This window comes from Nocardia sp. CC227C (assembly GCF_030767025.1).
In the GTDB taxonomy this organism is placed as follows: Bacteria; Actinomycetota; Actinomycetes; order Mycobacteriales; family Mycobacteriaceae; genus Nocardia.
The window spans coordinates 56,223-113,893 of the sequence record NZ_JASITE010000005.1 but is presented as its reverse complement, the minus strand read 5'-3'; the positions used below and the strand labels follow the sequence as shown (position 1 = coordinate 113,893).

At 70.4% G+C, this 57,671-nt stretch carries 48 protein-coding genes and 1 pseudogene (1 of these 49 only partly in view); 30 read left to right on the top strand and 19 right to left on the bottom strand.

The window, feature by feature from the left end; translation table 11 throughout:
- The 3 genes from QMO76_RS11670 to QMO76_RS11660 all read right to left on the bottom strand — a co-directional run.
- On the bottom strand, window positions 1–605 hold the 5' end (the start) of the coding sequence (locus tag QMO76_RS11670; protein WP_306361255.1) for a saccharopine dehydrogenase family protein. 607 nt of this gene lie to the left of the window's left edge; only the first 605 of its 1,212 coding nucleotides appear in the window; its start codon is at window positions 603–605; its stop codon lies beyond the left edge, outside the window.
- An 8-nt stretch (window positions 606–613) separates the two neighbouring features.
- Window positions 614–1,633: a S9 family peptidase gene (locus tag QMO76_RS11665; RefSeq protein ID WP_306361254.1), complete on the bottom strand. Its 1,020-nt coding sequence runs from the start codon at window positions 1,631–1,633 to the stop codon at window positions 614–616.
- A 130-nt stretch (window positions 1,634–1,763) separates the two neighbouring features.
- Window positions 1,764–2,435, bottom strand: coding sequence for an AAA family ATPase (locus QMO76_RS11660; protein WP_306361253.1), 672 nt, complete (start codon window positions 2,433–2,435; stop codon window positions 1,764–1,766).
- Between the two features lie 187 nt (window positions 2,436–2,622).
- Between QMO76_RS11660 and QMO76_RS11655 the strand changes: the two genes are divergently transcribed.
- From QMO76_RS11655 to QMO76_RS11630, 6 genes are all read left to right on the top strand, one after another.
- Window positions 2,623–3,561, top strand: a complete 939-nt coding sequence (locus QMO76_RS11655; protein ID WP_306361252.1) for an NAD(P)/FAD-dependent oxidoreductase — start codon at window positions 2,623–2,625, stop codon at window positions 3,559–3,561.
- A 210-nt stretch (window positions 3,562–3,771) separates the two neighbouring features.
- Window positions 3,772–6,462 (top strand): valine--tRNA ligase, encoded by a 2,691-nt coding sequence (locus QMO76_RS11650; protein WP_306361251.1) that lies wholly within the window; start codon window positions 3,772–3,774, stop codon window positions 6,460–6,462.
- A gap of 71 nt (window positions 6,463–6,533) precedes the next feature.
- On the top strand, window positions 6,534–7,904 hold the full coding sequence (locus QMO76_RS11645) for a folylpolyglutamate synthase/dihydrofolate synthase family protein (RefSeq protein WP_306361590.1): 1,371 nt from the start codon (window positions 6,534–6,536) through the stop codon (window positions 7,902–7,904).
- The gene (locus QMO76_RS11640) at window positions 7,905–8,381 is read left to right on the top strand and encodes a DUF4233 domain-containing protein (protein ID WP_372341952.1); all 477 of its coding nucleotides are present in this window, start codon (window positions 7,905–7,907) and stop codon (window positions 8,379–8,381) included.
- Between the two features lie 65 nt (window positions 8,382–8,446).
- On the top strand, window positions 8,447–8,863 hold the full coding sequence (ndk, locus tag QMO76_RS11635; protein WP_306361250.1) for a nucleoside-diphosphate kinase: 417 nt from the start codon (window positions 8,447–8,449) through the stop codon (window positions 8,861–8,863).
- A gap of 588 nt (window positions 8,864–9,451) precedes the next feature.
- Window positions 9,452–12,940, top strand: coding sequence for a translation initiation factor IF-2 N-terminal domain-containing protein (locus tag QMO76_RS11630; protein WP_372341951.1), 3,489 nt, complete (start codon window positions 9,452–9,454; stop codon window positions 12,938–12,940).
- Between the two features lie 126 nt (window positions 12,941–13,066).
- On the opposite strand, the gene QMO76_RS11625 is transcribed toward QMO76_RS11630, so the two are convergent.
- Complete coding sequence (locus QMO76_RS11625; protein ID WP_306361249.1) at window positions 13,067–13,714, bottom strand: pentapeptide repeat-containing protein; 648 nt, start codon at window positions 13,712–13,714, stop codon at window positions 13,067–13,069.
- Between the two features lie 286 nt (window positions 13,715–14,000).
- Here QMO76_RS11625 and rplU point away from each other — a divergent pair, with 286 nt between their 5' ends.
- From rplU to QMO76_RS11600, 5 genes are all read left to right on the top strand, one after another.
- Window positions 14,001–14,312, top strand: coding sequence for a 50S ribosomal protein L21 (gene rplU, locus QMO76_RS11620; RefSeq protein WP_029927107.1), 312 nt, complete (start codon window positions 14,001–14,003; stop codon window positions 14,310–14,312).
- A gap of 112 nt (window positions 14,313–14,424) precedes the next feature.
- A complete protein-coding gene (gene rpmA, locus QMO76_RS11615) occupies window positions 14,425–14,685 on the top strand; it encodes a 50S ribosomal protein L27 (RefSeq protein ID WP_306361248.1) in 261 nt (86 codons plus the stop codon).
- Between the two features lie 189 nt (window positions 14,686–14,874).
- A complete protein-coding gene (gene obgE, locus QMO76_RS11610; protein ID WP_306361247.1) occupies window positions 14,875–16,335 on the top strand; it encodes a GTPase ObgE in 1,461 nt (486 codons plus the stop codon).
- Window positions 16,336–16,476: 141 nt separating this feature from the next.
- Complete coding sequence (gene proB, locus QMO76_RS11605) at window positions 16,477–17,577, top strand: glutamate 5-kinase (protein WP_306361587.1); 1,101 nt, start codon at window positions 16,477–16,479, stop codon at window positions 17,575–17,577.
- 467 nt (window positions 17,578–18,044) lie between these two features.
- Window positions 18,045–18,482, top strand: coding sequence for a DUF4254 domain-containing protein (locus tag QMO76_RS11600; RefSeq protein ID WP_306361246.1), 438 nt, complete (start codon window positions 18,045–18,047; stop codon window positions 18,480–18,482).
- Window positions 18,483–18,582: 100 nt separating this feature from the next.
- Here the strand turns inward: QMO76_RS11600 and QMO76_RS11595 are convergent, their stop codons facing one another.
- Window positions 18,583–19,680 carry a methyltransferase gene (locus tag QMO76_RS11595; protein WP_306361245.1) on the bottom strand — a complete coding sequence of 366 codons (1,098 nt, stop codon included), beginning with the start codon at window positions 19,678–19,680 and terminating at the stop codon, window positions 18,583–18,585.
- Window positions 19,681–19,894: 214 nt separating this feature from the next.
- Here QMO76_RS11595 and QMO76_RS11590 point away from each other — a divergent pair, with 214 nt between their 5' ends.
- Complete coding sequence (locus QMO76_RS11590) at window positions 19,895–20,335, top strand: hypothetical protein (RefSeq protein ID WP_306361244.1); 441 nt, start codon at window positions 19,895–19,897, stop codon at window positions 20,333–20,335.
- A gap of 85 nt (window positions 20,336–20,420) precedes the next feature.
- On the opposite strand, the gene QMO76_RS11585 is transcribed toward QMO76_RS11590, so the two are convergent.
- A complete protein-coding gene (locus QMO76_RS11585) occupies window positions 20,421–21,338 on the bottom strand; it encodes an NAD-dependent epimerase/dehydratase family protein (protein ID WP_306361243.1) in 918 nt (305 codons plus the stop codon).
- A gap of 102 nt (window positions 21,339–21,440) precedes the next feature.
- Here QMO76_RS11585 and QMO76_RS11580 point away from each other — a divergent pair, with 102 nt between their 5' ends.
- Window positions 21,441–21,872, top strand: a complete 432-nt coding sequence (locus QMO76_RS11580; protein ID WP_306361242.1) for a MarR family winged helix-turn-helix transcriptional regulator — start codon at window positions 21,441–21,443, stop codon at window positions 21,870–21,872.
- A gap of 90 nt (window positions 21,873–21,962) precedes the next feature.
- Here the strand turns inward: QMO76_RS11580 and QMO76_RS11575 are convergent, their stop codons facing one another.
- The gene (locus QMO76_RS11575; RefSeq protein WP_306361241.1) at window positions 21,963–24,083 is read right to left on the bottom strand and encodes an ATP-dependent DNA helicase RecQ; all 2,121 of its coding nucleotides are present in this window, start codon (window positions 24,081–24,083) and stop codon (window positions 21,963–21,965) included.
- Between the two features lie 445 nt (window positions 24,084–24,528).
- Here QMO76_RS11575 and QMO76_RS11570 point away from each other — a divergent pair, with 445 nt between their 5' ends.
- Window positions 24,529–25,011 (top strand): hypothetical protein, encoded by a 483-nt coding sequence (locus QMO76_RS11570; protein ID WP_306361240.1) that lies wholly within the window; start codon window positions 24,529–24,531, stop codon window positions 25,009–25,011.
- A gap of 54 nt (window positions 25,012–25,065) precedes the next feature.
- Here the strand turns inward: QMO76_RS11570 and QMO76_RS11565 are convergent, their stop codons facing one another.
- On the bottom strand, window positions 25,066–26,289 hold the full coding sequence (locus QMO76_RS11565; protein ID WP_306361239.1) for an RtcB family protein: 1,224 nt from the start codon (window positions 26,287–26,289) through the stop codon (window positions 25,066–25,068).
- 206 nt (window positions 26,290–26,495) lie between these two features.
- Between QMO76_RS11565 and QMO76_RS11560 the strand changes: the two genes are divergently transcribed.
- The gene (locus tag QMO76_RS11560; protein WP_306361238.1) at window positions 26,496–26,912 is read left to right on the top strand and encodes a DUF4189 domain-containing protein; all 417 of its coding nucleotides are present in this window, start codon (window positions 26,496–26,498) and stop codon (window positions 26,910–26,912) included.
- 158 nt (window positions 26,913–27,070) lie between these two features.
- Window positions 27,071–28,285: a glutamate ABC transporter substrate-binding protein gene (locus QMO76_RS11555; RefSeq protein ID WP_306361237.1), complete on the top strand. Its 1,215-nt coding sequence runs from the start codon at window positions 27,071–27,073 to the stop codon at window positions 28,283–28,285.
- Window positions 28,286–28,307: 22 nt separating this feature from the next.
- On the opposite strand, the gene QMO76_RS11550 is transcribed toward QMO76_RS11555, so the two are convergent.
- From QMO76_RS11550 to QMO76_RS11535, 4 genes are all read right to left on the bottom strand, one after another.
- The gene (locus QMO76_RS11550; protein ID WP_306361236.1) at window positions 28,308–28,757 is read right to left on the bottom strand and encodes a pyridoxamine 5'-phosphate oxidase family protein; all 450 of its coding nucleotides are present in this window, start codon (window positions 28,755–28,757) and stop codon (window positions 28,308–28,310) included.
- Between the two features lie 73 nt (window positions 28,758–28,830).
- Window positions 28,831–29,790: an alpha/beta hydrolase gene (locus tag QMO76_RS11545; RefSeq protein ID WP_306361235.1), complete on the bottom strand. Its 960-nt coding sequence runs from the start codon at window positions 29,788–29,790 to the stop codon at window positions 28,831–28,833.
- Between the two features lie 22 nt (window positions 29,791–29,812).
- Window positions 29,813–30,565 (bottom strand): glucose 1-dehydrogenase, encoded by a 753-nt coding sequence (locus QMO76_RS11540; RefSeq protein WP_306361234.1) that lies wholly within the window; start codon window positions 30,563–30,565, stop codon window positions 29,813–29,815.
- Window positions 30,553–31,728: an LLM class flavin-dependent oxidoreductase gene (locus tag QMO76_RS11535; protein ID WP_306361233.1), complete on the bottom strand. Its 1,176-nt coding sequence runs from the start codon at window positions 31,726–31,728 to the stop codon at window positions 30,553–30,555. Before QMO76_RS11535 ends, QMO76_RS11540 begins: the two co-directional genes overlap by 13 nt.
- 274 nt (window positions 31,729–32,002) lie before the next feature.
- On the opposite strand from QMO76_RS11535, the gene kstD reads away from it, so the two are divergent.
- The 3 genes from kstD to QMO76_RS11520 all read left to right on the top strand — a co-directional run bounded on the left by kstD (window position 32,003) and on the right by QMO76_RS11520 (window position 35,318).
- A complete protein-coding gene (gene kstD / locus QMO76_RS11530) occupies window positions 32,003–33,682 on the top strand; it encodes a 3-oxosteroid 1-dehydrogenase (protein WP_306361232.1) in 1,680 nt (559 codons plus the stop codon).
- A 1-nt stretch (window position 33,683) separates the two neighbouring features.
- Window positions 33,684–34,415: a glucose 1-dehydrogenase gene (locus tag QMO76_RS11525; protein WP_306361231.1), complete on the top strand. Its 732-nt coding sequence runs from the start codon at window positions 33,684–33,686 to the stop codon at window positions 34,413–34,415.
- Between the two features lie 87 nt (window positions 34,416–34,502).
- Window positions 34,503–35,318: an SDR family oxidoreductase gene (locus tag QMO76_RS11520; protein WP_306361230.1), complete on the top strand. Its 816-nt coding sequence runs from the start codon at window positions 34,503–34,505 to the stop codon at window positions 35,316–35,318.
- Window position 35,319: 1 nt separating this feature from the next.
- On the opposite strand, the gene QMO76_RS11515 is transcribed toward QMO76_RS11520, so the two are convergent.
- Window positions 35,320–35,637 carry a hypothetical protein gene (locus QMO76_RS11515; RefSeq protein WP_306361609.1) on the bottom strand — a complete coding sequence of 106 codons (318 nt, stop codon included), beginning with the start codon at window positions 35,635–35,637 and terminating at the stop codon, window positions 35,320–35,322.
- Here QMO76_RS11515 and QMO76_RS11510 point away from each other — a divergent pair.
- Window positions 35,636–36,478, top strand: coding sequence for a patatin-like phospholipase family protein (locus QMO76_RS11510; protein ID WP_306361229.1), 843 nt, complete (start codon window positions 35,636–35,638; stop codon window positions 36,476–36,478). The genes QMO76_RS11515 and QMO76_RS11510 overlap by 2 nt on opposite strands.
- Window positions 36,479–36,507: 29 nt before the next feature.
- Here the strand turns inward: QMO76_RS11510 and QMO76_RS11505 are convergent, their stop codons facing one another.
- Window positions 36,508–36,843, bottom strand: a complete 336-nt coding sequence (locus QMO76_RS11505; protein ID WP_306361228.1) for a helix-turn-helix transcriptional regulator — start codon at window positions 36,841–36,843, stop codon at window positions 36,508–36,510.
- A gap of 79 nt (window positions 36,844–36,922) precedes the next feature.
- Between QMO76_RS11505 and QMO76_RS11500 the strand changes: the two genes are divergently transcribed.
- From QMO76_RS11500 to QMO76_RS11480, 5 genes are read left to right on the top strand one after another with little or no spacing between them, the layout of a single operon-like run.
- A complete protein-coding gene (locus tag QMO76_RS11500; RefSeq protein WP_306361227.1) occupies window positions 36,923–38,530 on the top strand; it encodes an ABC transporter substrate-binding protein in 1,608 nt (535 codons plus the stop codon).
- A 50-nt stretch (window positions 38,531–38,580) separates the two neighbouring features.
- The gene (locus QMO76_RS11495) at window positions 38,581–39,534 is read left to right on the top strand and encodes an ABC transporter permease (RefSeq protein ID WP_306361586.1); all 954 of its coding nucleotides are present in this window, start codon (window positions 38,581–38,583) and stop codon (window positions 39,532–39,534) included.
- Window positions 39,527–40,348 (top strand): ABC transporter permease, encoded by an 822-nt coding sequence (locus tag QMO76_RS11490; RefSeq protein WP_306361226.1) that lies wholly within the window; start codon window positions 39,527–39,529, stop codon window positions 40,346–40,348. Before QMO76_RS11495 ends, QMO76_RS11490 begins: the two co-directional genes overlap by 8 nt.
- Window positions 40,345–41,256, top strand: coding sequence for an ATP-binding cassette domain-containing protein (locus QMO76_RS11485; protein WP_306361225.1), 912 nt, complete (start codon window positions 40,345–40,347; stop codon window positions 41,254–41,256). The genes QMO76_RS11490 and QMO76_RS11485 overlap by 4 nt, the downstream gene beginning before the upstream one ends.
- Entirely contained in the window at window positions 41,256–41,888 is a 633-nt protein-coding gene (locus tag QMO76_RS11480) for an ABC transporter ATP-binding protein (RefSeq protein ID WP_306361224.1), read from the top strand. Before QMO76_RS11485 ends, QMO76_RS11480 begins: the two co-directional genes overlap by 1 nt.
- Here the strand turns inward: QMO76_RS11480 and QMO76_RS11475 are convergent.
- Window positions 41,874–43,460: a FadD3 family acyl-CoA ligase gene (locus tag QMO76_RS11475; protein WP_306361223.1), complete on the bottom strand. Its 1,587-nt coding sequence runs from the start codon at window positions 43,458–43,460 to the stop codon at window positions 41,874–41,876. The two genes, QMO76_RS11480 and QMO76_RS11475, sit on opposite strands and share 15 nt — an antisense overlap.
- A 382-nt stretch (window positions 43,461–43,842) precedes the next feature.
- Here QMO76_RS11475 and QMO76_RS11470 point away from each other — a divergent pair, with 382 nt between their 5' ends.
- The 3 genes and pseudogenes from QMO76_RS11470 to QMO76_RS11460 all read left to right on the top strand — a co-directional run.
- Window positions 43,843–46,008, top strand: coding sequence for a pyruvate, phosphate dikinase (locus tag QMO76_RS11470; RefSeq protein WP_306361222.1), 2,166 nt, complete (start codon window positions 43,843–43,845; stop codon window positions 46,006–46,008).
- Window positions 45,998–46,831: a tyrosine-protein phosphatase gene (locus QMO76_RS11465; protein ID WP_306361221.1), complete on the top strand. Its 834-nt coding sequence runs from the start codon at window positions 45,998–46,000 to the stop codon at window positions 46,829–46,831. Before QMO76_RS11470 ends, QMO76_RS11465 begins: the two co-directional genes overlap by 11 nt.
- Window positions 46,832–46,884: 53 nt before the next feature.
- Window positions 46,885–47,463: pseudogene (locus tag QMO76_RS11460) on the top strand (TetR/AcrR family transcriptional regulator); the annotation flags it as partial.
- Window positions 47,464–47,466: 3 nt separating this feature from the next.
- On the opposite strand, the gene QMO76_RS11455 reads toward QMO76_RS11460, so the two are convergent.
- Both QMO76_RS11455 and QMO76_RS11450 read right to left on the bottom strand, forming a co-directional pair.
- Complete coding sequence (locus QMO76_RS11455) at window positions 47,467–48,561, bottom strand: winged helix DNA-binding domain-containing protein (protein ID WP_306361220.1); 1,095 nt, start codon at window positions 48,559–48,561, stop codon at window positions 47,467–47,469.
- Between the two features lie 105 nt (window positions 48,562–48,666).
- Window positions 48,667–50,949 (bottom strand): M20/M25/M40 family metallo-hydrolase, encoded by a 2,283-nt coding sequence (locus tag QMO76_RS11450; protein WP_306361219.1) that lies wholly within the window; start codon window positions 50,947–50,949, stop codon window positions 48,667–48,669.
- 46 nt (window positions 50,950–50,995) lie between these two features.
- On the opposite strand from QMO76_RS11450, the gene QMO76_RS11445 reads away from it, so the two are divergent.
- Entirely contained in the window at window positions 50,996–51,862 is an 867-nt protein-coding gene (locus QMO76_RS11445; RefSeq protein ID WP_306361218.1) for a family 43 glycosylhydrolase, read from the top strand.
- Window positions 51,863–51,882: 20 nt separating this feature from the next.
- Here QMO76_RS11445 and xylB read toward each other — a convergent pair whose 3' ends face one another.
- Together xylB and QMO76_RS11435 are read right to left on the bottom strand one after the other, a co-directional pair.
- Window positions 51,883–53,277 (bottom strand): xylulokinase, encoded by a 1,395-nt coding sequence (gene xylB / locus QMO76_RS11440; protein ID WP_306361217.1) that lies wholly within the window; start codon window positions 53,275–53,277, stop codon window positions 51,883–51,885.
- 201 nt (window positions 53,278–53,478) lie between these two features.
- Window positions 53,479–55,863 carry a PEP-utilizing enzyme gene (locus QMO76_RS11435; RefSeq protein ID WP_306361216.1) on the bottom strand — a complete coding sequence of 795 codons (2,385 nt, stop codon included), beginning with the start codon at window positions 55,861–55,863 and terminating at the stop codon, window positions 53,479–53,481.
- Between the two features lie 166 nt (window positions 55,864–56,029).
- On the opposite strand from QMO76_RS11435, the gene QMO76_RS11430 reads away from it, so the two are divergent.
- Entirely contained in the window at window positions 56,030–57,538 is a 1,509-nt protein-coding gene (locus QMO76_RS11430; protein WP_306361215.1) for an FAD-dependent oxidoreductase, read from the top strand.
- The last annotated feature ends 133 nt before the right edge of the window (window positions 57,539–57,671 follow it).

Here is a 57,671-nt window from a genome sequence, read left to right as displayed (position 1 = left end):
CGCCGTCCGGCCTCGACCACCCGGATCGTGCCGCTGATCTGCTGCATCCAGTGCACGGCGGCCGCCGACGGGCTGCCGTCCGGCGACAGCGCCTGCTCGTCCTCGGCGGTGTCCACATCGACCGGCCACGCGGTGAACACATCGCGCACCGTCTCCAGTTCGGCGGCGGCGATGGCGGCGAGCAGATTGCTGATTCCCGGGCTCGCGCCCATCCCGATGACCGCGCACACCCCCCGATCGCGGGCCTCGCGATCGAATTCGAGCATGCGCTCCGTGGGTTCCCAGTCGTCGCAGATATCCAGATAGTGGGTGCCGGTGGACAGGGCCGCGCGCAGCACCGCGGGGCCGAAGCGGTAGTAGGGGCCAACAGTATTGAGCACCAGGTCGACGGCCGACAGGGCGCGCCGCAGACCCTCGTCATCGGTGACGTCGACCTCGATCGCCCGGATCGGCATCGGCGCGTGCGCGTACCGGCGCGCCAGGCGTGCGGCGGCGGCGAGGTCGCGATCGGCGATGACGATCTCGCCGATACCGGGCAGGGTGACCGCGGTGTGCACGGCGGCGGCACCCATGGCACCGGGGCCGCCGAGGGCCAGAACTCGCATCCGAACTCCTATTCCACCTGCGACACGTAGCGCCGCAGATCCTCCAGATAACCGGGCGCGTACAGGGCGCGCGGCGCGAAAACGGCCACCAGGAAGGCGCGGAACCCCTGGTCGTGGTCCAGTTCGGCGACGGCGATGCTGTGCGAGGCATCCGGGTACTTCCGGACGGTCAGCAGCCGGGGCGGCAGCGATTCGCGATAGACGCGTTCGGTTTCGGCGACGTCGACGTTGAGGTCCTCCGCGCCCAACACGAGCAGTACGGGCACCCGGATCAGCGGCAGCGTCGGCGCGGCGTCGGACCGGTAGTTCTCGACGACGAACCGCCACCGGTCGGCCGACATCGGCGAGTCGTCGACACCGGCCGCCACATACCGCTCGTACGAGGCGTTCTCGCGCAGCAGCCGCCGTACCTCGTCGCGCCGCCGGTGCGCTCGCGCGACCTCGTTGTCGGACGCGCCCCGGTACCGCAGCTCGGCGTCGAGGTTGTAGGCGCCCTGCCGCAGCCAGTCGATCGCCACCCCCACCGCGATGACGAAGCGCAACTCGGGATGCCGGACGGCCACCTCGGGCAGCACCCACCCGGCCTGGCTGATGCCCCACAGTCCCGTCCGCTCCGGATCGAGGTCGTCGCGCTGCCGAGCCCACGCGAGCGCGTCCTCGGTCTCGACCGCCCGGTCGTGCATGCTCTGATCCAGCCAATTGCCCGGTGCGCCATCGACTCCCGGCTTGTCCCAGGACAGTGATGCGTAGCCCGCTCGGGCGAACGATTCCCAGATCGGGCGGTAGAAGCCGTCGCGGTCGGCGGTGGCCGGGCCGTCGCCGTGCACGAAAACGACCAGACCATAGGGCTTTTCGCCGTGCTCGGGCAGCGCCAGGGTGGCCTGGAGAGGATGTGCCGTGCCGGGGATGGTCACCCGCTCGTCGCGGAAGGCGAAGTCGTGCCGGTAGGCGATCCACGCACCCGCCGCCACGACCAGTGTCAGCACGCAGCCGAGTGCGATGACACCTCGTCGTGCTCTGCTCACCATGCCTCCATTATCTATTGTACGTACGTCGAATGACTATAGAACGATCGTAAGAAAAATGATAGATATGGCGGCCGGGCACAGCGTGCCCCCGGACCCTGCCGGGGGCACTCGAACGGTGTGGTCGGTTCGGTCAGGCGGCGAAGGAGACCTCGCGCAGTTCGGTCACCGCCTGGCGGTCGAGGATCACCACGGAGGCGGGTTCGGGTCGCGGTTTCGTTCCGGCGGCGGCGGTGGTCACCAGGCGTTGCCACTTCGCGCAGTGCATGCGGAAGCTCAGGCCGCTCACCTCGCGACCGCGCGAGACCTGGCCCGCGCGGGCCTGTTCCGCGGCGGCGTCGATCATGATCATGTGCACCTGCCGCCCGGCGCCGCGGGCCCAGTGCGTCACCAGGTGGCGCACCCACTGCCGAGTGCCGCAGTCGTGAATGACCACCGGGCCGTCCACCCGGCGCAACGCGGCGCGAATCCGGAGGTAGTGCGTGACGTGGACGATGGGCAGCCACAGCGGGTAGGGGATGGCGCCCAGATGTTGATGCCACCAGTTGCGGGAGTGCTGGGAGTCCAGCAGTACCGTGCCGTCCGGTCCGGCGGCGGGGCGGACGGCATCGCTGGAGCAACCGAACAGTCTGCGTAGCGCGGTGCTCTTGCCCGCACCCGGAACCCCCGTGATGATGACGGCCGCCGTCGCGGGGTAGCGCAGTTCGCGGATCGGCTGGCCGCGTAGGTCGTGCACCTCGAACGGCGCCATGCTGCGCGGGTCGGGGGAGAGGTGTAGCGGACCGGATTCGAGCGGGGGGTTCACCCCTCCCAGAATCCGTGTTCATTTCCCGTTCGGCAACCGGGAAAACCCTGAGTTCCGGCACCAGATCTCCTGGGCGGCAGGAACTTCGGGCGACGCGCCGGGGTGTGGCACGCTGGCTACCGGCGGGCGCATCCCGGAATCGGCAACATATTTTGCTGTCCACGTCGAGGGGCGGCACGGTGGAGGCATGAGCGAAACGAACTACGACGTGCTGGTCATCGGCGGCGGCGCGGCGGGCCTGTCCGCCGCCCTGCTCCTCGCCCGATCCCGCCGCCGGGTGGCCGTGGTCGACGCGGGCGCGCCCCGCAACGCCCCCGCCGCCCACATGCACGGCTTCCTCTCCCGCGACGGCATGAACCCCCTGGACCTGCTCACCGCCGGTCGCGCCGAGGTGGCCGGATACGGCGGCGAACTCGTCGCCGACCGCGTGATCGCGGCCGAGTGCATCGGAACGGCGGACCGCACCGCCGGATTCACCGTGCGCCTGGCGAGCGGCCGCGCCCTGCGCGCCCGCCGGCTGCTGGTGGCGTCCGGGCTGCGCGACGAGTTGCCGTCGCTGCCCGGCCTGCGGGAACGGTGGGGCCGGGATGTGCTGCACTGTCCGTACTGCCACGGCTACGAGGTGGCCGATCGGCCGATCGGGCTGCTCGGCGCCGCGGAGTCCGGACCCGCTGCGCGCTCGGTGCACCTGGCGCTCGCGCTGCCGCAGTGGTCCCGGGATCTGGTGTTCTTCCCGCATACCTTCGAGCTCTCCGACGCCGACCGCGCCCGCATCACCGCACGCGGGGTGCGCATCGTGGACGGCAAGGTGTCGGGTGTCACCGTCGCCGACGACGCGCTGCGCGCGGTGGAGCTCGCGGACGGCGCCTCCGTCGCCCGCTCGGCGCTGTTCGTGGTGGCCGACATGATTCCGGACAACACCGTGGTGGACGCCCTGGACTGTGAGCTGACGGACAGTGGTTTCGTCCGCGTCGACGCCAACGGCCGGACCAGCGTGCCCGGGGTGTTCGCCGCGGGCAATGTGGTCGATCCCCGATCGCAGGTGATCTCCGCCGCCGGTGCCGCCGCGGCCGTGGCCATCGCCGTCAACACCGATCTGACGGAGGAGGACTGTGCCGCGCGGTGAGCCGGAAAGACCGCCGCGCATGCAACGCGGATGCAACGAAAGTTGGCTTAGCCTGGGCGATTCGGTCAAAACCTGAGAATTGCTTATGGATTCGGGAGAGCGGCCGGATTCGCCGGTAGTCTTGCTGTCGAGGGCGGGGCTTTCGGTGTCCCTCATCCGCCGAAAGCCCCGCTCTTCGGCTATCTCGAGGACCTTCTTTAGAATCGCACGGTGACCAGCACAGCCTCTGAGAACTCGCGTAATCGTGCCGATGCCCTCCCCAAGAGCTGGAACCCCGGCGAAGTGGAGGCCGAGCTGTACGAGCGCTGGGTAGCCGCTGGTTACTTCACCGCCGATGCGAGCAGCGACAAGCCGCCGTACTCGATCGTCCTGCCGCCCCCGAACGTCACCGGCTCCCTGCACATGGGCCACGCCCTCGACCACACCCTGATGGACACCCTCACCCGCCGCAAGCGCATGCAGGGCTACGAGGTGCTGTGGCTGCCGGGCATGGACCACGCGGGCATCGCCACCCAGAGCGTGGTGGAGAAGCAGCTCTCCGCCGACGGCAAGACCAAGGAAGACTTCGGCCGCGAACTGTTCGTCGACAAGGTCTGGGACTGGAAGCGCGAATCCGGCGGCCAGATCCAGGGGCAGATGCGCCGCCTCGGCGACGGCGTGGACTGGAGCCGCGACCGCTTCACCATGGACGAGGGCCTGTCCCGCGCCGTGCAGACCATCTTCAAGCGGCTCTACGACGCGGGGCTCATCTACCGCGCCGAACGCCTGGTGAACTGGTCGCCGGTACTGAAGACCGGCATCTCCGACCTCGAGGTCGACTACAAGGACGTGGAGGGCGAGCTGGTCTCGCTGCGCTACGGCTCGCTCAGCGACGACGAGCCGCACGTGATCGTGGCCACCACCCGAGTCGAGACCATGCTCGGCGATACCGCGGTGGCGGTGCACCCGGACGACGAGCGGTACGCGGCGCTGGTCGGCACCACGCTGTACCACCCGATCACCGGCCGTCAGATCCCGATCGTGGCAGACGACTACGTCGACCCCGAATTCGGTTCCGGTGCGGTGAAGATCACCCCGGCGCACGACCCCAACGACTTCGAGCTGGGCCTGCGGCACAACCTGCCCATGCCGACCATCATGGACGAGACCGGCAAGATCGCCGGAAGCGGAACCGAATTCGACGGCATGGACCGCTTCGAGGCGCGGCGCAAGATCCGCGAGCGCCTGGAGTCCGAGGGCCGCGTGGTCGCCCGCAAGTTCCCGTACGTGCACAGCGTCGGCCACTCCGAGCGCTCCGGCGAACCCATCGAGCCGCGGCTGTCCATGCAGTGGTGGGTCAGGGTGGAATCGCTGGCCAAGGCCGCCGGTGACGCCGTGCGCTCCGGCGAGGTGAAGATCCACCCGGCCGGTCAGGAACCGCGCTGGTTCGAATGGGTCGACAATATGCACGACTGGTGCATCTCGCGGCAGCTGTGGTGGGGCCACCGCATCCCGATCTGGTACGGCCCCGAGGGCGAGATCGTGTGCGTCGGCCCCGACGAGCAGGCCCCCGAGGGCTACGTGCAGGACCCCGATGTGCTCGACACCTGGTTCTCCTCGGGCCTGTGGCCGTTCTCCACCATGGGCTGGCCCGACGCCACCCCGGAGCTCGGAAAGTTCTATCCCACCAGCGTTCTCGTCACCGGCTACGACATCCTGTTCTTCTGGGTGGCCCGGATGATGATGTTCGGCATGTTCGTCTCCGACGATCCGGCGCTCAGCGCGGGCAAGGGCGGACAGAAGCAGGTGCCGTTCCAGGATGTGTTCCTGCACGGCCTGATTCGCGACGAACACGGCAAGAAGATGTCCAAGTCGCGCGGCAACGGCATCGACCCGCTGGACTGGATCAGCGAATACGGCGCGGACGCAACGCGATTCACCCTCGCCCGCGGCGCACAGCCCGGCAGCGACCTGTCCATCGGCACCTCGCACGTGATGGCCTCGCGCAGCTTCGTCACCAAGCTGTTCAATGCCACCAAGTTCGCGCTCATGAACGGCGCGGCGCCGGGCGAGCCGCCGGCCCGCGACACCCTCACCGACGCCGACCGCTGGATTCTGGACCGGCTCGAAGCCGTTCGCGCGCAGACGGATGCGGCATTGGACCGCTACGAGTTCAGCAAGGCGCTCGAGGGGCTGTACCACTTCGCCTGGGACGAGCTGTGCGACTGGTACCTGGAGCTGGCCAAGGTGCAGTTCGCCGCGTCCGAGGAGCGCGCCGCCAGCACCCGCGTCGTGCTCGGCAATGTGCTGGATTCGGTGCTGCGCCTGCTGCATCCGGCCATCCCGTTCGTCACCGAGGCGCTGTGGCGGGCGCTCACCGGCGGTGAGTCCATCGTGGTCGCCCGGTGGCCCGAGAGCTCCGGCGTGCCCGCCGACGCCGTGTCGGACCGGCGCATCGCCGACGCCCAGCGCCTCATCACCGAGATCCGCCGCTTCCGCAGCGATCAGGGGCTCACCGACAAGCAGAAAGTGGCCGCGCGGCTCGTCGGCATCGAGGCCGCCGATCTCACCGGGCAGCTCGCCGAGATCGCCACGCTGGCCCGGCTCACCGAGGCGGGCGCGGATTTCGCCGCCACCGCCTCGCTCGAGGTGCGGCTCACCGATGCCACGGTGACCGTGGAGATCGACACCTCCGGCACCGTCGACCTCGACGCCGAACGCCGCCGCCTGGAGAAGGACCTCGCCGCCGCACAGAAGGAATTGGCGGGCACCACGGCCAAACTCGGCAACGAGGGCTTCCTCGCCAAGGCGCCCGAGGACGTGGTCGCCAAGATCCGGGGCCGTCGGGACCTGGCCGCCTCCGAGGTCGAGCGCATCGGCGCGCGGCTGGCGGAGATCGCGAAGCTGGCGGAGCGCAAGTGAACGACGAGCCGGAGCGCCGGTACGCGGAGGAGCCGTTGACGGGCGGCACCTCCCCGGTCGACCTCGCCGAAATGGCCCTGGTCGAGGCCGAACTGGACCAGCGCTGGCCGGAAACCAAGATCGAGCCCTCGCTCGCGCGCATCTCCACGCTCATGGATCTGCTGGGCTCGCCGCAGCAGGGCTACCCGGCCATCCACATCGCCGGGACCAATGGCAAGACGTCGGTCACCCGCTTGATCGACGGCCTGCTCACCGCCCTGCACCGGCGTACCGGGCGGATCACCAGCCCGCACCTGCAACTTGCCACCGAGCGCATCGCCATCGACAACGCGCCCATCACCCCCGGGCGTTATGTCGAGACCTTCCGCGAGATCCAGCCGTACGTCGAGATGATCGACGCGCAGTCCACGGCGGCGGGCGGTCCGGCCATGAGCAAGTTCGAGGTGCTCACCGGCATGGCCTACGCCGCCTTCGCCGAGGCGCCCGTGGACGTGGCCGTGGTCGAGACCGGGATGGGCGGGCGCTGGGACGCCACCAATGTGATCGACGGACAGGTCGCGGTGATCACCCCGATCGGGTTGGACCACACCGACTATCTGGGGCCGGACCTCACCTCCATCGCGGGGGAGAAGGCCGGGATCATCAAGAAGGCTCCCGAGGACGAACTGGTGCCGCGCGACACCGTGGCCGTCATCGCCCAGCAGGAGCCCGAGGTCATGGAGGTGCTGCTGCGCCGCGCCGTCGAGGTCGACGCCGCCGTGGCGCGCGAGGGCTCGGAGTTCCGGGTGCTGTCGCGGGCGGTGGCCATCGGCGGGCAGATGCTGGAACTCCAGGGCCTGGGCGGGGTGTACGACGAGATCTTCCTGCCGCTGCACGGTGAGCACCAGGCCCGCAATGCCGTGCTGGCACTGGCCGCCGTCGAGGCGTTCTTCGGCGCGGGCGCGCAGAAGCAGCTCGATATCGATGCCGTCCGAGCGGGTTTCGCGGCCGCCGCGAGTCCGGGACGGATGGAGCGCATGCGCAGCGCGCCGACCATCTTCATCGATGCCGCGCACAACCCGGCGGGGGCGCGGGCCTTGGCGGCGACCCTCACCGAGGAATTCGACTTCCGCAAACTGGTCGGTGTGATCGCGGTCTTGGGTGACAAGGACACCGGTGGCATCCTCGACGCCCTGGAGCCGATCTTCGACACCATCGTGGTGACCCAGAACGGATCCCCGCGCGCCCTGCCCGTCGACGACCTGGCCAACCTGGCCGTGCAGCGCTTCGGCGACGAACGCGTCGCGGTCGCCCACGACCTGGCCGACGCCATCGAAACCGCCATCGCCCTCGCCGAGGAGGGGGAGGACGGCGATATGGTCTCCGGAGCGGGCATCGTCGTCACCGGTTCGGTCGTCACCGCCGGGGCGGCCCGCTCACTGTTCGGAAAGGACCCCGCGTGAATGGTCAGGCTCGGAGGCGGCAGCGTGCGTGATCACGACGAGCCCCAGTCCGGCGGTGACGAGCACGGCGCGAGCCGATCCCACGAACCGGCGCCCGCGCCGGCCACCGATCCGTGGAAGGGCTTTCGCGGGGTGATGGCCGGAGCGCTGATCATGGAGGCCATCACCGTGCTGCTGGCGCTGCCGGTGGTGGCCGCGGTGGGCGGCGGGCTGGAATGGTGGTCCACCGCCTATCTCGTGGTCCTGGCCGCGGTGATGGTCGTGGGCTCCGGCTTGCAGCGGCGACCGTGGGCCATCCCGTTCAATCTGGGATTGCAGGTCTTCGTGATGGCGGGCACGTTCATCCACCTGTCCATCGGCATCATCGGCATCGTCTTCGCCGCGGTGTGGGTATTCATTCTGGTTCTGCGCGCGGATGTGAGGAAGCGCATGGAAATGGGCCTGCTCCCGAGCCAGCGCACCGAGAATCAGGGCTGACATCGAAGCAGGGCTGACGTCGCTGGATTCGGGAGTTCGCGCGCTCCCCGGTTACGCTGTGCGCCGTGACTGAGCAGACGTTGGTTCTCATCAAGCCGGACGGCGTGGCCCGTGGCCTGATCGGTGAGATCATCACCCGTATCGAGCGCAAGGGTCTGACGATCGCCGCGCTGAAGCTTGTGAACGTCTCCGAGGAGCTGGCGGGTGAGCACTACGCCGAGCACAAGGAGAAGCCGTTCTTCGGTTCCCTGATCGAGTTCATCACCTCCGGCCCCGTGGTCGCGGCGATCCTCGAGGGTCCGCGCGCCATCGCCGCCTTCCGCCAGATCGCGGGCGGCACCGACCCGGTGGAGAAGGCCGTCCCCGGCAGCATCCGCGGCGACTACGCCCTGGAAACCCAGTTCAACCTCGTCCACGGCTCCGACTCGCCCGAGTCCGCCAAGCGCGAGATCTCCCTCTGGTTCCCCGAAACCGCCAACTGACGCAGCGCCCGCCCACATCGGCAGCGCTCGAGCCGACCCCGGTGCCCACCTTCCCGCGCACCGGGGGCAACCACTGCTGCCTGCGTAAACCCTTTCTCCGGGGCGGCCCTCGTCGGTTCGCGGCGCGTCTCGGTTCTGGACTGACCGGAGCGGAGGAGCGAAGCGGGGGAGTGGCGGGCGGGAAGAGCCGAGACGCCCAGCGCCGCGAACCCGCCGGAGCGGAGCGGAGGCAATTCAACACAGTGTGGGATACTGGGCAGCGGATGTAACCGACGCCGGTCACAAGCGGCAGGTGACGGTCACAACCGAGGGCACCGCAGCATGACGGACGGTCATCGCTGCCGCCGACAGCTTCCGAGACTCGGCTGTCGGGCGGCACGCTGGATGAACGCTCGTGCGGTGGTGTTGAGCCAACCAGCCAGGCGCCGCGTGACCAGTTAGCCGAACGACGACAACAACAGGCGAACACCGGACACGCGGGGCGAGACCATACGGCCTCTAGCCCACGGGCATGAGGCGAACGGACAGTGCCCCCGCGTCGGCCGCGTCACCCCCAGAGGGACGCGCCCGGGGGTCCGAGGAGAATTCGTGGCCGAACAAGAGCCGCAGGACGCATCGCAGGTGAACGGTGAAGGGGAGGCGGGCCGTTCGGGACAGGAACAGACGGACACCGCCCCGGCTGCCGAACAGTTGCCGGAACGGATCCGAGTGCACGCACTGGCGAAGTTGCTGGGAACGACCAGCAAACGCATCCTTGCCCACCTGACCGAAATGGGCGCGCAAGCCCGCAGCCCCCAATCCAGCCTGGACCGGACCGTCGCCGAAACGGTGCGTGACGCGTTCGGGCCGCGTGACGTGGAAGTGACCGCCGCGCCGACCGCCGGGGCCACCGAGGCCGCCCGGACCGCGGCGGTGTCGCCCGCGACCGGTCAGGTCGCCGCGCCCGCCACTGTCGACGAGGCCGTCGCCGCGGGCGACGACCGGGCCGCCGACGAACTGGCCGCCGAGGAGGTCGAGCAGGCCGAGGCCGACGAGTCGAGCGCCGCGCACAAGCCGACCACCCTGTTCGCCAGCCCGTTCCAGGCCGTGGAACCGGTTGTCGAGGAACCCGTGGTCTTCGAGCCCGCCGCCGTGGTGGCCGCGCCGCTGTTCCTGCCGCCGGACGCCACGGCCGCCGAGGAGCTGCGCCGCAAGCGCCGCGTCGAGCGCAAGCCCAAGGAGGAGCCGGTCGAGGAGACCGCGCCTGCCGCCGAGGAGCCCGCACCCGCCGAGGACACCGCCGACGAGGGCGACTGGGACGAGAACCGCGAGAAGAACGACGGGGCTTCCCGCCGTCGCCGCCGGGGCCGTCGCGGTCGCGGCCGGGGTCGCGGCGAGCAGCAGAACGAGGGCGACGACAACGCCTCGGACGCCGAATCGGACACCGACGACGAGGACGAGACGCGGGCCGCCGCCGATGCCGAGGAGTCGGCCGAGGGCGACTCCGGCGAGGACGACGCCGAGGAGTCGGCCGTGCCGGAGGGGGCCAGCTCCCGCCGTCGCCGCCGCCGTCGCCGCCGCAAGGGCGGTGAGGATGGCGACAACGAGCCCGCCGAGGACGATCCGCCGAACACCGTCGTGCACGAGCGCGAACCGCGCAACAAGCGGCGCGCCGAGAAGAACGTCGACGAGGTGCAGGGCATCACCGGTTCCACCCGGTTGGAGGCCAAGCGCCAGCGTCGCCGCGACGGCCGGGAGGCCGGTCGCCGCCGCCCGCCGATCCTGACCGAGTCGGAGTTCCTGGCGCGGCGCGAATCGGTGGACCGCGTGATGGTGGTGCGGGAGAAGCACTTCGCCGAACATCCGACCTCCACCACCCAGGTGGCGGTGCTCGAGGACAACGTCCTGGTCGAGCACTTCGTCACCAGCACCGGTTCGGCCTCCATGGTCGGCAATGTGTACCTGGGCAAGGTGCAGAACGTGCTGCCCTCGATGGAGGCGGCGTTCGTCGACATCGGTCGCGGTCGCAACGGCGTGCTGTACGCGGGCGAGGTGAACTGGGAGGCCGCCGGGCTCGGCGGCCGGGAACGCAAGATCGAACAGGCGCTCAAGCCCGGTGACACCGTGCTGGTGCAGGTCTCGAAGGACCCGGTTGGCCACAAGGGTGCCCGCCTGACCACCCAGATCAGCCTGGCCGGTCGCTTCCTGGTGTACGTGCCGGGCGGCACCTCCACCGGCATCTCGCGCAAACTGCCCGATACCGAGCGCAAGCGGCTCAAGGAGATCCTGCGCGATATCGTGCCGCAGGACGCGGGCGTCATCATCCGCACCGCGTCGGAGGGGGTGAGCGAATCCGAGCTCGCCCGCGACGTGCAGCGGTTGCAGAAGACCTGGCGCACCATCGAGGAGCAGGCCAAGAACGGCTCCGGCGCGCCCAAGACGCTGTACGAGGAGCCCGACCTGCTGGTCAAGGTCGTGCGCGACCTGTTCAACGAGGACTTCTCCAAGCTGGTCATCGAGGGCGAACGCGCCTGGACCACCGTCGAGAACTACGTGCGCACGGTCGCGCCGGACATGCTGACCCGGGTGGAGCGGCACGAGAACAGCACCGTAGACGTGTTCGGCGCGTTCCGCATCGACGAGCAGCTGGCCAAGGCGCTCGACCGCAAGGTGTGGCTGCCCTCGGGCGGCACCCTGGTGATCGACCGCACCGAGGCCATGACCGTCATCGACGTCAATACCGGCAAGTTCACCGGTTCCGGCGGCTCCAATCTGGAGGAGACGGTCACCCGCAACAACCTGGAGGCGGCCGAGGAGATCGTCCGCCAGATGCGGTTGCGCGATATCGGCGGCATGATCGTCGTCGACTTCATCGACATGGTGCTGGAATCCAACCGGGATCTGGTGCTGCGCCGCCTCACCGAGGCGCTGGGCCGTGACCGCACCCGCCACCAGGTGTCCGAGGTGACCTCGCTGGGCCTGGTCCAGATGACCCGCAAGAAGCTGGGCACCGGACTGGTCGAGGCGTTCTCCACCACCTGCGAGCACTGCCACGGCCGCGGCATCCTGGTGCACAACTACCCGGTCGAGTCCGCGCCCGCGGAAGAGGGCGGGGGTCGCCGCGAGGGTCGCCGTCGCCGCAAGGACAAGGACAAGGGCGAGAAGGCCGCCGCCGCGCCGGAACCGGCCGTGGTGGAGGAGCAGGCCCCGCCGACCGAGGAGAAGGCCGCGGCCAAGCGGGCACACCCGGTGGCGCTGGCCATGGCCGCGCATCAGGCCGAGGATTCCGCACACGAGGCCGCCGACGCCGCGTCCGACGCGGTGGAAGCCGTGGATCTGGCGGTGGCGCAGGCCGAGACGACCGGGGTGGACGAGGCGGTCGCCGAGGCCGCCGACGTGACGGCGGTGGAGGCGGCCGACCAGGCTGCCGCGGCCGCCGCGCAGGCCGCCGCCGCGGCCGAGGAGGCCGCGGCCACCGCCGCCGAGCTGAAGGCCGCTCAGGTGCGGGCGGCGGAGTCGCAGGCCGGGGGGTCCGCTCGCGGCCGGGGCCGGGGAGCCCGCGCCGCGAAGGCCCGGACCAACGGCACCGCGACGGCAGCGGCCGACGCGGTGGTGGCGCCGGAGGCCGAGACGGCCGCCGGTGAGGCCGATCTGCTGGTCACCGAGGCACAGGCCGCCACCGGGGTCCAGACCGCCGAGCAGGCCGGGACCGGAGCCGCCGATGCGTCGGCCGCCGGAGCACGGTCCGGTGGGGCGGCCACGGCGACCGGGCGGGACACCGCCGGACAGCCCGAGGCGCACCCCGAGCCGAAGATGGCCGTGGCCGAGCCGGAGAAGGTGGTGCCCGCCCCGGAGAAGGCGGCTCCCGCCGCGACCACGGACGAGGCTCCGGCCGGACGCCGTCGTCGCCGGGTGGCCCGCACCGCCGCCGCCCCGGCGACGGACAGCCAGAGCGCGGTCTTCGTGCTCTCCAGCTCGGATCAGCCGAAGACTCCGGCCCTGTCGCTGGACGACATGACACCGCCGCCGCCCCCGCGCGCCCGGACCCGCCGTCGCGCGGCCGGCCGCCCGGCCGGCGCCCCGGAGGGGGAGAGCTAGCGGTTCGCCCGTCGCTCACGCACCGCGACCGTGGCCCCGCCGTGAACTTCGGCGGGGCCACGGTCGTTCGAGCCGCCGGTCGCCACCGACGCCCGCCCGCTCCCGCGGACATTCACTCGTCGACATTCACTCGTCGCGGACCGTGATGCCGAAGGTGCGGGCGAAGGCCGGGGCGAGGTCCATGAGCTGGGCGGGGCGGATGGTCGCGCCGCGCAGGGCCTCCAGGCCGTGGGTGATGTCCACGGCGAGCGCGCCGCGCAGATCCACGTCTTTCAGCGCGGCCCGATGCAGGGAGACGCCCTCGAGCGTCGATCCGGGGAAGGTGACCCGGGTGAGCTTCGCCTCTCCGAAATCGGGCTGGCGCAGCACACAGTCGACGAACTCGACCTGCTGCAGGTTCGCATTGCGGAAGTTCACGGCGTCGAGCTTGCAGCCCTCGAAGCGCACCCGCCGCAGGTTCGCGCCGACGATCTCCACCCCCGACAGCGCGGTGTCGATCAGTTCGACATCCATCCAGCTGGTCTGTCCGAGGTTGGTCCCGATCCATCGGCAGTCGCGCAGCCAGACCTCGGAGAGCCGGGCGAACCGCAGGACGCCGCCCTGGAAGGTCACCCCGGTCAGGGCCGACTCTTCGAACCGCACGCCACTGGCCTCGGTGTCGATGAGCCGCGCACCGTCGATGTGCACGGCGTCGTAGCCGGAGTCGGGTTCCGGGTCGCCGTCGAAGGGCCGGAGGTAGCGGGCATAGGCGAGATCACTCAGCTCACGGGGCACTCCGGCACCATAGGCGCGGCCACCGACAGGTCGTCGCCGCGAATGTGCTCGACCCCATCGCGACCCGGTTTGGAGGGGTAGGCCCGAGTCCTGTAGTCTTGGACGGTCGCTGCCCGGTGACAGCATTCTGCTGTGGAGCCGTGGCCCGGTTCAATCGAGAGCCACCAGGCGCTGAGGCGGCGGTGATTACCAGACCAGTCTGCGGCGGTCTCCGGTGTCAATCGGAGGCAGGCCGTGAGAGCCACAGTGCCCAGTGCACTAGTAGAGGAAGAAGGGCAGCCGACCGATGGCAACGTACGCGATCGTCAAGACCGGCGGAAAGCAGTACAAGGTCGCGGTCGGTGACCTGGTGAAGGTCGAGAAGATCGAGGGTGAGCCGGGCACTTCGGTGTCGCTGTCGCCGGTGCTGGTCGTGAACGGCGCCGAGCTGACCACCGATGCTGACAAGCTGGCGAAGGTTTCCGTGTCCGCCGAGGTCGTCGAACAGACCAAGGGCCCGAAGATCCGCATCCACAAGTTCAAGAACAAGACCGGCTACCACAAGCGTCAGGGCCACCGTCAGAAGCTGACGGTCCTGAAGGTCACCGGCATCAAGTAAGTCCGACCAGGGGTTCGCACCCCGGCACGAGCGGTCAGGCCCGGAGGCGGCAGCCTGCGTAATACGTAGGGCCCCGGTCGTGCCGCATCGAAACTGCACGAGGAGTTCTGAAATGGCACATAAGAAGGGTGCATCCAGCTCGCGCAACGGTCGCGACTCGAATGCCCAGCGGCTCGGTGTGAAGCGCTTCGGCGGCCAGGTCGTCAAGGCGGGCGAGATCCTGGTCCGTCAGCGCGGCACCCACTTCCACCCCGGCGTGAACGTCGGCCGTGGCGGTGACGACACGCTGTTCGCCCTCGCGGCGGGCGCGGTCGAGTTCGGCACCAAGCGGGGCCGCAAGACCGTCAACATCGTGGAGCCGGTGTCGGCCTGACGCCGTCACGGAGCTTCTCCACAACTTTCCGAAGCGGGTCAGGGTGCGGACGAACACCCTGACCCGCTTTGTCGTTCGCGAAATACCCGAGGGTTCGTCCTCGCCCTGACCCTGTTGGCGCGCCGCGAACCCGCCCGGAGCGCAGCGCAGGGCAAATCAGGCACAGCCTGAAGGAGGATGATCACCGATATGTCCAAATTCATCGACCGTGTCGTATTGCATGTGCGAGCGGGCAAGGGTGGGCACGGGTGCGCTTCCGTGCACCGCGAGAAGTACAAGCCGCTCGGCGGGCCCGACGGCGGCAACGGCGGCAACGGCGGGGACGTGGTCCTCGAGGTCGATCCCAATGTGCACACCCTGCTGGACTTCCACTTCCACCCGCATGCCAAAGGCGGCAACGGCAAGCCCGGCGAGGGCGGCAACCGCAATGGCAAGCAGGGTGAGGAACTGCTGCTGAAGGTGCCCTCCGGCACCGTCGTCATGACCGCGGACGGTCAGATCCTGGCCGATCTCGTCGCCGACGGCGAGCGTTTCATCGCCGCCAAGGGCGGTCGCGGCGGACTCGGCAATGCCGCGCTGGTGTCGAAGGCGCGCAAGGCTCCCGGTTTCGCGCTGCTCGGTGAGCAGGGGCAGGAGCGCGAGCTGGTCCTCGAGCTCAAGTCGGTGGCGGACGTGGGGCTGGTGGGCTTCCCGTCGGCCGGTAAGTCCTCGCTGGTCTCGGTGCTCTCGGCGGCCAAGCCCAAGATCGCGGACTATCCGTTCACCACGCTGGTGCCGAATCTGGGGGTGGTGCAGTCCGGAGACACCACCTTCACGGTGGCCGATGTGCCGGGGCTGATTCCGGGGGCGAGTGAGGGGCGCGGGCTGGGGCTGGACTTCCTCCGCCATCTGGAGCGCTGCGCGGTGCTCGCCCATGTGGTCGACTGCGCCACCATGGAGCCGGGCCGTGATCCGGTCTCCGATGTCGACGCGCTCGAGGCCGAGTTGGCCTCCTACAAGCCCGCCCTGCAGGCCGACGCCGGACTGGGGGATCTGGCCGATCGGCCGCGCGTGGTCATTCTCAACAAGGCCGACGTCCCCGATGCCGACGAGCTGGCCGATTTCGTGCTGCCGGAGTTCGCCGAGCGCGGCTGGCCGGTGTTCAAGATCTCGGCGGTGAGCCGGGAAGGCTTGCGACCCTTGACCTTCGCACTCGCCGAGCTGGTCTCCGAGTATCGGAAGGCGCATCCCAAGGCCGAGCCGAAGCGTCCGGTCATTCGCCCGGTCGCCAAGGGCGACAGCGGATTCCGCGTAGCCCGCGATCCGGAGACCGACGGCGGGTTCATCGTCTACGGCGAGCGTCCGGAGCGCTGGGTGGCGCAGACCCAGTTCGACAACGACGAGGCCGTGGGCTACCTGGCCGATCGCCTGGCCCGCCTCGGCGTCGAAGAGGAGCTGGTGCGGCTGGGCGCCCAGCCGGGCGCGCCGGTGACCATCGGCGATGTGTGCTTCGACTGGGAGCCGCAGATCTCCGCGGGCGTGGAGGTCATGATGACCCGGCGCGGCGTGGATCCGCGGCTGGACCAGACCGAGCGCATCGGCGCCGCCGAGCGCAAGCACGCCTCGCGGGTGCGCCGCGGCCTGGTGGGCGAGGACGACGACGAGGAATGAGCCGCCACACCCGCTCGCCGGCGCATCGCGGCGGGGCGGCGGGGCGGTGTTCGACAGTGACCGCGGCGGTGCAGCGGATGTATCGCGGGCGAATTGAGGTGTGGTGCAGTGAGTTCGAGTATCACGCGGATGGACTCCGAGTTGAGTGAGGCGCGGCGGGCCATCGCGTCGGCGCGCAGTGTGGTCGTGAAGATCGGCTCCTCCGCGCTGACCAGTCTCGAGGGCGGTCTCGACAACGGTCGGCTGGATCGGCTGGCCGACGCGGTGGAGACGCGCATGCGGGCCGGATCGGATCTGGTGGTGGTGTCCTCGGGAGCCATCGGCGCCGGTATCGCGCCGCTCGGATTGTCCAGCCGTCCCAAGGATCTGGCCACCAAACAGGCCGCGGCCAGTGTGGGCCAGTTGGCGCTGGCGCACGCCTGGGGCACCTCGTTCGCCCGCTACGGCCGCGTGGTCGGGCAGGTGCTGCTCAGCGCGGACGACTTCTCGCGGCGGGAATCCCACCGCAATGCCCAGCGCACCCTGGACCGGCTGCGCGCCCTGCACGCCATCGCGGTGGTGAACGAGAACGACACCGTCGCAACGGAAGAGATCCGCTTCGGCGACAACGACCGGCTGGCGGCGCTGGTGGCGCACCTGGTGGGCGCGGACGCGCTGGTGCTGCTGTCCGACGTGGACGGCCTCTATGACGGCGACCCGCGCAAGGGCGACGCGAACTTCATTCCGGAGGTGCGCAGCAGCGCGGATCTGGACGGGGTGATCGCGGGCAGCGGCGGCGCGCTGGGCACCGGAGGTATGGCGTCGAAGCTTTCGGCGGCGCGGCTGGCCGCCGACGCGGGGGTGCCGGTGCTGCTGGCCGCCGCCTCCGACGCGGCCGCCGCACTCTCGGGGGCGACGGTGGGCACCGCGTTCGCCGCACGGCCGGTCCGGTTGTCCGCCCGCAAGTTCTGGGTCCGCCACGCCGCCGACAGCCGCGGTGCCGTGCACCTCGACGAGGGCGCGGTGCGGGCGGTGGCGGAGCGCCGCAGCTCCCTGCTCGCCGCGGGGATCACCGAGGTACGCGGCCGCTTCTACGGCGGCGACGTGATCAGCCTGGTGGCACCCGACGGCCGGGTGGTCGCCCGCGGCATCGTCTGCTACGACAGCGACGAACTGGAGACCATGAAGGGCCGCTCCACCACAGACCTACCGGAAGGCATGCAACGCCCCGTCGTGCACGCCGACGACCTCGTGAAGGTGTGAGCGTGGCGCAGGAGCACTGCTGTGCGCGGATGACGAGCGCCGTGCGGGGGCGGCTGCCCGCTCTCGTCGGGCGCTGCGCGGTGGGCCGTATCCGCGCACCGGCCATCGGACTCGGGTAGGCGCTGTGGCGGTGACGAACCGCGCCGGATGGGTGCGATGGCATGGCACCCGCGCGGATTCTTTCGGGTGGGTCATGAGTAATAGCAACGGTTTTCGGGGTGGGGGCGCGCCAGGGGAGCCCGTGGGAGCTGGCGTGTCCCGGGTGTAAGGGCGACGGAAGGCCACCGGAAGGGCAGTGGGCGGACGGCCTGTACGGCGCATGCTGGAGGGGCACCCGGCGCCGTATCGCATGTGCCCTTCGCCGATAGCGGTCCCGGATCCGGTGCGGTCCGCCCTTGCCGCGCCGGGCTCGCGGTTCGGTGACCGCCAGCGGCGCCGGGTGCGCCCGCACCGCCGTGGAGGTAGGTATGCACGTACTGCCCGACTGGCATGAACTTCTGGCCGCGTTCTGCGGCCATATCGGCGATCAGCCGGAGGATCATCCCGTGACCCGCTGGGCTCGACTGCTGGCCGAATCGCATCTGGCGCGCCGGGACCGGCCGGAGTGCGCCGCCGAGATCGACCGCAGGCGCGCCCATATGGTCGAGTGCATCGACGATTACGTGCTGCGCCGCGCTCGCCGTGCCGAGACCGCCGCGGCGTGCGGGGAGTCGCTCGGTGCCGTGGTCGACGCCATGGCCGCCGCCCATGTGCGGGCCGTGCACCTGCTGCGCACCGTCGACGCCGTCTCCGATGAACGGGTGCACGCGGCGTGGTTCCTGCTGGCCTCCATGGCGGACGGGTGGACCGACCGGGTGGCCCAGGTGACCGGAATGGTCGGCGCGCCGGTGCGCCGATCGGCCTGAGATGTGCCGGCCCCGGGAGCCGGACGCCCGGGGTGCGGTGGTCGTGGTCGCGCGCAGGGGGCGCGGCCGCGACCACCACGGCCGCCGGCCGTATCGTCGGCTAGGCGGTCGGGCGGGCTTCGAGAACGCTGTCGGGAGCGGCCGTGTCCACGATGCGTGTGAGGGTGAACCCGCTGCGGGACAAGAGCTCTCGGAACTGCTCGGTGGTGCGTTCCCGGCCGCCGGAGTTGACCAGCATCTCCAGGTCGATGAATTTGCCCGCGTGCGGGCGCTGGTGTTCGGGCAGCACGATCTCGATGACGAGGAGGGTGGCCTCGGGCGTCATGGCCGTGCGCACGGTGCGCAGCAGACGCTCGGCGTCGGCGTCGGGCCAGTCGTGCAGGATGTGCTCGAGGATATAGGCGTCGCCGCCCTCGGGCACCGATTCGAAGAACGATCCGGACCGCAGCGTAAGGCGCTGGGCCAGTGCGAGTTCCGCGATATCGCCGGAGGGTTCCGCCACCACCCGCGGCAGATCGAAGAGGATGCCGTGCGTGCCCCGGTGGCGGTGCAGGATCTCGGCGAGCAGGGCCCCGCGTCCGCCACCGATATCGACCACCGTGTCGAAGCGGTCGAAATCGTATGCGGCGAGCAGCGGTTCGATGGCGAGGGTGTTCACGCTGGCCATGGCGCGGTCGAACAGCTCACCGAGTTCCCGGTGCTGGGCGGCGTATTCGAAGAAGCCCGCCCCGTCCAGGCCGGGCCCCACCGGCTTTCCGGTCCGCACCGCATCGGCCAGATGCGTCCAATGGCGGCGGTGATACTCGGACCCGAAGAACAGGGACAGATCCCGCAGCGTGACCGGACCGTCGGACCGCAGCGCCCGCGACATTCCGTTCAGTGCGTACGTCCCGTCGCGCCGCCGCGTGAACACGTCGAAGCTGACCAGCAGCCGCAGCAGCCGCTCCAGCGCATCCGCATCGGCCCCCACCGCCTGCGCCAGCTCCTCCACCCGTTTCGGCCCGTCCGCCAGCGCATCGGCGACCCCGAGCTGCGCCGCCGCCTGAATCGCCGGTGCCAGAAACCCGGTCATCTGCAATTCGAGCAATGCGATATGCCCGGGCACCAGATGCCGATGCAGCGCCGCGAGCCCGTCGCGCACCAGCCCGAGCACGCGCACCAGCGGTGGCGGAGGCAGTTTCATCGATCCGAATGCCATGGCGACTCCATCGCTGGTCGGTGCTGCTCGCACCCGTCGAGCCTACGCCGCCTCGATCGCTGGGGCGCGGTCGCATTCGGTCCGAGCCAGTGCTGGCTCTCGCGTGTGTGTCCGCGCTTGATTTGACAATTACTTGAGATTCTCGGTTTGCCGGTCCGGGTTACCGGCTGTTTCGATCAGGTCGAACCATCGACCGGAAGGAACAATCGTCGCCATGCGCCGAACCACCATGATAATTCTCGCAGTCACCATCAGCGTCGGCGCGCTGAGCGGATGCGGCGGCAGTTCGACGAAGACGAGTGCTCCCGTCGGCACCGGCACCTCGACAACGACCGCGGATTCCGGCGCAAGCACAGCCGAATACTGTGAGGCGGTCGAGGAACTGGGCGATCTGGCGGCGGCATCGACCTCGGCAGAGCTCATCGGCAAGGCACGTCGGATCGCTGAAGTCGCCCCTGCCGATATCCGCGCCGACTGGGTGGCGTTCGCCGACGCCAGTGAAGCCGGACTCGATCTTTCGGAAATCGACTTCTCCAACCCCGACACCGCTTTGGAGGAATTGCAGGGCAAAACGGTGGAGGCTCAGGAGAATGCCACGAAACTGACCGATGCTTCCACGAAGATCGGCAAGCATATTACGCGGACCTGCAACTAGCCTGATGGTGTGGGCGCCTGGCTCCAGGCGCCCACGTTGTCAGCAACGCGATGTCGGCTCGGCTGCACAATGGATGACGTATATATCACTCGGCCGCGTTCATCTCGGTACGGATCCAATGCAGCACGGAATCGTAGCGAGGTGTCCAGGACAATTCGTTTCGGGCCGCCTCGCCACGCACTCTACTGTTGGACCCGAGCGCGTATACGGCAACCTCGTACCCCCACTCGGCAATCGCAGCCTCGACATCCCACGACTGAGCCTCGCCGAGGCCCATGACATCGGCGATTGCACCAGCCATCTCGCCGAACGAGGCTTCACCGTTCTCCACGAAGTAGAACGACCCCGCGGGCGCACTATCGAGGGCGCGCAGATAGAGATCGACAGCATCGTCGATATGTACTGTAGACCAACGGTTTTCGCCCGGACCCAGGTATCTGGCCGCCCCGGAGCGCCTCGCGTGGGCTACCAGTCGTGGGAGCTGCACGCTGTCGCGCCCGATACCCCGGCCGTGTCCGTAGATCAGGCTGTTGCACAAAACGACCGACCGTACGTTTCGGTCAGCTGCTGCGATGGCGAGGCGATCGATCGCCACCCTCGCCGCTTTGTCCGACGTCGGCCGCCATTGCCCGCCCGGCCGCACATCTGCCTCGGTGAACACGGCGTTCGAAGCATGCCCGCGTGCGTCGTCGCCGACGATGCTGGTCCCACTCGTGTGTAGCAACGGCTTTCCGGTCCCGGCCAAGGCATCGATCAAGGTGTGGACCACGCCCCGATGATCACTGTCCGCCGCGTTGATCACGGCGTCCGCGGCGCCAGCGGCACCGGCCACCACGTCGACCTCGTCCAGGGTGCCGACAACCGGCTCGATGCCGAGTTCCGCCAACCTGTCGACTCGGTCGAGCGACCGCGTCAATCCCGCAACCCGATGGCCCTCGTGAACGAGCCTGGTCGCAATCGACCCGCCGATGAATCCGGTAACCCCGGTAACGAACACTCGCATACCTTCTCCATTGCGTGTATCTACAATATGTGTATGTGCACATAGTGTAGATACAGGTAGCCCGTGTCAAACTGGGTTATGGAATCCAGCGTCCGTCCCGAGGTGCGCCTGCCGACCGAACTGGAGCGCAGCGCGCATGCCCTCCGGCTCCTGCACGCCAGCATCGATGACACCACCGAACAGGCGTTGCAGCGCTCGCATGGGATCTCTGTCACGGAATACCTGGCTCTCGCGGCACTCGAGTACTCCGACGACGGGGGGCACCTCCGCCAGCAGGTTCTCGCAGAATCGATTCCACTCCAACACAGTTCGGTCAGCCGTTTGGTGAGCCGACTGGACCGCGCGGGTCTGACGGAACGGTACTTGTGCGAGTCCGATCGGCGGGGTGTCTACACCCAGATCACCGACCGTGGGCGCGAGCTGGTCAGGACCGCCCGCCAGACGTATCTGCAAGCGTTACGGACGGCATTGTCCGATGCTCGGAACGACAGCCGGTTCGCCGCCTGGGTAGCTCAGCTGGAAGGGAACTCCTGACCGGTCACCGTCGGCCGTTCTGCATCGAACAACTATCCGACCCGGTCGCCGAGTCGAGCGGGGCCGGGTGTGCTGGCCGGCCCCGAGCCGTCAGGACGGTGTGGCCAGGGCGAAGGGCAGGACCGCTTCGGCTCCGGCGGCGCGCAGGGTGCGCGCGGCCATGGTGAAGGTCCAGCCGGTGTCGGTGAGGGTGTCCACCAGCAGGATTGGGCCGTCCACGGTGGTGAGATCCGGTGTCTCCCAGGCATTGTGGAGGGCAGCCACGCGGTGGGCGGAGTTGACGGCCGAGACCGGGGGCAGGTCCGGGCGCCGGTGCAGGACGCCGAGGTCGCGCAGGCGGCCGATCTGGGCGAGCCGGGCGGCCAGGGAGGCCGCGAGGATCGGGTGGGTGGGTGATTCCATGGCCATGACGGCGGTGGGCCGCCGCGCCCAATCCCATTCGCGCAGTACCACCGTGCAGGCCCGGAAGAACTCGTCCGGCACCGGGCCGTCCGGTGCGTCGAGCAGGGCGCGCAACCGTTGGCCCCAGCCGAGATCGCTCAGGCGGCCCAGCACCCGGCCGGTCTCGGCGCCGTCGGATATCTTGCCGGACAAGGAGATTCCGAGTTTGGCCATACCCGTCGGCCACTGCTTGCGCGGGGCCAGATCGATACCCGGCCGGTCCAGGCGGGCCCGGATCTCGGATACCTGCGCGGTGTCCACGCCGGTATCCGGGCGAGTGCCCGTGCAGTTGTCGCAGCGTCCGCAGCCGGGTGAGTCGGCCATGAGGCCCGGATCGTCGAGTTGGCGGCGCAGGAAGTTCATCCGGCATTCGGCGGTGGCCTGGTAGTCGATCATGGCCTGCTGTTCGGCATCGCGGGCGGCGGCGAGCCGTTCATAGCGTTCGGTGTCGTAGGTCCACGGTTCGCCGGTGGCGATCCAGCCGCCGCGCACCCGCTTGACCGCGCCGTCCACATCCAGGACCTTGAGCACCATCTCCAGCCGCGAGCGATTCAGTTCGACCAGCGGTTCCAGCGCGGCGGTGGACAGCGGCCGATCCCGGTCCAGACTGTCCAGCACCGAGTGCACGATGTGTTCGCGCGGGAAGGCGACCGAGGCGAAGTAGCTCCAGATGCGCCGGTCCTCCGGACCGGGCAGCAGCACCACCTCGGCGCGCTCGGTACCGCGCCCCGCGCGGCCCACCTGCTGGTAGTAGGAGATGGGGGAGGAGGGCGCGCCGACGTGCACCACGAATCCGAGATCGGGTTTGTCGAAGCCCATCCCCAGCGCCGAGGTGGCGATGAGCGCCTTGACCTCGTTGTTCAACAGCGCCAGCTCGAGGGCCTCGCGCTCGGTGGGCTCGGTCTGGCCGGTGTAGGCGGCGACCTGGTGGCCGTGGGAGTTGAGCACGTCGGCGAGGTCGTGCGCGGCGGCGACGGTGAGCGTGTAGACGATCCCGGAGCCGGGCAGTTCGCGCAGGTGCTGGCTGAGCCACGCGGTGCGCTCGACCGCGTCGGCGATGTGCACCACCGACAGCCGCAGCGATTCGCGATCGAGGCTGCCGCGCAGCACCAGCGTGTCGGTGCCGATCTGGGTGGCCACGTCGGTGACCACGCGATCATTGGCGGTCGCGGTGGTGGCCAGCACCGGCACGTCGGAGCCGAGATCGGCGATGAGGGTGCGGATGCGCCGGTAGTCCGGCCGGAAGTCGTGGCCCCAGTCGGAGACGCAGTGCGCCTCATCGACGACCACCAGTCCGGCATCGGCGGCCAGCTTCGGCAGCACCGCATCGCGGAAGTCGGGATTGTTCAGCCGTTCCGGGCTCACCAGCAGCACATCCACGTCGCCCTCGGCCACCCGCGCGTGGATCTCGTCCCATTCGGTGACATTGCCGGAGTTGATGGTGGCCGCCACCACTCCGGCCCGCTCGGCCGCCGCGACCTGGTTGCGCATGAGCGCCAGCAGCGGGGACACGATCACCGTCGGGCCGCGACCCGCCGCCCGCAGCAGTTTGGCCGCGATGAAGTACACCGCGGACTTGCCCCAGCCGGTGCGCTGCACCACCAGCGCCCGCCGTCGCCGCACCACCAGCGCCTCGATGGCGGTCCACTGATCCTCCCGGAGCCGCGCGGACGGTCCCGCGAGTTCGCGCAGCAGCCGTTCGGCGTCGTCCCGCAGCGCCGCACTGGTCTCGGTCGGAGAGGTCGCGTTGGTCGGGGTCACGCGCTCCATGGTGCCTCACACCGCCGACAGCCGACCGCGAGCGGGGGCTTCCCGCACCCTTTCCCACGCTCACGCACCGCGTCCAGGCGTTCGGGCCGGTGATTCGGCGGCCCCGATCCGGTCGCCGCGGCCGAGTATCTCCGGGTGCGGCACCCGGCCGCGGGAACGGCTCCCACTGCCGCCGGACCCCGGCCGGTCCGGCCACCGCCGATACCGGCGTGGTCGGCGGCGAGGCGCGCGGGCACGACCTCGATATCTCCGTGAGAGCGGGAGCCGCCGGGCCGCGGTTGTCCGGCGTACGGGCGACGACGAGATATCGGAGGGGCGATCCGGGTAGCGAGTGACCGGAGTCTTGGTTGCGGTGCGGTCAAGATCGGGCGGGCCGGGGCGTGTTGCCGGACAATGGGGGGAACCCGGGGACCGGTGGGCGCGTCCCGGGGGTATGGGAGGCGTCATGGGTCAGAAGTTTCCGTCGCCCGCGGGGTGGAGTCCGCCCGGCGCACAGTTCACCAGCGGTTCCGCCACGTCGCGGTCGGTCACCGGGGTGGCGGCGGGGTTGGTGATGATGCCGATCGGTATCGCCCTGGCGGCCAATGGCGGGCTGGATATCCGCTACTGGGTGATCGTCGGCGCGGTGACCGACCGGTTCGCCGCGTCGGTGCAGATCATCGTGGGCTCGCTGCTGCTCATGCTGGTGGCGGTGCTGGCCGCCTACTCACCGCTGGGCACCATGGTGGCGAGCCTGGTGTGGGGCGTGTTCCCGGGCGTGCTGCACCTGCTGTTCCCCGACGACACCTTCCGGCTGATCGGGGACCTGCCGCTCATCTCCAGCGAGATGACGGTGGCGCTGCACGCCTGGGTCACTTACGGTTTCGCGCTCATCTCCGGGGTCATGCTGCTGGGTGCGGGCATCGTGGGCGCACTGCTGCGCCGCTGAGCCGAAGCCGCGCGGCCGTCTCTCGCTGGCGGCCGCGCGGCATCCGGTGCGGGATCAGCCCTTCACGCACAGCACCTGCCGCAGCGTCGCCACGACGTCGACCAGATCGCGCTGGGCGTCGATGACGTCGTCGATGTTCTTGTACGCCGCGGGGATCTCGTCGATCACCCCGGCGTCCTTGCGCGACTCCACGCCCTCGGTCTGCGCGATCAGATCCGCCACCGTGAACTGCTTCTTGGCGGCGTTGCGGCTCATCCGGCGGCCCGCACCGTGCGACGCGGACTGGAACGAGGCCGGGTTTCCCTTGCCGCGCACCACATACGACCGCGTGCCCATGGAGCCGGGAATCAGCGCCAGATCGCCCGCACCCGCCCGCACGGCACCCTTGCGCGTCACCAGCATGGGCACCCCGTCGACGACCTCCTCCGCCACATAATTGTGGTGGCAGGAGATCGGCTCGTCGAAACGCACGTCGAGTCCGGCGAATTCGTCCCGCACGGCCTTGCACACCAGTGCCAGCATCACGGCCCGATTGCGGGCCGCGTACTCCTGCGCCCAGGTGAGATCCCGCCGGTACGCCTCCATTTCCGGTGTCCCGGAGAGGAATACCGCCAGATCCCGGTCCGGCAGATCCCGATTGTGCGGCAGCGCCCGAGCGATCGCCATATGCCGCTCGGCGAGTTCCTTGCCGATATTCCGGCTTCCGGAATGCAGCAGAATCCACACATTCTGCTCGGTATCGAGGCAGACTTCCACGAAATGATTTCCGGATCCCAGCGATCCCATCTGCTTGTGCGCCTTGGATTCCAGCGACAGCACTCCGGAATGCAGCGTATCGAAGGACTTCCAGAATCGTTCCCAGCCGGTGCGCAGCGTGGTGCCCGCCGCGCGCTGACCGTGCACCTCGGCCTCGAGCCGCCGCACATTCACCGGCTCCCGATGCGCCGTGAATCCGACCGGCACCGCCGCCTCGATGCGGGACCGCAGCGACAGCAGATCGTCGGGCAACCGCGCGGCCGTGAGCGAGGTGCGCACGGCCTCCATTCCGCAGCCGATATCGACGCCGACCGCGGCGGGCGCGACCGCGTCCCGCATGGCGATGACGGATCCGACGGTGGCGCCCTTGCCGAGATGCACATCGGGCATCACACGTACGCCGTGCACCCATTCCAGCTGCGCGATATTGCGCAACTGCCGCAAGGCGGCGGGGTCGACTTCGTGCTCGTGCGCCCACATGAGCGTCTGCGCGCGCGTTCCGCGCAGCTCGACGGGAAACATTGTCCGGTCCTTCCTTCAATGAACATGTCCACCGTAAGGACAGAGCGGACGTGCGCGCATCCGAATATCGGGCCGGGGTGACGTCGCCGCGTCGCGCCGTTCGGCCGACGCTACGGCGGTGCTCGTCGGCCGAGTGCTACCCCGGTGCCGCCGTCCTCGTCTAGCATCGCCCTCGTTCGATCGCTTCTGAAATAGTGGGGATTCTCGTGTCGCTCGCTCGTAGTGCCGCCGTCACCGCCGCCGCCGTCGCCGTCTGTGCGCTGGGTTTCGCCGCACCCGCCCAGGCCGCGGGGCAGTACGGCACCATCGCGATTTCCCGGCTCGGCAATGTGGTGGTCGCCTCCACCGACGAATCCAGCCGGGTCACCGCCGACGCCGCCGCCATCAAGGACTGCAATGTGTACGACTGCGAGATAGTGCTGCGGTTCAATGGCGGATGCGCCGCGGTGGCCCAGGGCGCGGACGGTGCGTACGGGTGGGCGGCAGCGCCGTCGCGCGCCGAGGCCGAGGCGGCCGCCGTGGGTGGTTTGGGAGAATCGCATCCGCCGTTCCCCGACCTCGGCAGCGCTTCCCCGCGACCCGCCCGAGTAGCGCTCTCGGCCTGTACGGCAAACGCGTCCTAGCGGGCGAATCGACATAAACATTCGGAGGAATTCGAGTCGGAAGTATTCGAGTTCGCCGAGTTTTCCGCTGTCGAATGGTTGGATGTGCACGACTTCGATTTCACTTGCACATGGAGCGCGCGCATTCCGTACCACCGCAGACAGGAGAAGCGTTGTCGATGAAAGGCGTGAGCCTCGCCGGCGTTGTCGCCGTCGGTCTGACCGTCGCGGCCTGTGGTGAGGAGACCGAACCCGTTGTGCGGCAGCAGCCGCCGTCGCTGACCATCGGGATCAAATTCGATCAGCCGGGAATGTCGGTCATGGGGCCGGACGGCGTGCCACGCGGTTTCGACGCCGACACCGCCACCTATATCGCGGGCAGGCTCGGTGTCACGCCCGAGCACATCGTATGGAAGGAGGCGCGCTCGGACGAGCGCGAGCGCCTGTTGAATTCGGGCGAGGTGGATTTCGTGGTCGCCTCCTACTCCATTACCGCGGGTCGCCAGCAGCAGGTGTCCTTCGCCGGGCCGTATCTCGTCGCGGGGCAGGATCTGCTCGTCCGGCAGAGCGAGCGGGAGATCGAACGCCCCGAGGATCTCAACGGCCGCACGGTCTGCACCGCGGAGGGCTCCAGCTCGGCGGACAAGATTCGCAAGGACTTCGCCGCCCGCGCGGCCCTCGTCACCCGTGACACCTATGTGCAGTGTGTCGGCGACCTGCTCACCGGCACCGTGGACGCGGTCTCCACCGATGACGTGATCCTCGCCGGCTACGCCGCCCAGCACCCCGGCACCCTGCGCGTGGTGGGGCATCGCTTCACCCGTGAGCGCTACGGGGTCGGCGTACGCAAGGGCGATATCGATAAGCAGGCCCGGATCACCCGGGCCATCCGCATGATGATCGACGACGGCAGCTGGCGGCGCGCCGTCGACGCCAATATCAGCCCGTCCGGGCACCGAACCCTGCCGCCCCCACCGGTTTTCAACGCACCGGACAAGGAGATCGCCCCAGGCGACCTCACCCAGCTCGATCCGGAGCTGGTCCGCATCACCGAGGCCATCGCCGCGACCTTCAACGCCCAGGACTGGGAGGGATTCCAGCAGCTGGTCTGTCCGGAGACCGCTCGGGACATCGACGATCTCGTCATTCAGTACACCCCGCAGTACGACCGCACCCTGGGCCCGGAGGTGCGATCCGCGGGCTTCACCAAGACGATCACCGGCATCACCCAGACCAGCCCGAATTCGGCCACCTACCTGGCACACGAATCCTTCAGCAATATCCCGGAGAAGTACCGGCACTACTTCAGGGACATCGACTACACCGGCACCATGGTGCGCCGCGACGGCGAGTGGCGGCTGTGTTCCATCGCCGCCGATTTCGTCGAGCCCTGAACCTTTCGTGGGGGCACCGAGCTCAGCGTGCCCGCTCCGCACGCGCGGGCACCAGGCCGAAGGGATCCGGGTGGATCTCGCGGGTGAAGTCCATGACCTCGACGGCGGTGGGGCGCAGCCGCAGCAGCACGAAGTCGTCGCCCTCCGGCCCGCCCGGGAAGAACAGCTCGAAACCGTTCACCCACCGGGCTTTTCGCTCCTCGGGGTCGTCGACGATGGTGGCGGTGGCGTACACGCACGCGTAGGCGATCCCCGGCCGGTCCTCGACGGCGTAGGTCACCTCGGGGGAGGCCGCGATATCGGCTGCCTTGCGGGATTTCGGGCTGGTGCCGATCCAGATGGTGTCGTCGGCATCGACACCCGCGTGCTGCACGAGGCGGGTGTGGACGCGCCCGTCGGCGACCGTGGTGAGAAATCCGTACGTGGTCGTCCGCAGCATCTCCCGTGCGGCGGCGAACAGTTCGTCCGACATGACCCAGCTCCTGACCGATGTAGAGTATTCGTTCCATATAGTTATAGAACGGACCCTCTACATTCGGCAAGGTCTATCGGGGCACACGCGCGGTGCGGGTGAGGGCGGTGCGCAGGGCGGCGAAGGCGGTCGCATTGGCGCGCTCGGTCTCCGGGAGGTGCCAGGCCATGGACATGAAACCGTGGACGGTGCCGTCCCAGCGCTCGACCTCCGCCGCCACCCCGGCCTCGCGCAGGCGTCGGCCGTAGGCTTCGCCCTCGTCGCGCAGCGGGTCGAATTCGGCGGTGACGATGTGGGCGGGCGGCAGCCCGGCAAGATCGGCTCGGGTCGGATTGGCGTAGGGATGGCTCGCGTCGGCGGGGGTGCGCAGATACTGCTGCCAGTACCAGTGCAGGTGGGTGGCGGTGGTGAAGTAGCCCTCGGCATTGTCGGTGTAGGAGGGGCTGTCGCAGGCCGGGTCGAGCATCGGGTAGAGCAGCAGTTGGAAGGCGATATCGGGGCCGCCGGTGTCACGGGCGCGGAGAGCGGCGACGGTGGCGAGGTTGCCGCCCGCGCTGTCACCGGCGACGGCGATGCGGGCCGGGTCGCCGCCGAGGGATTCGGCGTGCTCGGCCACCCAGCGCAGTGCCGCGTAGGCGTCGTCGGCGGCGGCCGGGAAGCGGGCCTCGGGGGCACGTCGGTAGTCGACCGACACCACGATGACGCCCGCCGCGTCGGCCATGGCCCGGCAGAACCGGTCGTGGCTGTCGAGCCCGCACAGGACGAACCCCCCGCCGTGGTAGAAGGCCACGACGGCGGGTATCGGCTCGGCATGCGGTGGCCGGTACAGCCGGATCGGCACCCCGGGGGCGTCCGGCGGTCCGGGCACCAGCCAATCCTCAACCCCGGCAACGGGTATCGGCTCCATCACCGGCGTCGGCCGGGCAGCCAGGAAGGCCCGCGCCGCGGCGGCGTCACAGACCTCGGTGCCCAGAGCGGGGAAGGCCGCCGTCGCGGCGTCGACGAAGGATCGCCATTCGGGGGAGAGGGGCATCACGAATTCCTTACCGGAGTTGCTACGGGTTCCGCGGGATGAACTTGCCCGCCGCCAGACCGCCGTCCACGGTCACCTCCGCGCCGGTGATGTAGGCCGCCGCGTCGGAGGCGAGGAAGGACACCAGCTCGGCGACTTCCTCCGGCAGTCCGGTGCGTTCCAGCGGCAGGGTCGGGAAGCTGCCCGGACCGGTGGTCAGATACGGCACCATCGGGGTGGCGATGGGTCCCGGATGCACCGAATTGACGCGGATGCCAACGGGTCCCAGTTCCAGTGCCGCGATCTTGCTGAGTCCGCGCAGCCCCCATTTCGAGGATCCGTAGGCGGAGTGGTTCATCAGTCCCTCGATCCCGGCCTGGGAGGAGATATTGACGATGGAGCCGCCGCCCGCCTCGGTCATCGGACCGACAACCGCCTTGATGCCGTTGAACGCGCCGACCAGATTCACCTTCAGGATCCGCTCCAGCTCCTCGGCGGAGGTCTCCACGAGCGGTTTCATGGTGTAGATCGCGGCATTGTTCACCAGCACGTCGAGCTTGCCGAAGGTCGAGACGGACTCGGCCACAGCCGCATTCCAGCTGTCGGTGTCGGTGACGTCGTGATGTACGAAATGTGCCGCCGCGCCGAGTGATTCGGCGAGCTCCTTACCCTCCGCCGCCAATACGTCGGTGATCACCACCCGTGCCCCGCGGGACGCGAACAGCCGCGCCTCCGCCGCGCCCTGGCCACGGGCCGCGCCCGTGATGAGCGCGACTTTGCCGTTCAGATCGACCATTTCGATTCCTCACTCCGTTTCGTCATTTCCATTGCATCCTGCTCGCGGAAGTGGGGGATGACATGTTCGCCCCACTGTCGGATCGTCTCCAGGCATACCTCCTGCGGCACCGTGCCCATCTGGATCAGGCACAGGATCTCGTCGGCCCCGGCCGCCCGCAGCCGTCGCACGTAGGCGATGGCGTCATCGGCGGTGCCGTAGGCGTGCGCGGCGTGAAAGATGGCGGTGGAGCCGGACGTCACCGGAATCCTGGCCTCGTGCAGGTAGGCCACATGCTCCTCGGCAGCCTGCCCGAGCCGCGCGATTTCGTCGGCCTCGGGGTCCACCGCCTCGTCGGGCACCGGCCCGGCGCCGTAGTAGTGCTTGATGGACTGGGCGAAGAACCGCTGCCCGCGCGCCCCGATCTGCCGCGCCCGCTCCCGGTCGTCGAGCACGATGGTGGGACACAGCGCCGCGAAGTGGTCGTTGACCACGGTGGAGACGAATCGCTCGCCGGTGCGTGCGGCGATGGCCGCGTCATAGGTGCGCCGCAGCGCCGCGATCTCCTCGATGCCGGCGAAACCCAGGACCAGGGCCCCGATTCCGTAGTCGGCGGCGAGTTTCAGGGTGTCCTTGCGGGTGCAGGCCATGAACAGCGGCGGATGCGGCCGCTGCACCGGTCGCGGCAGCAGGTGGTGCGGGTCGATGTCGAGCAGCGGACCGTGGTATTCGAAGTCGCTCTCCGGGTCCTGCCACGCCGCGGCGATCACGCGCAGCGCCTCCTCGACCTCGTGGCGGGTGCGTTCGGGATCGACGCCGAAGAACGAGGTTTCGACGGGGGTGGCTCCGCGGCCCGCGCCGAGATCCAACCGCCCGCCCGAGAGCACGTCGAGCATGGCGGCCCGTTCGGCCACCCGGACCGGATGGTTGAAGCCGAAGGGCATGCACACCACGCCGTGCCCGACCCGGATCCGCTCGGTCCGGGCGGCCACCCAGGTCAGGAAGATCTCCGGGGCGCTCATATGCGCGTACCACCGGAGCCCGTGGTGTTCGACCGCCCACACCGTGTCGAATCCGACCGTATCGGCCAGCACCGCCTGCTCGACGCAGTCGCGCAGCACCCGCGCCTCGTGTGCGGCGGTCGGGTCGGTCATCTGCGCTTCGAAGATCATCGAGAACTTCACGGTCGCCACTCCTCGCCGGATGTCCCGGTCGGGCCGGGCGCTATGCCTGTCCGAAATAGTTCTGCACGCATACCCCGTGGTCATCGGGATGTCCCAGTGGTCGGGACCACACCGTGCCGGGCTCCGGATACCGCCTTAGCGTCGGTTCCACAACCCGCGTCCCCGCCCGCCGCTCCGCTGTGCGTCGGCGGCCCGCGCTCCGCCTGCGGTAACCGAAGCTCCGCCTGCGGTAACTGAAGCTCCGCCTGCGGTAAATGAAAAGGACTCGAGAACTGTGGAATTCGAATTCGATGTGGTCGTGGTCGGCTCCGGCGCGGCCGGAATGACGGCCGCGCTCACCGCCGCCTACCGCGGGCTGTCGGTGACATTGATCGAGAAGAGCCGCCTGTTCGGCGGCTCGACCGCGCGCTCCGGCGGCGGCATCTGGGTGCCGAACAATCCGGTGCTCCAGGCGGCGGGCGTGCCCGACAGCCCGGAGATGGCCCGAACCTATCTGAAAGCCGTTGTGGGCGATCGTGTTCCGGAGGCCAAGCAGCGCGCCTTCCTGGATCGCGGGCCGGAGATGTTCCGCTATCTGGGCGCGCGCTCGCGGTACTGGGAGTTCGTCTACGACCGCGGCTACTCCGACTACCACCCGGAGTATCCCGGCGGGCTGTCGCAGGGCCGCAGCATCGAGCCCGCGCCCATCGACGGACGGTTGCTCGGCGCGGATCTGCACAAGATCAATCAGCCGACCATGTCCGCGCCCAAGGGCATCGCCATCACGGTCAGCGACTTCCACGACCTGAATATGATCGCCCGGACCTGGGCGGGCAAGAAGACCGCCGTGCGGGTGGGCGCGCGCGCCGCGCTCAACATGCTCAAGGGCGCGCTGCCGCTCAGCCTCGGCAAGGCCCTGGCCGCCCGGCTGTGGCTGTCGCTGCGGGACGCGGGCGTGCCGGTGTGGCTGAGCACGCCGCTCACCGGGGTCGTCACCGAGGGCGGCGCGGTGGTCGGGGTGCGGGCCGAGCACGAGGGCCGGTCCGTCGTCATCCGGGCGCGGCGCGGTGTGGTGCTGGCGGCGGGCGGCTTCGAGCACAACCTGGAGATGCGCGAACAGTATCTGTCCGGGCCGCAGTCCACCGACTGGACCGTCGGCGCGACCGAGAATATCGGTGAGGGCATCGTGGCGGGGCAGAAGGCCGGCGGCGCGGTGGACCTGATGGACGACGCCTGGTGGGGCCCGTCGGTGCGCAATCCCGACGGACCGCCGTTCTTCTGCCTGGCCGAGCGCTCGCAGCCGGGTGCGATCATGGTGAACGACAACGGGGAACGGTTCGTCAACGAATCCGCGCCGTACGTGAACGTGGTGCACCGGATGTACGAGATGGAAGCGGCGGGCACCGGCAGCATCCCGGCGCACTTCATCTTCGACCAGAACTTCCGCGACCGTTACCTGTTCCTGGGCAACTTCCCGAAACGTCCACTGCCGCAGAAGTACTACGACGCGGGCATCATCACCTCGGCCGACACGCTCGCCGAACTCGCCGACAAGATCGGGGTGCCCGCCGACCGGCTCACCGCCACCGTGCGGCGGTTCAACGACTTCGCCCGTGCCGGTCGCGACGAGGACTACGGCCGTGGCGATTCCGCCTACGACCGGTACTACGGCGATCCGACCGTGCGCCCGAATCCGACCCTCGCGCCGCTCGAGCGCGGGCCGTTCTACGCGGTGGAGATGGTGCCCGGCGATCTCGGCACCAAGGGCGGCCTGGCGACCGACGAATACGCCCGGGTGCTCGACCACGACGGCGAACCCATCGCGGGACTCTATGCGGCGGGCAACAACTCGGCCGCCGTCATGGGCAACGACTACGCCGGTGCGGGCGCGACCATCGGGCCCGCCATGGTGTTCGGGTACATCGCCGCCAACCACCTGGCCGACTCCCGGCCGACCGATCACGAGGAGAGCTGACATGGGACGCGTCGACGACAAGCACGTCGTCATCACCGGCGGGGCGCGCGGGATGGGCGCGGCCTTCGCCCGCCGACTCGCGGCCGAGGGCGCGCGGGTGACCATCGCCGATGTGCTGGTCGAGCCGGGGCGCGCGGTGGCCGCCGAGATCGGTGACGCCGCACTGTTCCTGCCGCTCGACGTGACCGACGAGGGTGACTGGACCACGGTGATCGCCACCGCCGAAGCGCGGTTCGGTCCGGTGTCCGGGCTGGTCAACAATGCGGGGATCGTGCACGTGGACCCCATCGAGAAACTCTCGGAGGCCGACTACCGCCGCGTCGTCGACGTGAACCAGGTCGGCGTCTTCCTCGGGATGAAGGCGGTGATCGACTCCATGCGGCGTGCGGGCGTGGGCTCCATCGTGAACATCTCCTCCACCGGCGGGCTCATCGGCTACGCGAACATCCTCGGCTACGTCGCGTCCAAGTGGGCGGTGCGCGGAATGACCAAGACGGCGGCGCAGGAGTTGGCCGCCGACAATATCCGGGTCAATTCGGTGCATCCCGGCATCGTCGCCACCGAGATGACCGCGGCCTCCGACCGTTCGCGCTCGATCGCGGCGATGCAGCCCATCGCGCGCCCCGCCACTCCGGAGGAGCTGGCGAATCTGGTGCTGTTCCTCATCTCCGACGAGTCCTCCTACTCCACCGGCGCGGAATTCGTCGCCGACGGCGGCTTCACGACCCAGTAAGACGGCGGACTTCCGCCACCGCGAGACTCCGCCACCGCGAGACTCCACCACCGCGAGACTCCACCATTGTGAGACAAGGACATTCCCATGCAGAGCTTCCACGGCAAGGTCGCCGTCATCACCGGAGCCGGGGCCGGTATCGGCCGGGCGCTGGCGCTCGAGCTGGCCCGCGGCGGGGCGGCGCTCGCACTGTCGGGCCGCAATCTCGACAGTGTGGCCGAGACCGCCGCCCTGTGCGAGCAGGAGGGGGCGAAGGCCCGCGCCTATCGGCTCGACGTCACCGACCGGGCGGCGGTGTACGCGCACGCCGATGCCGTGGTGGCCGATTTCGGCAAGGTCAACCTGGTCGTCAACAATGCCGGTGTCTCGCTGACCGCCAATATCGAGGACGTCGGCTGGGACGATTTCGAGTGGATCTTCGATATCAACTTCTGGGGGACGGCGCACGGCACCAAGGCTTTCCTGCCGCATGTCATCGCCTCGGGCGACGGGCACATCGCCAATATCTCCAGCATGTTCGGCCTGGTCGCATGCCCGAGTCAAAGTGGTTACAGTTCATCGAAATTCGCCATGCGGGCGTTCACCGACGCGCTGCGGCAGGAGATGATCATCGCGGGCCATCCGGTGGGCGTCAGCAGCGTGCATCCGGGCATGATCAAGACCGAGATCGCCTGGAAGGCACGGGCGTCGGCCAATCGCGATCGCGACGCCCTGGCCGCCAACTTCGACCGGCTGGCCAAGACGTCGCCGGAGCGGTGCGCCCGCACCATCCTGAACGGCATCCGCAAGAACAAGCCGCTCATTCTCATCGGCACCGACGCCAAGGCCATGAACTGGATGCAGCGCCTGCTCGGGTCCGGCTACATGAAGCCGCTGACCGCGCAGATGCGCAAGGAGGTCTGACTCAGGCGAGTACCTCGATGCGTGCCGGAACGTACTTGTGCCACGGGGTTCCGGCGATCGGGTCGCGGTGGTGCAGGGACGTGAGCTCGTTCGGTGCCACACCCGCGCGATTGGCGGTGAAGGATCGGCGTTCCCCGGCCGCCAGCACGAACGGATGGTCGGGGTCGGCCCGGTCCGGCGCGTCGGCCAGTTCGCCGAAGGCCGCCAGCAGTTCCGGGATCTCGAGGGTGAAGCGGCGATCCGGGCGGCGGACGTCTTCCAGGTGGGGGCTCGGGCAACGGCCGTCGGCGGGAGCCTCCGTTCGGTACCGTGGACCCATGGCCGGATCGGTGTCGCCCAAGGGATCTCGCATCGCGCTCGTGCTGGGCGGGGGTGGTCCGGTCGGCATCTCGTGGCTGGCCGGTTTGGCGGTCGGCCTGCGCGAGGCGGGTATCGATCTCGGGTTGGCCGACCGATTCGTGGGCACCTCGGCGGGTGCGGTGGTGGGCGCCGTGCTCGCGGCGGGCGCGGACCCCATCCGCCTGCTGACGCCGCCGCCCGCGGACGCCCCGCCGCTGCGCGCGGATCCGGCGCGACTGGGGGAGATCTTCGCCATCATGACCGAACCGGGGATCGCCCCGAAGGACGCCCGTCGCAAGATCGGCGCGCTGGCGATGGCGGCGGAAGTCGGTGCGCCCCAAGTGCATATCGACCGCATGCACGCCCTGGTCGGCATCTCCGACTGGCCCGACCGCGATATCGTGCTCACCGCCGTCGACGCCGACTCCGGCGACCTGCGCACCTGGACCCCCGGCGGCGTCGCCACCCTGGCCGAGGCCCTCGCCGCCACCACATCGGTGCCCGGGGTGCTGCCACCCATCCCCATCGACGGCCACACCTACGTCGACGGCGGCCTTCGCTCCGCCGTCAACGCCGACCTGGCCCTGCCCGCCGATACCGTGGTCATCCTCGAACCCCTGGCGCACATGTTCCCCCGCACCCGCGCCGACCGCGACCTCGGTTCCGTCCACGAGATCTCCGTCGTCCCCGACGCCGCCGCCATCGCCGCCTTCGGCCCCGACGTCTTCGCCGTCGCCGCCCTCACCCCCGCCTTCGAATCCGGCGTCCGCCAATCCGCCGACGCCGCCACCGCCCTCGAAGACCTCTGGCCCACCCGCTGACCATGCCGAGCCGGGGCGCGCGGCGGGTATCAGTCGTGCGTCGCGCCGATGCTGTGCAGCACCTCGTGGATGATCGGGTCGTCGAGTTGGTTGGCTACCGCGCGGCCCATGCGGGTGGAGGTGATGAAGTTCTCGTGCCGCAGCACCCGCAGCGCCTGGGAGATCGAGTTCTCGGTGCGGCCGGTGGCGGCGGCGAGTTCGCCCACGGTGATGCCGGGGCAACGGTGCAGGCAGAGCAGGATCTCCAGGCGGCCGGGGTCGGAGAGCAGGTCGAAGCGGCGCGCCCAGGCGCGGATGTCCACGCCGCGGAGCGCGAGTTGTCCGCGCCGAACCGGTGACCCCTTCGTTGACTGCGGTACTCCCATGACCCTCACGGTAGTCGCGCCGGAACGCGAGGCCCTATTATCTGTTCACCTGAACAGGTGAACAGCTGAAAGGTTCTCGATGAGGATTGGTTCCCGGACGTCGCGTGTCGCCGGTGCCCTGATCGCACTGACCGCCGCCCTGTCGGCGTGCGGTGCGCCGACGACCACCGACGACGAGGCGCTGGTCCTCGCCGATGGTTTCGAACTCGGCGGCTACAACCCGGTGGCCGGATACGGCGCGGCGGGCGAGGCCAAGATGTACGACGGGCTGCTGCGGCTGCACGGCGGCTCGGGGCTGCCCGGCTTCGAGCCGGCGCTCGCGGCGGCCGCCCCGGTCGCCGCCGACGACGCCACGGTGTGGACCGTCGACCTGCGGCCAGGGGTGAAGTTCAGCGACGGAACGGATTTCGACGCCGCCGACGTGGTCGCCACCTACCGCGCCATCCTCGATCCCGCCTCCGCCTCCGAGGTGCGGTCCTCCTACGAGATGATCGACCGCGTCGAGGCCGTCGACGCCGACACCGTGCGCTTCACCCTGCGCTACCCCTACGCCGCGTTCCCGACCAAGCTGCTCATCGGCATCGTGCCGTCGGAGGCGGTCGCCACCCCGGGCCCGGCCGTCGAATCCCCGCTCAACACCGCCCCCGTCGGCACCGGTCCGTACCGGCTGACCGAGCTGACCCCGGAGCGCGCGGTGCTGGAGGCGAACGAGGACTACTGGGACGGTGCGCCCGCGGTGCGGAAGGTCACGCTGGTGTACGTCCCCGACGACAACACCCGCGCGCAGCGCATGGCCGCCGGCGAACTCGACGGCACCACGCTGCCGCCGCTGCTGGCCCGCACCTTCGCCGACCGCGCCGCAATGACGGTGTCGTCCAACATCTCCGCCGACTGGCGCGGCGTCTCGCTGCCCTCGGGTCATCCGGTGACCGGTGACCCCGCCGTCCGCACGGCCCTCAATCTGGCGGTGGACCGGCGGGCCGTCATCGACAATGTGCTCGGCGGCTACGGTCGCCCCGCCTACACCCCGATCCCCGAGGTGTACGGCGAATCCCACAATCCGGCAGCGGTATTCGACTTCGATCGGGAGCGGGCCGCCGCCGTGCTGGAGGCCGCCGGGTGGCGGCCGGGGCCGGACGGCATCCGGGTGAAGGAGGGGCGACGGGCCGCGTTCACGGTCATGTACAAGTCCACCGACACCCTGCGCCGCGATCTGGCGCAGGCGTTCGCCTCCGATGCCCGCCGCATCGGCATCGAGGTGGATCTCGAAGGGCTGTCCTGGGATCGGATCGAACCGCGGGTGGAGCGCGACGCCATCCTGCTCGGCGGCGGCGACGAACCCTACGACCCGGACACGCAGGCGTACAAGACGCTGCACTCCTCCTACCTGGACCCGGCCGTCGGCAGCGTCTACGACAATGCCAGCCGCCACGCCGATCCCGCCGTCGACGCCGCCCTCGACCGGGCCCGCCGCAGCACCGATCCGGGCGTCCGCGCCGCCGCGTACCGCGACGTGCAGAGCGCCTACATCGCCGACCCGAGCTACGTGTTCCTGGCCTTCCTCGACCACACCTATGTGACCAGGGATTCGAACTGGGTGATGTCGGGCCCCGTGCTGGAACCCCATACGCACGGCGTCGCCTGGGGGCCCTGGTGGTCCCTGCAGACCTGGACCAGACGCCCGTGACCTCGGTGCCGCTGCGGCGCAGCCGATTCCGGGATCGGGGGCTGCCCCGGATGATCGGATTCCGGCTGCTCACACTGGTTCCGGTGCTGGCGGCGGTGTCGGCCGGACTCTTCGCGGCCGCCGCCTGGTCGCCCTTCGATCCGCTGGCGGGTTATCTCGGCAACCGTTACGAGACCACCTCGGAGGCCGACAAGGCGCTGCTGTCAAGGGAATTGGGCCTCGACACCCCCTGGTATCAGCTGCTCGGCCGCTGGCTCGGCGATGTGCTCGGCGGTGACCTGGGCATCTCCCGCGGCTACGGCCAGCCCGTGAGCCAGGTGGTGGCCGAACGTATTCCGTGGACCGTGCTGCTGGTCGGCGTCGCGCTCACCGTGGCCGTCGTCATCGCGGTGATCCTGGGCGCGTGGACCGGAATGCGGCGCGGCGGGCTGGTGGACCGGGCGGTCAGCGCCGCCTGCGTGGTGGTGCAGGGCCTGCCGCCGTTCGTGCTGGCCATGGCCGCCATCGGGATCTTCGCCGTCGGCGCCGGCTGGCTGCCACCCGCCGGTCTCACCGACGCCGGCGCCGAACCCGATCCGGCGCAGGTGCTGCGGCATCTGGTGCTGCCCGCGTCGGCGCTCGCGCTCTCGCAGCTGCCGTGGCTGCTGCTGGCGGTGCGGGAGTCGGTGTCGCACAACCGGAGCGAGGACTTCGTCACCGGTGCCATGGCACGCGGCGTGGACGCGGGCACCATCGCCCGCCGCCACATCCTGCCCATGTCGCTGGCTCCGTTCGTGACCATTCTGGGCGCCCGGCTGCCCGAACTCGTGGTGGGCGCGGTGCTGGTGGAGGAGATCTTCTCGTGGCCGGGCATCGCGGGCGCGTTCGTCGACTCGGCCACCGATCTGGATATGCCGCTGCTGGCGCTGCTCACCGTGGGCACCACGGGCGCGGTCATGCTCGGCTCGCTGCTCGCCGATATCGCCTGTGTGCTACTGGATCCGCGGGTGCGCGCCGATGGCTGACCGACGTTTCCGCATCGCGGCCGCCGTCCTCGTCGTGGTCGCGGCCTACGCGCTGCTGGTGCCGTGGCTGCTCGGGGTCGACGACCGGCTCACCGACTTCGCGGCGGCCCGGCGAGCGCCGTCGGGGGCGCACTGGTTCGGCACCGACGCCGCCGGACGCGACCTGTTCGTGCGGGTGGCCGCCGCCATCCGCGTCTCGCTGCTGGTGGCGGTCGCCTCGGCGCTGCTGGCGACGGTGCTCGGCACCCTGGTCGGCACCGCGTCCGCGCTGGCGGGCGGCTGGGTGGACCGGCTGGTCATGCGTGTCGCCGACACCACCAACGCGCTGCCGCATCTGCTGCTGGGCATCGTCATCGTGGCGCTGTTCCGCGGCAGTGTGCCCGCCGTGGTGCTGTCCATCGGGCTCACCCACTGGGTGCAGGTCGCCCGCGTGGTGCGCGCGGAGACGCTGAGCGTGCGTGAACACGACTACCTCGCCGCCGCCCGGCTCGCGGGTGCCGGGCGCGGGCAGGTGCTGCTGTGGCACGTGCTGCCCGCCGTCGCGCCGCAGGCCCTGATCGCGGTGGTGCTGTTGCTGCCGCATGCGGTGTGGCACGAATCCACGCTGTCGTTCCTGGGTTTCGGCCTGCCCCCGCACGCGCCGAGTCTGGGCACCCTGCTGGAGGAGGCGCGTTCCTCGCTGCTGCTGGGCGGCTGGTGGACGCTGGCGTTCCCGGCCGGAGTGCTGGTCGTCACCACGGTGGCGGTGGCGGTCGCCGGCTCGGCCCTGCGCGGCAGGCTGGTACCCCCGAAACCCGCGAGGCTGGTGTCATGACGCTCGTCGATCCCGCCCTGCGTGCCGGACTCGCCATCGAGGCGCTCACGGTGCGCATTCCGCTGCCCCGCGGGCGCATCGTGCACGCGGCCACCGACGTGACGCTCGACGTCCCGCGCGGCCGGGTGACCGCCCTGGTCGGCGAATCCGGTTGCGGCAAGTCGGTTGTCGCGAGCGCGGTGATGGGGTTGCTGCCGCCGCACGCCGAGATCGGCGGGACCGTCCGCGTCCCGGCCGGTGACCGCCAGCTCGAGGTGCGGTCCACCGACGTGCCGTACCGGGGTCGGCACGTGGGACTGGTACCGCAGTCCCCGGCAACGCATTTCACCCCGGTCCGCACCGTCGGCGCACAGCTCGCCGAGACGCTCGATGTGCTCGGCTCCCCGCACGGCTGCGTCGAACTGGCCGAGCGCGTCGGCTTCCCGACCGAGGCGCTCGACCGCTATCCGCACGAACTGTCCGGCGGCATGGCCCAGCGCGCCGCCGTGGCCGCCGCGCTGGCAGGCGATCCGGAGACGGTCGTCGCCGACGAACCCACCTCCGGACTGGACCGCGATCGCACCGATCACGTGCTGCGCCTGCTGCGCGACTGCGCCGACCAGGGTGCGGCGGTACTGCTCATCACCCACGATCTGGCCGCGCTCATCCGCACCGGGATCGCCGACACCCTGGCCGTCATGTACGCCTCCCACCTGATGGAGACCGGTCTGGCCGCGGACCTGCTCGACGATCCGTGGCACGAATACACGCGGGATCTGCTGGCGGCACTGCCCGAGCGCGGACTCCGCCCGCTGCCGCATCCCTCCCCGGAGCTGACCGACCTGACCGCCGAGCGCTGCCACTACCTCGGCGGACCGACCATCCTCACCGCGCGGGGACCGCGCACGATGCGCGAACGGAGCCGGTGATGCTGGAAGCCACCGCGGTGACCGCGGGATACCGGCGCGGCGACGCCGTCCTCGACGCGGTCGACTTCACCGTCGCGCCCGGGGAGGTGGTCGGTCTGGCGGGTGCGTCCGGTTCCGGGAAGACCACTCTCGTGCGCGTGCTGGCGGGCCTGGTGACGCCGCGCTCCGGCGTCGTCACCCTCGATGGGCGAGCGCTGGCGCGCGGTCCGCGGGGTGCGATCGGCGTCGTCTTCCAATCCCCGCGCACGGCGGCCGATCCGCGCTTCACCCTCGCGCGGATCATCGGCGAACCGGCCCGCATCCGCGGGGAACGCAACCCTGACGTCACCGCGCTCGCCGGGGCGGTCGGACTGACACCGGATCTGCTGGAGCGCCGCCCGCACGAGGTCAGCGACGGCCAGTTGCAGCGCGCGTGCGTGGCACGCGCCCTGGCCCAGCGGCCCCGCTACCTGCTGTGCGACGAGGCCACCGCCATGCTGGACGCGGCGACCACGGCGGCCGTCGTGCGACTGCTCATGGACCGCGCCGCCGCCGACGGCATCGGGGTGCTGGTGGTGTCCCACGACGGTGAGCTGCTCGATGCCTGCTGCACCCGGGTGGCGACCATCGAGTCCGGGTCACTCCGGCGGTGAGACCGGCGCGCGCAGCAGGTTCTTCAGCACCTTGCCGCCGGGGTTGCGGGGCAGCGCGTCGGTGAACACGATCTCGCGCGGCACCTTGTATCCGGCCAGCCGGGTGCGCGCCCACGCCAGGATGGCCTCGGCATCGGCGGCGGCGGGGTCGGCGGGCACCACCACCGCCCGACCCACCTCGCCCAGGCGGAGGTCCGGTATGCCGACCACCGCCACGTCCCGAATTCCCGGGTGCCCCAGTAGGGTTCGCTCGATCTCGGCCGGATAGGCGTTGAAGCCGCCGACGATGAACACATCCTTCAGCCGGTCGGTGATGCGCAGGTAGCCCTCCGCGTCCAGGGTGCCGACATCCCCGGTGTGCAACCAGCCGTGGGTGTCGATGGCGGCAGCGGTGGCCTCCCGGTCGTCGAGGTAGCCGCGCATGACATTCGGTCCGCGTACGGTGATCTCGCCCGGCGTGCCCGCCGCGACGGGTGCGCCGTCGCGATCCACCAGCCGAATCTCGGTGTCGGGGATGGCTTTTCCCACCGTGGTCGCCACCAGCTCGGCGGGCGCGTCGGGCGGGCAGACGGTGATCACGCCGATGGACTCGGTGAGACCGTACGCCGTGTAGACGTCCGGCACACCGAGATCGGAGCGCATGCGTTCGACCAGTTCGGTCGGGATGGGCGCGCCGCCGGTTCCGGCCAGGCGCAGTGAGCTCAGATCGCGGCCGGTGCGGTCGCGGCGCAGCAGGTCGGTGAACAGGGTGGGCGCGCCCGCGAGCATGGTGATGCGTTCGCGCGCGATGAGATCCAGCACCGTGTCGGCGTCGAAGCGGGGGAGGGGGACCATGGTGGCGGCGCGCAGCAGGCAGGCGATGATGCCCGCCTTGTACCCGAAGGTGTGCGAGAACGGATTCACCAGCAGGCAGCGATCCCCGTGCCGCAAGGTCACCGCGTCGGCCCAGCGGTCGAACACCTCCAGGGTCTGCCGGTGGGTGGCGAGCACGCCCTTGGGCGCGCCGGTGGTGCCGGAGGTGAACAGGATGTCGGAGATCGCGTGCGCGTCCACGGCGGCCACCCGCGCTCGGGCCGCGTCCGCCGATGTCCCGGAACCGGATTCGAGAAATGAGCGCCATTCGTCGGCGGCGCTCATGTCCACCGTCCGCCGCAGCGTCGGCAGCGCCCGACCCGACTCCGCCAGCAGGCGCGGATAGTCGTTGCCCAGGAACCCGCGCACCGTGAACAGCGCTCGCGCCCGCCCGCGCGCCAGGACATCCGCCGCTTCCACCCCGGTCAGCCGGGTGCTGATCGGCACCAGCACCGCACCCGCCCCGAGCAGCCCCAGCGCGGTGACGATCCACCGCGCGCCGTTGGGGGCCCAGATCCCCGCCCGATCGCCGGGCCCGAGTCCGCTCGCCATGGCCGCCCGCGTCACCGCCAGGGCACGCTCGGCCAACTCGGCGTAGGTCATCCGGCCCTCGGGCCCGGCGATGGCGTGCACGTCCGGGAACCGTCGTGCCCGGTCCGCGAGCAGCGCGGGAATGCTCGTCAGCCCCGTGTCGCCCATGGACGCGTCCCGCCGATCCATGCGCCCATCCTGCCGCACCACCCCTGCCTCCATGCCCGATTTGCCCCGATGGGTCCCGTTCAGCGGGCGCTCGACGACTCCCGCCACATGCGCGGCGGACCGGAGCGACTCCGGCGGTCGGCCGGAACGCGGTCGGCTCGGTCCGGATGCGCGAGCAGCACGGCCGCGACGTCGGTTCGGTCATCCGCGGCTCCCGGCCGACGGTCGAGCCGGGTACGGGAGTCGTGTGCCGACCGGCGGACCGCCACCGCGGCGGAGCCGGTTCCGCTCAACGAGATCGGGTTGGAGAACCGTGACGCCGACCCGGCACGCTCGGTACATGACGCCCGGACGGGAGGCACGGGGCGCGGTGCGCATGAATCCACACGATCGAAGGAGTGATATGACCGCGGGAGCGGAGCTTGCCCAGCGACCGGATGTGGCGGCCGACGCCGGGACCGTCGTCGAACTCGACGGCCGCTGCGGCCTGTCGCGGGAGCGGATCGGCGGCAAGGCGTGGAGCATCGACCACATGCGGGCACTCGGGCTGCCGGTGCCGCCCGCCTTCGTGATCACCACCGACGGCTGGGCCGACCACCGCCGTCGCGGCGGCATCGCCGACGAGATCTGGGCGCGGGTGCGCGCGGGCATCGCCATGATCGAACGCGGCACCGGCCGCGACTTCGGCGGTGCGGCCCGCCCGCTGCTGGTCTCGGTGCGCTCCGGCGCGGCGGTCAGCATGCCCGGCATGATGGACACCGTCCTCAATCTCGGGATGACCGAGGGGGTGCGGCGGGCGCTGGCCGAGGAGTCCGGTAATCCGGCCTATGCCGACGACACCCGGCGGCGCTTCCTCACCCAGTATCGGGAGACCGTGCTCGGCGACGAGCACGGCGTGGTGCCGGAGGACCCGTGGGAGCAGCTGCGCGGTGCGATCGAGGCGGTCTTCCGCTCCTGGGACTCCCCGCGCGCCAAGACCTACCGGCGCAATCGCGGTGTCGCCGACAGCCTCGGGACCGCGGTCACCGTGCAGGCCATGGTGTTCGGCAATCTCGACGAATCGTCCGGCACCGGAGTGCTGTTCAGCCGCGATCCCAATACCGGCGACGGCCCGGCCTACGGGGAGTGGTTGGTCGGCGGGCAGGGTGAGGATGTGGTCTCCGGTCGCACCACGCCGCGTCCGCTCGACGAGTTGGCCGCCACTCAGCCGCACGTGCACGAGCGCTTGATCGCCGCCGCGGATCTGCTGGAACGCGACGGCCGCGACATCCAGGACATCGAGTTCACGGTGGAGTCCGGCGCCCTGTGGCTGTTGCAGTCGCGCCCGGCCAAGCGTTCAGCCCGGGCCGCCGTGCGCGCCGCGGTCGCCATGGTCGACGAGGGGATGATCGGCGCGGCGGAGGCACTGCGTCGGATCAGCCCCGATCAGGTGCGGGAGGTGCTGCGCCCCGCCTCCGGCGACACCACCGGTCAGCGGCCCCTGGCACGTGGCGAATCCGCCTGCCCGGGACTGGCTTCCGGGCTGGTCGTCACCGATCCGGACGAGGCCGAGGCCCGCGCTCGGGTGGGCGAGGCGGTGATCCTGGTGCGCCCCACCACCAGTCCCGACGACCTGCACGGCATGATCGCCGCCCGCGCCGTCGTCACCGAAATGGGCGGCACGACCTCGCACGCGGCGCTGGTCAGCCGGGAACTGGGCCGCCCGTGCGTGGTCGGCTGCGGTTCCGGTGTGGTCGCGGCGCTGACCGGACGGACCGTCACCGTGGACGGCGGCGCCGGTGTGGTGTGGCCCGGTGAGGTCGCCGGAAAGCCGGTCGAGGCGGGCATTCTCGCCGATGTCGCGCGGCTCGCCGCGTGGGCGGGCACCACGCCGGACGATCTGGCGACACAGCTCGAGACGCGCACGACCGCACCGGAATCCGCTGAACGGCAGCCGGGTTCGACCGCCGTGCCGCCGGTGACCGACCTCGAGCTGCTGCGCCTGGTCGGCATCAAGGGCCGGGCGAGCGCCGAACACCTGGCCGCCAGCCTGACCGCCGAGGTGGACGAGATCACCGCCCGCTGCGCGGATCTGGTGACGGCCGGTCTGTGCGCCACCACCCCCGCGGGCTTCCGGCTCACCCCGGACGGGCGCCCGCACCTGGAACGATTGCTGGCCGACGAACGCGAAACCGTCGACCACACGGCGATTTCGGCCGCCTACGACGAATTCTGCGTCTACAACCAGGAGTTGAAGGTCATCATCACCGACTGGCAGATGACCGACGCCGACACCGTCAACGACCACACCGACACCGAGTACGACGCCGCCGTCCTGGCCCGGCTCACCGTCGCCCACCAGCGGCTGCGTCCGCTGATCGGGCGACTCGGCGATATCGCGCCGCGCCTGGGCCGCTACGCCGACCGCCTGGACCGCGCACTGGAGCGCATTGCCGCCGGGGACCACGCCTGGGTGGCCCGGCCGATCATGGACAGCTACCACACGGTGTGGTTCGAACTGCACGAGGACCTGATCGGATTGTGCGGCCGCAGCCGCGCCGAGGAGGCGGCGGCCGGTCGTGCCCACTGACGCCCCCGCGACCGGTTCGGCGCACCACGAGAACTCCGCGCCCGGCGGCTCCGCGCATCCCCGCGCCGCCGGGCGGCGGTGGGTGGAGTTCGCCCAGATCGACAACCTGCGGGATCTGGGCGGACTCCCCGTCATCGGCGGGGGCACAACGCGTTTCGGGGTGCTGTACCGCTCCAGCACGCTCCAGCAGGCGACCGCCGCCGATATCGAGTTCCTGCTCGGCGAGCTCGGCCTGCGCACGGTCGTCGACCTGCGCCTGCCCGACGAGGTGGAGCGGGAGGGCTACGGGCCGATCGCCACGGCGGCCGTCACCATCGCCAATCTGCCCATCCGCGCATCGCCGCGATCCTCGCTGGCCGCCCGCGATCTCGTACCCGACAAGTCCCGGGTGGATCTGGTGGAACTGTACGGGCGGCTACTGCGCGGCAGCCCGGAGCACATCGTCGAGATCGTGCGCCTCGTCATCGACGCGGACCGACGGTCACTGCTGTTCCACTGCGCCGCGGGCAAGGACCGCACCGGGGTGCTGGCGGCGGTGCTGCTGGACGCCGTCGGGGTGACGCCCGAGGCCATCGCCCACGACTACGCACTCACCGACGAACGCATGGCCAGGGTCCGCGACCGGCTCGACGCACTGCCGTCCTACGCGGGACTGCCACCGGTCAGCACCGGTATCCTCGCCGTCGAACCGGACGTGATGCTCCGCTTCCTGGAGCGGATGCGCACCGAATGCGGCGGCGCGGCGAAATGGTTGCTGGCCAACGGGCTTTCGGTGGCCGAACTCGATCGACTGCGCGCCACGCTGGTGGCGCCGCCGATGTGAATCCGTCCGGCCGACCCGTCGCCGGACGGTCGGCGCGGTCGTATGCTCGAGGTATGACAACCAGCCGGCACGCGGTTGTCGGAGTCCGGGAACGAATTGTCGCCGCCGCGTACGAATTGTTCACTCGGCGCGGCATCCGCGATGTCGATACCGATGAAGTGGCGGTGCGCGCGGGTGTCGCCCCGGGCGCGCTCGCGGAATACTTCCGAACCAGGGACGAATTGGTGCTCGCCGTGCTGCGGCGGCGTGAGGAACTGTGGACCTTCGCGCTGGTGGAGGAGCAGTCCCGTACCCGAGGTACGACACCGGTGCGGCAGTTGCTCGCCATCTTCGACGTCTTCGAGGAATGGTTCGCCTCGGCCGATTTCGACGCGTGCACCTTCATCAACGTGCTCCTGGAGATGGGGGCGGAACACCCCATCGGCAGGGCCGGGATCGAACACCTCGGCACCATCTGCGATATCGTCCGCAGCCGCGCCCAACAGGCCGGGCTGATCGACCCGGACGACTTCGCGCGGGCCTTCCACATCCTCATGAAAGGCTCGATCATCGCCGCCGCGGAAGGTGACGGACAAGCCGCGCAGCGTGCGAAACGCTTGGGCCGCATGCTGATCGAGGCACACCGCCCGCCCGGCTCAGGGCCGCTCGACGACGACCTTCCCGTCCTCGCCCGGCGCGACCAAGGGCATCAGCCGCGTCGCCTCGGCACATACGGCGGCCTCATCGGCGGCCGAGAGCGGATGCCACGGGATGATTCGGACGGTTGCTCCGTCCAATGACCAGCGGCCGTGCACGAATCCGTCGACGAGATACATGGGCACCCCGGCGGACGCCTCGGCGGCGATTCGCGCGCGGTCGGCGTCGCTGATCATCCGGCGCCGATCGCGATGTCCGAGCAGGGCGTTGTCGAAGGCGGGCAGCAGGCGCACCGGAGCGGGCGTCTCCGGATCGGCCAGCGGCGCATCGGGTACATCGAACAGTTCGCGCCCGGTGTCGTCGCGGAACACCCGCAGCTGCGGACGCAGCCGCGCCACCACCTCGGCCAGCCGGGACAGACCCGACCACGCCTGGATATCGGCGACGCCGGCGGGGCCGAAGGCGGCCAGGTAGCGCAGCACCAGGGCGTCGCGCCGGGGTTCGGCCGCCAGCGGTGCGCCGAGCCAGTCCTCGGCCAGCGCGACCGCGACCCGGCGATTGCGCCACCCGCCCCACGCGCCCGCCTCGGCGTCGTGGACGAGCGGCAGCACCGCCGTGAGCGCCTGCGCCAGGCGGCCCGGATGCGGTGTCGTGAACCGTTGCGCCAGTTGGCGTCCCAGGTCGCGGCGCGGCACCGTGCGGCCGGTCAGCAGCTCCCGCCCGGCCGCCGCCAGTTCGGCGGGAGCCACCGCCGTCATGGCTTCGCGGAAATAGGCCGCCCCGAGCATCGACTCGATCATGGGCGCGACCGTCGGCTGCAACCAGCGGTAGTCCTGCGCGGTGGTCAGGTGTACGGTGCGCCGAATCATGGTGGACCGCACCACCGTCCGGTCCCGCAGCGGTGCGGTGAGGTCGTCGGGCCGGAAGCGGGCGAGTCGGGACCACAGTCCCACGTAGGGCCAGTTCGGCTCCTGCCCCTGCACGGCGATCAGCTGCCGGATCAGGTCGGTCACTGGCATGTCCACCCGCTCGGACAGCAGTTGGCGCTGGAGTAGGGTGCGGTTCAACCGGCGCAGTGAGATTTCGGTCGTCATACCGCCATGCTGTCGCGGAAATAGGTCGGCTGCTGTCCTGGTCGATCGCCGGATGCGGGGTGTCGCGGCGCACGGTGTCCACGGCCGATCGCCCGCCGGTGCGCTTCACAGTCCCCGCACGGTGGTGAAGACCGCGGCCAGACTGTTCTGCCGCAGGTAGACATGGCGCGGCGGGTCCGGGAAGGCGGTCAGGCCGGTATCGGTGAGCCAGGTGTGATCGAGCACGCGCAGCGACAGCGGCCCCGCCGGCGCCACCACCTCGACCTCGAGCCCCTCGGCCGGGGGCGCCCAGAACTGGAAGTTCGTGGCGGGCACGGGCGTCACCTCGCGCCCGGCCACCCGCAGCGCGCGGATCTCGGTGTCGTAGTGCAGATCCAGACGCAGTGCGTCGCGGGTCGAGCGCAGGCGCAGTCGCACGGTGCGCTGCCCGGCATCGGTGGTGTCGGAGAGGATCTCGGCGACCGGAGCCGAGAGCGCCTGGGCCGGAGCGGGACCGCTCGCGACCGCCGCGGGCCACAGGGTCGCGAACGGTCCGGCGGGCGCGGTGTCGTCGAGATAGGTGTCGTTCCAGGAATCCGGTTCGCGCGGGGACAGCCAGCGCGCCTCACCGGAATCCGCGTCCAGCGCGTAGATCAGCTCGGTCGGCATCGGGTGCTCGTCGTCGAATCGGTCCACGGTCAACCCGAGCGCCGCCAGGGCGACGCTGAGCGCCAGCGCCGCCGTGGGAATCAGCCAGCCGTGCCGCGGCGGCCACGCCCGCACCAGCGTCACCGTCAGCAGGCCGCCGAGCAGCAGCACCAGCGGGGCCACCAGGAACGGCGCGGTGGCGAGGCCGGTTTGCAGCACCGGCCACGTCACGCCGCCGAGGAAGACCGCCGCCGGCAGCAGGAAGCCGGTGAGCGCCACCAGCTTCCAGCGCTGCGGCACCAGGAAGGTGAGGACGACGCCCGCCGCCGCCGCGCAGGTCGGCACGATCAGTATCTGCGCCCCCGCCGGAACCAGCACCGCGCACACCACCCCGGTCAGGGTCACCGCGCCGAGCAGGCCGACCGCGGTCGCGGTGGTGTCGAACAGCCGCCGCGCCAGCGCCCACCACGCCGCCAGCACCGCGACCAGCAGCGCCAGCACCGCCGCGTAGTAGCTCTCCGGCCGATACGGATCGACCGGACCGAGGCTGGCGTACTCGGGCCGGAGCAATCGCAGCAGCTGCCACAGCGCCCACACCGCGCCCACGGCGACGGGCACGGCGAGCAGGAAGGTGAGCCCGGCCAGCAGGATCGCCCGCGGCCGCGTCTCGCCGTGGCGACGCGCCTGCCAGACCACCCAGCCCACCAGCAGTACGGTCAGCACCGTCAGCGCGATGATCACCCACACCGGGAGGACGACGAGCACGCCGAAGGGCAGCTGGAAATAGGCGCGATCGACACCGGTGTTCAGCGTCGCGAGATCGGTGTTGCCGTACTCGCGGGTGAGGGCGAGGGTGTTCTCGCCCATCTGCTGCACCGTCGGCAGATGCACGTGCGCGGGATCGTCGAGGCGGTTGTGGTAGTAGGCGCTGCTGCCGGCGAAGGCCCAGTCCAGTACGTGCAGGCCGCCCGCCTCCAGCGCGACGAAATCGGTATTGCTGCTGGTCTGGGCACCGCCGAGCGCGGTCGAGAGGGAGTCGGTGTTCGGGTACGGCGCGTCGGCGACGGCGTCGATGAGATGGCTGTCGGGGTGGGTGATCCGCCACAGCAGCACCGGTCCGGCCGCGCCGCGCGCCTCGTGGTTGACGACCACGCCGGGTCGGCTGCCGTCCAGACCCGCCGCCACGTACGCCTCCGCGCCGAGCAAGCCCATCTCCTCGCCGTCGGTGAGCAGGACGACCAGGTCGTTGCGCAGCGAGATCTCACCCGCGCGCAGGGCGCGCACCGCCTCCAGAATGGCCGCCACACCCACGCCGTCGTCATTCGCGCCCGGCCCGGAGGGGACCGAATCATAATGCGCCGCAAGATACACCGTGCCCGTCGCGGCCGTACCGGGCATGCGCGCCACGATATTGGCGGTGCGCCCCATCCCGAATCCCGCGCGCTGGAAGGCCCGGGGCCACTGCCCGATGCCCTCCTGGACCTCGGTCTCCAGGCCCAGCTCCCGCAGCTGCGCCACCAGATGGTCACGCACGCGGTCGTGTTCGGCGCTGCCGATCGGATGCGGTCGCGACGCGATGGCCTCGACGGTCCGCAGTGCCCGCTCGGCGCTGAACACCTCGACGGGTGCTGCGGCGTCACGGTAGCCGCGCGGCTGTTGTTCCCAGGCCACCGCGGCCGCCACCGCCAGTAGCAGGACGAAGGCGAGCACACCGGGGAACCGCGATCCTGACCGCACGATCTCGATCGTAGCCACGATCATGCGCGGATCGTGGTGATAGCGGGCGCGGGGAGGTCACACTGGGGAGATGCGCGGAGCTGCGATCGAGGTGTCCGCGGGTGCTTTCACCCGCATCTACGACCCGAGCGAGGGACTGTCGGAACCGTGGTACATCAACGACCACACCATCATCCGGGACACCGAGGGCGGCTGGCACCTGTTCGGCATCACCCACGCCGAACCGGCCGCGCCGTTCGACGAAACGGTATTCGCCCATGCCACCGCCCGGTCGCTGCACGGGCCGTGGATCACCCGCGATCCGGCCCTGCTGGTGGACCCCGACTACGGTGAGACGCAGCTGTGGGCGCCGCATGTCGTCTACGCCGACGACATGTACTGGATGTTCTATTCGGGTGGGGGTCGTGACCGCACCGCCACCGCCATCAACCTGGCGACCTCTCCGGACCTGTTCCACTGGACCAGGCACCCGGACGGTCCGCTGTTCCACGACGGCTACGACGCCCGCGACCCGATGGTGCTGCGGATTCGCGGGCTGTGGGTGATGTACTACTGCGCCACCAGCGATCCCGAGGGCGGCCACCATGTGGTCGCCTACCGGGTCAGCCCCGATCTCGTGCACTGGGGGCCGCGCCGCATCGCCTACGCCGACCCGCTCACCGGCACCGAGGCCGGCAACACCGAATCGCCGTTCGTCCTGCGCCACAACGGGATCTGGTACCTGTTCATCGGCCCCCGTCCGGAATACGTCGGCACCGAGGTGTTTCGCGGCGAGAGTCCCTTCCACTTCCGCCCCAGCGACCGGGTGGGCCGGATCCGCGCCCACGCGGTCGAAGTGGTCGACGACGGCGAGCTGTGGGTGACGAGCGCGGGCTGGGCTCAGGGCGGCGTGTCACTGGCCCCGCTGCTGATGCCGGGCGGGGAGTGCGATCGGTGATCCGGTGCGGTGTCGGCCGGTCACGCGGGCGGGTAGTACATGTCCCGTACCTCTGCGTAGCGCTGCCGGATAGCGTCGCCGAATCTCCGGGCGGGAGGCGGGAACTCGGTGGCGCGCGGACTGGGCCAGGCGGGCGGGCGGTCGCTGCCGCGCAAAGCCCACGCCGCCTGGCGGGCCGCACCCCGGGCCACGTACTCCCCGGGTTCGGGCACGGTCACCGTGGCGTGGAAGATGACCGCCGCCGTGTGCGCGATCAGCCGCGACCGCGCCGCGCCACCGATCAGCAGGATGCGGCGGGGCACGGTCGGCAGTCGGTCCAGGGCGTCGGCGATATTGCAGAGCATCCCCTCGATGGCGGCCCGCGCCAGGTGATGCGGTCGCATGGTGTGCGGGCGCAAGCCGTGCAGGCTGCCCGCCGCATGCGGCAGATTCGGGGTGCGTTCACCGGCGAGATAGGGCAGCAGGGTGAGACCGTCCGCGCCCGGCGGAGATTGGGCCGCCAGCACTTCCAGCCCGGAGATATCGGTGCCGAGCAGGGCGGCGGTGGAATCCAGTACGCGGGCGGCATTGAGCGTGCACACCAGCGGCAGGAACGCGCCGGTGGCATCGGCGAAACCGTTCACCGCACCGCTGGCGTCGGCGCTGGGACGCGCCGATCGGGAGAAGACGGTGCCGCTGCTGCCCAGCGACACCACCACATCGCCTTCCTCGATTCCCAACCCCAGTGCGGCGGCGGCATTGTCGCCGGTGCCCGCCGCCACCACCCGGCCGCCGGGGGTGTGCCCGGCGATCTCGGCCGGTGCCAGCACGCGGGGCAGCTCCGGGGTGCGCCCGCGGAAGGCGAGCGACAGCAGATCCCGGCGGTAGTGTCCCGCGGCCGGTGACCAGTAGCCGGTGCCCGAGGCGTCCCCGCGATCGGTGGTCGGCTCGGTATCGGCGTCGCCGCCGCGCAGCAGCCAGGTCAGATAGTCGTGCGGGAGCAGCACTTTCGAGGTGCGGTCGGCGAGTTCTGGTTCGTGATCGGCGAACCAGCGCAGTTTGGCCACCGTATGCGCGGCCAGCGGCACACTGCCCACCGCATCGGCCCACGCCTGCGGTCCGCCCAGCTCGCCGACCAGTTGCGCGGCCGCCTCCGCGGAACGAGTGTCGTTCCACAGCAGGGCGTCCCGCACCGGATACCCGGCCGCGTCGAGCACGACCAGGCCGTGCTGCTGCCCGGCGACCGAGAGGGCCGCCACCTCGCGCATCATCTGCTCCGTCGCCGCGCGCAGCGCCTCCCACCAGGTCGCGGGCGGCACCTCGGTACCGTCCGGATGCGGAATCTGCCGCTGCCGCATCACGGTTCCGGTGTCGGCGTCACACACCACCAGCTTGCAGGACTGCGTCGAGCTGTCCACTCCGGCGACGATCGTCATCGCGCTGCCTCGATATCTGTGCTCCCGGGTGCGCGCATATATCCAGATTGCACCCGCCGCGCTCGGGACCGGTGCGTTTTCCGCCATCGAGGGGGCACATACGGGGATCGGGGCCCGCGGTCGGCCCGCCCGCCGACAGGCGAAAGGCCGGTACCGTCCCACACACGGCACCGGCAGTGGGTTCCGGCCCACGCGGGGTGGCTAATCGGCGTCGGCCAGCAGGGTCACCGTTCCGGCCGCACCGTCCACCCGCACGCGCTGTCCGTCGGACAGGCCGGTGCTGGCGGTCTTGGTGTCCACCACACAGGGCACGCCGAACTCCCGGGCCACGATGGCGGCATGCGAGGCCGCGCCGCCGATATCGGTGACCACGGCCCCGGCATAGGCGAACATGGCCGTGTGGCCGGTATCGGTCACCGCGGCGACCAGGATGTCACCGGGCTCGATATCGTCGTCGAGGGACAGCACGCGCTTGACGGTGCCCTCCACCACCCCGGGACTCACCCCCAGCCCGGTGAGGGTGTCGCCGAGGGCGATCGCGCCCTCGATCTCCTCCGGAACCCAGTGGCCGTTCACCAGGTCCGGCATGCGGATGGCCTTCAGCCGGATGCGCTCCGCCCGGCGTCGCGCCACCCGCTCCTTCAGATCGGCCGGGGCCCACAGGATCTCGTCCAGGGTCAGAAACGCCGAGTCGTCCGGCTCGGTGAGCTTGCCGCCGGCGACCAGACGCGCGGCGCGTTCCCGGGTGGCCATGCGCAGGTTGTCGGTGATGCGCACGACCGCGTCGCGGGCGCGTTCACGGTAGACGGTCGCGCCGACCGCCATCCGGGCGGTGCGGGCGGTCGGCGCGGGCACCGGTTCCCGCTGCGGGGCGGGCACCTCCGCGGCCCGCGCGGCGGCGGCGACCAGCAGTTCGGGGCGGTCGCCGAAGGTCGGGTTGAGCAGTTCGCACTCACCCGGGCCGCGGTGGCCCACCTTGGCGAGTTCCTCGTCCAGTGCCGCCGCGAACTCCGGCGACTTCTCCCGGGCGGCGGCCACATCGCCGGTACGCGCTACCTCGTGCAATCCGGCGTCGCGGCGGCACAGGGCCGCCAGCCGCTCCACCGCCAGCATGGGTTTGGCCGATTCCAGCCGGTCCGGGTCGATCTTCACCTCGCCCTTGTGCACGGCGGTGGCCGCGCCGGTCATCATGACGCCGATGGCCGCGGTCTGCCACGCCTGATTCAGGCGGTCGCGCCACAGCAGGGCGCGCGCGTGCAGCTGTTCGTCGGTGAGCTCCGAAATCTGTTCGCGGGACAGCGATTCGGTATGCGATGCGGCGTTGATGTGCTCGGCGGTCCGGCGATAGCTCAGCGCGGTGGCCGCCACCCGCCCGGTGGCCTTGAGGGTGCCGAGGCGGCCGCCCGCCATCGGGGGACGGCCCAGCGGATGCAGCTCCATATCGCCGATCGCGCCGTAGACGTCCTTGCGGATGCTCTCCTCGTCCCAGCCGGGCATGTTCTCGGCGGTGAACACACCGATGGAGGGATTGATGTACATATGGTGGCCGAGTACACTGGTCACCCGGGACACCCAGTGCTCCAAGGCGATTCCCTCCAGCGCGATCATCCTGCCCATGGCCTCGTTGCCCAGCCGGATGGCACCGGCCTGCAGATCGATGGTGAGCGGCGTGAGCGGGCCGGGCAGCGCCTCGGAGGTATTGGTGGCGGTGTGCACCGGGATGCGCTCGTCGACGAGATCGTCGAATTCGCCCTGCAAGCCCTCGGGTGCGGCGCAGACCAGCGGATGGCCGTCGGAGGTCGGGGCCGACTGCGGCACCACGTGGCTGGGCAGCGGAATGGCGCCGCGCCGGGCCCGGAATCCGGTGCCGTCGGCCTTGCGGCCGTGCAGGCCGCGCGCCACGTCGGCCACCACCTCCCGGGCGGTCCAGCCGTAGCGGACCTGCCATTCGTCCCGGGCGGCGGTGGTGTCCACCGGGGTGCGCCGGGCCGACGAGCGCGGCAGCCAGGCGGAATACCGCACGCCGGACTCCTTCAGGATGCGGCGCACGTCGTCACCGGAAACCTCACCGGGAGCGGCCAATCCGACCACGCCGCTGCGCTGGGACACGGCCGCGAGCACCAGGAAGCGCTCCAGATCGTCGTAGTGCAGCACCTGTAGCGCGTGATCGGCACGCGCGCCCGCCAGGGATTCCAGAGCGCGCCAGCTGGTTCGGTCCACCCTGCGGCCGGTGACCACGGGCGTGCGCACGATGAGCGCGTCCGCGCCGCTGCCGGTGACCGTGCGCTCCACCGTGGTATCGAGGCCCGCCGCGACGGGCACCACGATGCGCGCACCGGCATCGCGAACGGCGGACAGTATTCCCGCGACCGCGCCGCCGGCCAGATGCACCACCGCATCCGCACCGGCCACCGCTTCAGCGCACACCCGCACATCGGTCAGGTCGCCGACGGTCACCGCGACCCGCGGGTCCACGTAGCGGTGCCGCCGCCGGTCCAGGCCGACCACTTCGTGGCCCGCCGCCACCAGCATGCGTGCCACGGCACGACCACTCGGTTCGGTGACTCCGGTGACCAGAATCCGCATCGACTCTCCTCCTCGTGAGGCGTCCCAACCACACGTGACGCCGTTCACACACCATCGCCACTGCGCTGACCGGCCACGGTTCCCAGTCCCGATCAACGGGATCGGAGAGTCATTGAGCAAGATGCGCCGCTATGCCGTTCCCGCGGCGCGGGGACCGTCGTAATCCATGACGGTGCGGAAAGCTGTGACAACACGGGCGGCGACCGAGGTCGACGACTTCGACATCGACACCGATGTGCTGGTGGTCGGGTACGGCGCCGCCGGTGCCGCTGCGGCGTTCGAGGCGGCGCGGACCGGGGCGCGCGTGCTGGTGGTGGATCGGGCGGGCGGAGCCGGAGGCGCGTCCGCGCTGTCGGGCGGCGAGATCTACCTCGGCGGCGGCACCCCGGTACAGCGGGCGTGCGGATTCGACGACACCCCCGACGATATGGCGGCCTTCCTGACCGCCGCGCTGGGGCCGAGCGCGGACCCGGCCAAGATCGCCGAGTACTGCGCGGGCAGCGTCGAGCACTACCACTGGCTGGTCGACCGCGGTGTCCCGTTCAACCTGAGTCTGTGGGACGCCCCGACCTGGGTGCCGCCGACCGACGACGGGCTGATGTGGCTGGGCGAGAACAGCTGGCCGTTCACGGAATCGGCGCGACCGGCACCGCGCGGGCACCGGCCCGCCACACAGGACTTCGGTGGGAACCTGCTCATGGAATGCCTGACCGAAGCCGCCGAATCGGCCGGAGCCAGAACGCTTTTCGACACCTACGTCACTAATCTCGTGGTCGCCGAGGATCGGACCGTGCTCGGGGTCGTCGCGCGCCGGTACGGCAAGGAGATCGCCATCCGCGCCCGGCGCGGCGTCATCCTCACCACGGGCGGATTCGTCGACAACGACGCCATGCTCGCCGCGCACGCGCCACACCTGCTGGGCCACACCAAGGTCAGCGCCGGAACCGATGACGGCAGCGGCATTCTCATGGCGCAGGCGCTCGGGGCGGGCGTACGGCACATGGGTGCCGGGCAGGTGGGCATATCGCTGATCCCGGGGCTCGCGGCGCGCGGCATGGTGGTCGACGCACGTGGCCGCCGGTTCGTGAACGAGGACACCTATCCCGGGCGGATCGGGCAGGCGGCGCTGTACCGGCAGAACCTGGGTGGCGCTTGGGCCGGTGGTGACACGGCGGTGTGGGTGATCGTCGACGAGGAGGGGTTCGAGGCGGTGCCCGAACCGCAGCGCTGGGGGGTGCGGCCGACCCATGTCGGCGAGACCCCCGAGGAACTGGAGAAGCTGACCGGCCTACCGTCCGGCGCGCTGGTCGACACCGTGCGCCGGTACAACGAATTCGCCGCGCGTGGAGCCGATCCCGACTTCCACAAGGCAGCTCGCTGGCTGCGGCCGCTCACCCCGCCGCTGGCCGCCATCGACGTGAAGGCCGGGGTGCGTCCGCCCGCCGAATCCGGCGACCGGCGCGGCACCGGAGCCTCCGTCTTCACCCTCGGCGGACTGCACACCGATCTCGACGGGCACGTGCTGGATCTGGGCGGCGACCGGCTCGGCGGCCTCTTCGCCGCCGGGCGGGTCGCCAACGGGCTGCACGGCTTCGGCTACATCAGCGGCACGTCGCTCGGCGACGGCACCTTCTTCGGACGCCGCGCGGGCACCGCCGCCGCCCGGAACGAATAGCCGGGGCCGGCCGCCCGGCCGAGGTGTCGCCGCGTCGGCTGAGCGGGCCGAGGGTTCCGATCACCGGGACTTTTCCCGATCGCCGCGCGACGGCGGCCATAGCGTCGACAATCGGAATCACTGGACCAGGAGG

Coding starts and splice junctions, on each gene's coding strand:
- QMO76_RS11665 (WP_306361254.1), bottom strand. CDS start 1,633: ATGGTGAGCAGAGCACGACGAGGTGTCATCGCACTCGGCTGCGTGCTG.
- QMO76_RS11655 (WP_306361252.1), top strand. CDS start 2,623: ATGAGCGAAACGAACTACGACGTGCTGGTCATCGGCGGCGGCGCGGCG.
- QMO76_RS11645 (WP_306361590.1), top strand. CDS start 6,534: ATGGCCCTGGTCGAGGCCGAACTGGACCAGCGCTGGCCGGAAACCAAG.
- QMO76_RS11640 (WP_372341952.1), top strand. CDS start 7,905: ATGGTCAGGCTCGGAGGCGGCAGCGTGCGTGATCACGACGAGCCCCAG.
- rplU (WP_029927107.1), top strand. CDS start 14,001: ATGGCAACGTACGCGATCGTCAAGACCGGCGGAAAGCAGTACAAGGTC.
- rpmA (WP_306361248.1), top strand. CDS start 14,425: ATGGCACATAAGAAGGGTGCATCCAGCTCGCGCAACGGTCGCGACTCG.
- obgE (WP_306361247.1), top strand. CDS start 14,875: ATGTCCAAATTCATCGACCGTGTCGTATTGCATGTGCGAGCGGGCAAG.
- QMO76_RS11600 (WP_306361246.1), top strand. CDS start 18,045: ATGCACGTACTGCCCGACTGGCATGAACTTCTGGCCGCGTTCTGCGGC.
- QMO76_RS11595 (WP_306361245.1), bottom strand. CDS start 19,680: ATGGCATTCGGATCGATGAAACTGCCTCCGCCACCGCTGGTGCGCGTG.
- QMO76_RS11590 (WP_306361244.1), top strand. CDS start 19,895: ATGCGCCGAACCACCATGATAATTCTCGCAGTCACCATCAGCGTCGGC.
- QMO76_RS11585 (WP_306361243.1), bottom strand. CDS start 21,338: ATGCGAGTGTTCGTTACCGGGGTTACCGGATTCATCGGCGGGTCGATT.
- QMO76_RS11575 (WP_306361241.1), bottom strand. CDS start 24,083: ATGGAGCGCGTGACCCCGACCAACGCGACCTCTCCGACCGAGACCAGT.
- QMO76_RS11570 (WP_306361240.1), top strand. CDS start 24,529: ATGGGTCAGAAGTTTCCGTCGCCCGCGGGGTGGAGTCCGCCCGGCGCA.
- QMO76_RS11565 (WP_306361239.1), bottom strand. CDS start 26,289: ATGTTTCCCGTCGAGCTGCGCGGAACGCGCGCGCAGACGCTCATGTGG.
- QMO76_RS11555 (WP_306361237.1), top strand. CDS start 27,071: ATGAAAGGCGTGAGCCTCGCCGGCGTTGTCGCCGTCGGTCTGACCGTC.
- QMO76_RS11550 (WP_306361236.1), bottom strand. CDS start 28,757: ATGTCGGACGAACTGTTCGCCGCCGCACGGGAGATGCTGCGGACGACC.
- QMO76_RS11545 (WP_306361235.1), bottom strand. CDS start 29,790: ATGCCCCTCTCCCCCGAATGGCGATCCTTCGTCGACGCCGCGACGGCG.
- QMO76_RS11540 (WP_306361234.1), bottom strand. CDS start 30,565: ATGGTCGATCTGAACGGCAAAGTCGCGCTCATCACGGGCGCGGCCCGT.
- QMO76_RS11525 (WP_306361231.1), top strand. CDS start 33,684: ATGGGACGCGTCGACGACAAGCACGTCGTCATCACCGGCGGGGCGCGC.
- QMO76_RS11520 (WP_306361230.1), top strand. CDS start 34,503: ATGCAGAGCTTCCACGGCAAGGTCGCCGTCATCACCGGAGCCGGGGCC.
- QMO76_RS11510 (WP_306361229.1), top strand. CDS start 35,636: ATGGCCGGATCGGTGTCGCCCAAGGGATCTCGCATCGCGCTCGTGCTG.
- QMO76_RS11515 (WP_306361609.1), bottom strand. CDS start 35,637: ATGGGTCCACGGTACCGAACGGAGGCTCCCGCCGACGGCCGTTGCCCG.
- QMO76_RS11505 (WP_306361228.1), bottom strand. CDS start 36,843: ATGGGAGTACCGCAGTCAACGAAGGGGTCACCGGTTCGGCGCGGACAA.
- QMO76_RS11500 (WP_306361227.1), top strand. CDS start 36,923: ATGAGGATTGGTTCCCGGACGTCGCGTGTCGCCGGTGCCCTGATCGCA.
- QMO76_RS11495 (WP_306361586.1), top strand. CDS start 38,581: ATGATCGGATTCCGGCTGCTCACACTGGTTCCGGTGCTGGCGGCGGTG.
- QMO76_RS11490 (WP_306361226.1), top strand. CDS start 39,527: ATGGCTGACCGACGTTTCCGCATCGCGGCCGCCGTCCTCGTCGTGGTC.
- QMO76_RS11485 (WP_306361225.1), top strand. CDS start 40,345: ATGACGCTCGTCGATCCCGCCCTGCGTGCCGGACTCGCCATCGAGGCG.
- QMO76_RS11480 (WP_306361224.1), top strand. CDS start 41,256: ATGCTGGAAGCCACCGCGGTGACCGCGGGATACCGGCGCGGCGACGCC.
- QMO76_RS11475 (WP_306361223.1), bottom strand. CDS start 43,460: ATGGATCGGCGGGACGCGTCCATGGGCGACACGGGGCTGACGAGCATT.
- QMO76_RS11470 (WP_306361222.1), top strand. CDS start 43,843: ATGACCGCGGGAGCGGAGCTTGCCCAGCGACCGGATGTGGCGGCCGAC.
- QMO76_RS11455 (WP_306361220.1), bottom strand. CDS start 48,561: ATGACGACCGAAATCTCACTGCGCCGGTTGAACCGCACCCTACTCCAG.
- QMO76_RS11450 (WP_306361219.1), bottom strand. CDS start 50,949: ATGATCGTGGCTACGATCGAGATCGTGCGGTCAGGATCGCGGTTCCCC.
- QMO76_RS11445 (WP_306361218.1), top strand. CDS start 50,996: ATGCGCGGAGCTGCGATCGAGGTGTCCGCGGGTGCTTTCACCCGCATC.
- xylB (WP_306361217.1), bottom strand. CDS start 53,277: ATGACGATCGTCGCCGGAGTGGACAGCTCGACGCAGTCCTGCAAGCTG.
- QMO76_RS11435 (WP_306361216.1), bottom strand. CDS start 55,863: ATGCGGATTCTGGTCACCGGAGTCACCGAACCGAGTGGTCGTGCCGTG.
- QMO76_RS11430 (WP_306361215.1), top strand. CDS start 56,030: ATGACGGTGCGGAAAGCTGTGACAACACGGGCGGCGACCGAGGTCGAC.